Below are 50,300 nucleotides of genomic sequence, written 5' to 3' on the forward strand. Positions count from 1 at the left end.
CGCGCCCAGACCGAACTGCGCAACGCCCACACCGGCCTCGACCAGGCCCGCGACCGCTACACCCAGGCCGGCGGCACCTTCACCGACGACGGCGCCCCCAGCACACCCACCCCGTTCGGCCCCCGCTCCGGCCAGGTCCCGGCTCCGTCACCCACCACCAGCACCGGGGACAGCAGCGCGGTCCCCGCGCCCCCATCCGGCGACACCACGCTGCGGGCCTGGCCGAGCGACCCGACCGTCCAGGTCAACCTGGCGTTCACCGACCCGCCGTCTCCGGCGAGCCAGGCCGGGCCGTCCACGTTCCCCGGTGCGCAGCAGCCGCCCGCCGGGTTCCGCCTCACCGACCTTCCGCACCAGGTGCAGGCAGACCTCGCGCGGCACTTGGCTGCCAACCTGCGCCCGGGCGTTCCCGAACAGGCCGCCCTCCCGTTGCTCGCCGCCTACTACAACCACCACGTCAACGGCGCAGCACTGGCCGACGTGGCCGCGCCCTTCGCCAACGGCCGCCCGCCCGAGCAGATCGCGCCGGTCATGCGCGACCAGTGGAACCAGTGGCGTCAGGACGGCTCACTGTTCTGGGCGGTCAACACCCTCTCCACCCACGGCGTGCCCGTACCCACAGACACGTGGTCACGGTTCCTCCCCGACGACTCGCTGGACGACGCGGCGAACGTGCCGGACTCTGGGAGCGACGCGGCAACGCCACAAGGTCCCGCCCGCGTTCCCACGCCGCTACAGCGGGAGATCGCGCAGCACCTGGATTTCGACACCCACCCGCGCCTCAACACGAGTAGCACGGTGCCCCTGTTCACCGCCTACCTCGCTCACCAGCGCGGCGTTCCCATGCCGGAGATCGTTTCGCACTTCCACAGCCGCTCGCTGAGCCCGGTGGAGGTCGAACAGATCATTCGTGAGCAGTGGGCGCTGTGGCACCGCTCCAACACCCTGAACAACGCCCTGGACGTCTTCACCGACAACGGCACCGACGTGCCGTGGACCATGCGCATTCCTCCCGCGTTGCCGTGGCTGGGCAACGGCGAGGAGCCCGATGGCGTCGGCATGCAGCACGCCCGCCGCTTCGACAACGACCAGGAGGCCATCGACTGGGCACAGACCATCATGCCGTCGCCGAACCTGATGGAGGACTCGTACGACGCACTCGAAACGTACGCGGCCGACGGATACGAGTTCATTAAGGCGGGCCTGCGAGAGGGCAAGGTCGTCGTGCAGCCGGGACAAACCCGGCAGGAGGCCGAGCAGTCCCTCACCGAGTTGGTCGCGAACATCGACGCCGGGATCGCCGAATCGACGTTGCCGGAGTCCGTCATCCTGCACCGTGGGGTCAACTGGGACTACATCGAGCGGATGTTGCGGGACCGCCACCCCAACATGGATCCGCGTGCGGCCGCGGCTGACCCCAGGATCCTCCAGAGCCTGGTCGGTATGACGTTCACCGATACCAGCTACGCCTCGACGTCCATCGGCACGCACTCCCCCATGCAGCGCGATGCCTACTTCATGATCCGGGCACCCAAGGGGCACCCCGCTATCAACCTCATGGACATCTCCAAGGTTGGGACACCCGAGCGGGAGATCCTGCTGCCCCGGGGAACCAAGTTCATCATTCACGCCGTCTACCCGCGGCGGGCTCCGCTTCCGCAGAGCCTGCTGATCCGGCCGCAGCTCTTCTTCGAGATCGAGATTGTGCCCACCAGCTGGAATCCGCCTCCTGGCTGGCGGCCCGCCCCGCTCGGTGACGCAGATCGCGGCTACTGGAACGCCGACCGGGTTCCGGACGACAATCCCATCCCCCAGTTGATCAGCGATGCCACCCTGGATCAGTGGCAGGGCGCCGGCGGAACCGTCCAGATCCACACGGCGCTCACGGACCCCGGGGACGCGCCCCAGCCGGACAGCGACGGCCGCGACGACCGGGGGCCTCGGGTGCCGGTGGATGAGGCTCGCTCTCACGTGAGCCGTGCCCAGGCCGACGTCGTCCGGTTTGAAACGAACCTGGAGAACACCCGCAGCGAGCTCGGCCTCGCCGACGACGACCTGACCTACCTGGGCGGGCTCGTCGAGGCCGCCCAGCTGCGGGTCACCGCCGCCCAAGCCGAGATCGACCTCGCCCAGGCCCGCCTCGACGACGCGCGCGGCAGCCGCATGGGCACCGAAACCGCGCGGGCAGAGCTGGCCCGCGCCCAGACCGAACTGCGCAACGCCCGCACCGGCCTCGACCAGGCCCGCGAACGGTTCATCGAGGCTGGCGGCACCATCGACCGGACTCCGTCCGCTCCCCCCACGGCGCCCACCCTAGGAGCGGACGGCGGCTCCACCTTCCGGGGCGACGGCACTGGCGACGTCATGGTCAACACCTCCATCGACCCGCCGCAGCCGCCTGCCGGGGCAGGCCAGTGGTCCGCCACCCCGCTGGGCGGGGACCCGCTCAGTAAGCGCGTCTCGTCCGCTTCCGAGGCCTCGGACGGCTCGGACGTCATCATGGGCAACGACTCCGACGACGCCATGGACGTCGATCCCTCCGACGGCCCGTTCGACACCGTGGACGTGAGCCCGCTGCTCGACGGAATCGACGACCTCGAGGCGGACGACGCCGCCGCATTGCTGCGCACCTACTACGACCACCACGTCAATGGCCAGAGCCTGGACACGGTGTTCGGGGGCGACACGGACAGGGAGGAGCAGTACCTGAACTACACCAGGTACTGGCAGGAGAACGGCGCCCTGCTCCAGGCTTTGCACAACCTGAGCGACGCGGGGATCATCGAGCCGCCGGGCGGCTGGGAGCGGGTCGCCAACTCCCCCCTCCGCACCGCCGCGCTGTCCGACGAGCTCGCCGAGCGGTTCGGCAGCCGCCCCGGGCAGACCCGCGACTTCGCCGTCCCCACCGGCCATGGCGCCGTGCTGCCCGCGCGTATCACTCAGCGCGGAAGTTTCCCCGACTCCACACATCCGCGCTTCGAGTGGAACCGGATTCCACGGGTGACGCCGGACGGCCGCGACACCGTCGAGACCGTGGTGCGCCTTGAACGGCTGCAGAGCTTCGCCGGTCCACGCCCCGACGTCATCGTCCGGGCCGAGAACGAGCTGGTCCGCGCGATGGAAGCTCAGATCAACGACGGGCGCATCGTCACCTACAGCAACGGCGCCAGCGAGCGGATCCCCTACACGCTGCGCAACGGCGCCGAACTGCGGCTCCGCGTCGAACTCGTCGACCGCGACCAGGCCGACCGCTACCGGCTGCACGGTCACCTCGACTGGGGCCAGCCGGCACTGGCCGGGACCGGGCCGCAGCCGAACCACACAACGGCCGTGCCCGACGTGCTCTCCTGGTTCGGGCTCACCGAGTCGGGCGCGTCCCAGGCCACACGGACCGGCGCTCACGACGCCCCACCGGCCCGGGTCACCGCCGTCTCGCTGTCCCGGATCTCCGCCCTGACCGCCGAGTCCACCAGCAGGCCCGCCCCCGTGTACGACAACCTGGTCGACCGTGAGCACTGGAAGGACGCCCGCGACCACGTCCCCGTCACCGTCATCGGTGCGCGGGCCGGCTCGTCCGGTGTAGAACGCCAGCGTGGTCCGGAGCTCCTGACCACGTCCACTCTGCCGGGTCTCACCACGGCCGACGATCCCGATGGCGTCCCCGTGCCGGGCAACCCGGATGGCGCACCCGAATTTGTGCGGCCCGCCGACCTGCACGACTATAAGGTTTTCGCTCATTTTGAGGTCCGCCGCATTCCCATTCCCGAGGAATTCCGCACGCCTGGCGGCCCCTCGCACGTCCGCGAGCTCACCGTCCGCATCAAGTTCCGCTCGGATGAGGTCGACCCCGACGTGGCCGCCCGGAGTCTGCGTGACTACCGTGAGACGCTGGAGGCCGCGTGGAACTACCGGCACCGGCTCCCCAACGAGGACGGTTCCCCCGGCGACCAGCTGCACTTCACAGTCGAGGAGGCCGGCGCCCCCGGCGTCACCGGCCCCACCCACCGATGGGTCAAATGGGTTCCGTCAGTGGACGGCGAAATTCCACGGGCCACCATGCGAATCTGGCCCGTGGACGGTCCCCCCATCGTGCCGCTCCACGAGACGGGGCACATGTACGGGCTCGTCGACGAATACTTTGAAAGCGATAACCCCGGGCTGTTCCGGATTCGCCCCGACCAGTCACGGGTGGACATGGCGCCCGGCAACCTCATGTCCTGGTCGCACCTCCCGTTTGCGCGGCTGCGCGGGCACCACCTCGACGAGCTCGCCACGCTCACGCGTCCGGCGCTCGACCGTGACACGGGCGGCCCCACTCCCTACGAACCCCCGGTGCGGATCGCGGACCTCACCGAGGAAACGGCGGAACGCATCGGTACCCCGCTCCAGCAGGCGGCACCCGACGTCGTGGACGACTACGAGCAGGCGCTCGCGTTCCTCGGCGCCTATCTGGACTACCAGCGCGGCGACAGCGTGGAGCAGGTCACCGAGAATCTGGGCCGCTACGAGAGCCCAGCCGATGATGGCGGCACTCGCCTCACGACGCCGGACGAGAAGTGGCAGATGCTGCAGCAGGCGTGGAACGCCTGGCGGGCATCCGGGGCGCTGGACACGGCCCTGGCGGACCTCGCGGCGCTGAACACCTCGCCGTTCTCCACAGCGGGTAACCCGGCTGCCGCGCGACCGGCCTCCGGCAGCGCCTCGGACTCCGCGCGGTCCAGTGATGACTCCGACGTGGAAATGTCGGACGGCGAGGCTCCGCGCGCGTTCTCGAAGCCGCCCAAGCCGTCCGGCGCGAACCCGGCGCACGCCGGCGACTCGACCGGCCACGTGTCCGGCAACCGGGTCGATACCGACGCCTTGCTCCGGGAATCGCAGGCAAATCCCACGCTCGACGTGAACATGGCGCGACTGTCCACCACCGCCGCCGGAAACCGGCAGGACCTGCCGGCCCAGGAGCCCAGCGGGCCGCCCTCCGGCCGCAGCACGTCCAGCCGGGGCATGCGCACTGGCCAGCCGCCGTTCACCAGCGACGACGCCCGCACCTGGCTCGACCGGCGCTTCCCCGTGCCGCCGCTGACCGACGACCAGCGGGCCTACCTGCGCTTCTACCGGGCGCACGGCAGCGACACCATCAACAAGGCGCTCCAGTCCGATCACGAGCCGACCGACAGCCTGCGCAAGGCGGTCGACAACCTTGACTCGGCGTTCCAGCACTGGGGGCTGCCCGAGTCGGTGATTCTCTTCCGTGGGGCGAACTCCGACCTGGCCCACCGGATGGGCGCCTCGGTGAATGACCCGGCGTCCATGCACGGGCTGGTAGGCAAGGTGCACACCGAGCCCGGCTACCTCTCGACGTCGGCCATCCCGCACTCCGACTACACCGCGCGGCGGATCTACGTCATGTTCCGCGCCCCGGCCGGCTACCCGGCGCTGAACGCGGAAAAGGCGGTGCGCAACGGCCAGGACGAGCAGGAGGTGCTGCTCCGGCGCGACAGCAGTTTCGTCATCCACGCTGTCGCCGAGCGTCCCGACCCCTACGGCATGAAGTCGTGGTTCATCGAGGCGGAGCTCGTCCCGGACGGGTGGACGCCCCCGCCCGGCTGGACCCCCACTCCCTACGGCGCGAACCTGGACATCGAGGGGCAGCTGGTCCTGTCGCCGAACGGAAGCGGGCCGGCGGCCGGGACCGGTCCGCTGACCGTGAACATGACGGTCACGGACCCGGCAACGCTGGAGACCGGGAACGGCACCCGGCCGGACGCCGGCCACCACGACGGCGCCTCCACCACCACCGGCCCGGACCCGAGTGAGCGCGCCGTGGACGAGGCGCGGGCCGAGGTGGCCCAGGCGCAGGCCGACGTCGTCCAGTTCGAGACCGACCTGGAGACCCTCCGCACGAACTTCGGGATCGCCGGTGACGACCTGTACTACCTGGGCGGGCTGGTCGAGGCCGCCCAGCTGCGGGTCACCGCCGCCGAAGCCGAGGTCAACCTCGCCCAGGCGCGGCTGAATGACGCACGCGGCAGCCGCATGGGAACCCAGACCGCGCGGCAGGACCTGGTCCGCGCCCAGACCGAGCTCCGCAACGCCCACGACCACCTCGGCCAGACCCGCGACCGGTTTGTGCAGGCCGGCGGGGGCATCCGCCCCGACGGCAGCCCCGACCGGCCCGCGCCCGCGGTCTTTGACGTCGATCCCGGATTCCCGTGGTCTGGATCCGGCGGGCCCATCAGCCAGATGGCCGCGCCGGGAACCATGCCGCCCCCCGTGACGCAGCCCGGGCAGGACAACGGCGAGGAGGACGAGGCTGTCCCCAGCGCTGGTGAGCCGCCGCTCGGTGACCCCGGCCGTGACGGCTCCGGGGCCGGCCCCGAGCCGGCGGAGACCGAAACGGCAGAGACCCAGCCGGCGGAGTCCGAAACGGCGAAGCCGGAGCCGCCGAGCATGGCCGAAATTTTTCGGCAGGCCCTGAACGGCGGGAACAGCGGAAACTGACGGCTCCGCATACCACATGCCTCTTGAAGACCGGTAGAACGGACACCAAGATGACAGAACAGACGAACCCGGCCGCTTCCGGGGCCGTGGCGGAGCCGGAATCCGCACCGGAACCGGAGCCCGCGGCGCAGCCGGACCCGGAGGTGCGGACGGCACCCGCCTCCGAGCCGGAACGCGCGGCGGACGGCCCGTTCCGCCACCCCCGCTGGCACCCCGACGGCTCCACCGTCCGGGTCGACCACGTCCCCGACCAGTACGCCTGGCAGTACCAGTCGCCGGTACTGCGGGCGCCGCTGGCAGACGAGGACGGGGTCCAGCTCGGCTGGGTGTGGACGGACGGGCACCAGGCGGCCGGATGGAGCGAACCCGCCACACCCCCGGCCGGGTTCGAGGAGGGGGCCGCCCGAGTGCGAGCCGGAGCGCACGTCTGGGCCGGGCTGCGCGACGCCAAGGGGCGGGGCGAGCCGGCCGCGAGTGTGCTGCGTCCCGACCTGTACGCCCCCTACCAGCTGGGCGCTCCGCAGAGCGCCACACGGCCGGACGCGCCGGAGCCCCGGCCGTGAACCACCGCAGGCGCCGCCCGGCACGGACGGCCGCCATCGACCCCACCCCCGTCGTCTGAGCACTGCCACCCCGTCCCCGCCGCGAGCCGAGCGCGGCCCCGGCGATTCCCCCTGGGTTGTGGAAAGGACCGTCAATGACCGAGAAGATCGAGGGCGGCCAGGAGAAGGCGCTGACCCCCGCCACCTCGCCAGACCAGCCGCCTTCCCCGCCGCCTGCGGTCAGCGGCCGGACAGACGTCCCCGAGGCGTCCAGTGCGGCGTCCCCGGCCGAACAGGCGGAGGCGGCCACCGCCACCGCGACGGCGGCCGCCCACCCCCGCGCGTTCGATGCGGTGGGCGCCGTGGCCCGCGCTCCCCTGGACCCGGTCGAGCCCAGCCCGCAGCTGGGCCGCCCCGGCCCGCCCGTGCTGGCGGGCGCCGCGATCGCCGGGCTCGTCCTCATCGCCGCGCCGTTCGCGGTGTCCGCGAGCACTCAGAGCAGCACGCTGGAGACGGTGCCGCTCACCTCGGGCAGCCTGATCGCCGGCACCAGTGACCGGGAGGGCAGCGAGAACGCCGCGGGCTCGTCCGCTTCCGGGAGCAACGGCACGGCGGAGGCGGCCACGACCGGCAGCGTCAACGACACGGCCTCGGACGGCTCGGGCGGCTACGTGCCCGAGGTGCGGGAGGAGCCTTCGGGCAGCGCGGCCACTCCGGACCCGGGCACCGGGGAGACCGGTGAGGAGGAGCGCAGCGACCCAGCGCCGGACGGCACCTCCGGCGAGACGACCACCACGAGCGGCAGCGGGGACCAGTCGGGCGGCTCCGGAGACGCGCCGGAAGCCCGCATCTCCGACGAGGACGCGCCCGGCATCATCGGCTCGCTGCCGGAGGTGGGGTCGCGGAGCTCCACCGGCGAGGACGACGGCGACGGCGAACGCTCGTCGCGGCCGGACGACACCGAGGACAGCGGCGGCAGCGGGGACACCGGGAGCGCCGGCAGCACGGAACGGTCCACGGACTCCGGGCAGCAGAGCGCCGACGGCGACGGCGCGAGCACGCTGGCGCAGGCGGCGTCGGCCAGCGAGCGGGAGGAGCGCTCCGCAGCAGAGGGCGAGACGTCTCAGGGCGAGGAAGGCACGGCCGAGGGCGGGGAGCAGTCCGGCCAGCGGACGCCGGAGAACGAGGAGAACGCCGACGTCCCGCCACCCGCGCCGGCCGCGTCCGAGGAGCCCGCGGAGTCGCAGCCGTCCACGCAGGCCTCCCCGGCCGCGTGGAGCTTCTCCGAGATCGTCGGCCCCGGCTGCGCCTCGGACGAGGCCGCGTCCTACGGCCGCGCCGGCGCGTGGCACGAGGGTGACGGCACCGCCTCGTGGGCCGTGCGCGAGGGTGCCGACCCCCAGGAGGACTGCACCGCCGCCTACGACGCGATCCCCGTCTCGGGCGACCCCGAACGCGGCGACGGCCAGTACGCCTACTGGACGTTCACCCCGGGTCGGCCGGGGGTGGCCTGCGACATCTACGTGCACGTCCCCGACGACGAGAGCCCGTTGTGGGTGGCGGAGCGGGAGGCCAAGTACCAGGTCTTCCCTGGGCCGACCTCCGAGGGCGAGGCGATCGGTGTCTTCGGCGTCGAGCAGTCCGCCGTGCGCGGCGGCTGGGTCCAGGTGACCGGGTTCACCTCGCCCGCCGAGAGCTTCACCGTCCAGTTGACCAACATCGGCGAGGACACGGTGGGCGGAGAGGGCGAGGCCCGCTCGCACGTCGCCGCGTCGGTGGTCCGGGCGACCTGTTCGTGACGTGGTGGGCGGGACGGCCTGGCCGTCCCGCCCCACCGCGTACCGGGCCGGCCAGGCCCGGGACCGAGAGAACCCCCGGATTCGGGGGACCCAGAGGAAAAGGGAAGACGAGATGGCGAGGCAACTCCTCACGGTAGCCCCGGATGGACACGCGACGATCGGGGCCGCGGTGGCGGCGGCCGAGAACGGCGCCCTCATCAGCATCGCACCGGGCCGTTACGAGGAGAGCCTGGTGCTGATGAAGGTCGTCACGCTGGTGGCGCGGGACGGCCGCGGCAGCGTCGAGGTGGTCGCCGGGTCCGGCAGCGTGGTCGTCTCGGCGGCCGAGGCCGTCAAGTTGTCCGGGATCGTCCTGCGCGGCCTCGACGGGGACCGGCCCGCGGTCGACATCGCCGCCGGCCAGGCCGAGATGGCCGACTGCGAGGTGTCCGGGGCGGCGTGGACGGCGGTCGTGGTGCGCGACTCCGGCGCGCTGGCGATGCGCGAGAGCAGGGTGACCTGCTCGGCGGGCGCGGGGGTGGTCATCACCTCGCCCGAGCGCAGCGTGATCGAGGACTGCCTGATCGAGGACGTCCAGACCAGCGCCCTGGTCCTCGGCGAGCAGGGCGCTCCGACGGTGCGTTCGTGCGTCTTCCGCGACGTGCGCGGCAACGGGGTGTTCGCCAGTGGCCGCTCCGGCGGCCTGGTCGAGGACTGTGAGATCTCCGGGTGCGCCAAGCCCGCCGTCGCGTTGGAGGACGACGCCTCGACGTCGCTGCGCGACCTGCGGGTGCACGGCACCTCCGACGACGGCCTGGTGCTGTCGACCCGGTCCCGTGTCGACGTCGAGGACTGCCGGTTCGAGGACATCGGCGGACGCGGCGTGGCCGTGCACAACGGCGCCGACCCGCAGCTGCGCCGGGTCACCGTGGAGCGCTCCACCGGGGCGGGCATCCACCTGTGGGGCAAGGCCCGGGGCATGTTCACCGACTGCGAGGTGATCGACGCCGGCGGGGACGCGGTGCGCGCCGAGGAGCGTTCGACGACCTCCTTCGTCGGTCTGATCGTGCGCGGCGGCAACGGGGTCTCGATCACCGGCGGCAGCACCGTGGAGTTCGACCGGGGGCTGGTCTCCGGCACGAAGGGCGCCGGCTTCGTGGTCGAGGCCGCCAGCCCCTTCCTGCGGGGCCTCGCCGTCACCGACACCAAGGGCCAGGGCATCCGCTTCGTCAAAGACGGGCAGGGTCGCCTGGAGGATGTGACGGTCGAGCGCACCGGCAAGAACGCGATCCAGGTGGACGAGGGGTCGCGTCCGCTGCTCACGGGTGTTCAGATCCGCGAGAGCCGCGACGCCGGCGTCGCGGTGGGCGCGGCGGCACGCGCCGACCTGCGCGACTGCGACATCTCCGACTGCACCGGGGACGGTGTCGCCGTGCTCAACGGCGGCGAGGCGTCGCTGCTGCGCACCCGGGTCTACAACGGCCGCCGCAACGGCGTGCTGGTGGCCGCGGGCGCGCGGGCGAACCTGCGCCGCTGCGAGCTGTTCGGCAACGGCGGTGACGGCGTCCTCGTGCACAGCGCCGAGGACGTCGTGGTCGAGGACTGCTCGGTGCGCGACAACGCCCGTGCCGGTCTGCGCCAGACCGTGCGCAGCGAGCGGATCCGCGCCCAGGACCTTCTGAGCAGCGGGAACGGCGCCCCCGACGCCTACGGCGAGAACGCCGACGGCGGCGGCCAGGACGCGATGCCCTCCCCCCTGCCCTCCCCCTCCTTCTCGGCCGAGGCCCCCGAGAACGCGGAGCCCGAGTCCGAGGGCCCCCTGGCGGAGCTGGACGCGCTGGTCGGCCTGGCCAACGTCAAGCACGAGGTCCGGACCCTGATCAACCGCACCCAGATGGCCAAGCGCCGCGCGGAGATGGGGCTGCCCACGCCCTCGATGAGCCGGCACCTGGTGTTCGGCGGGCCGCCCGGTACCGGTAAGACCACGGTGGCGCGGTTGTACGGCCGGATCCTCGCCGAGCTGGACGTGTTGCGCTACGGGCACGTGGTGGAGGTGGCGCGGGCCGACCTGGTGTCGCAGTACGTGGGCGGGACCGCGATCAAGACCACCGAGGTGTTCGAGCGCGCCAAGGGCGGCGTGCTGTTCATCGACGAGGCCTACACCCTGTCGGGCAAGCAGGACGGCGGCAGCGGCCCCGACTTCGGCCGGGAGGCCATCGACACCCTGGTGAAGCTGATGGAGGACCACCGCGACGAGGTCGTGGTGATCGTCGCCGGCTACACCGAGGAGATGCAGGGCTTCCTGGCCGCCAACCCGGGCATGGCCTCCCGGTTCAGCCGCACGATCGAGTTCCCCAACTACGAGGTGGACGAGCTCGTGCAGATCGTGGAGGGCATGTGCGAGGCCCACCACTACCAGCTCGCCGAGGAGACCCGGACGGCGCTGCGGGCGCGCTTCGACGGGATGCACCGGGGTTCGACCTTCGGCAACGGGCGTGACGCGCGCAAACTGTTCGAGGAGATGATCGACCGCCAGGCCTACCGGCTGGGCGGCGAGCCCCCGGACAACCCGGCCGACCTCACCCTGCTGCTGCCGGTCGACCTAGGCGTGGAGACCCCGGCCGAAGGGGCGTCGGACAAGCCCGTGGACGAGGTGGCAGCGCTGCGCGCCGAGATGGACGCCATGGTGGGGTTGAGCGGGGTCAAGGCGACGGTCAACGACCTGGCCAACCTGCTGGTCATGTCCCAGCAGCGCAAGGCGATGGGCCTGCCCGTGCCGTCGATGAGCCACCACCTGGTGTTCGCCGGCGCACCCGGTACCGGTAAGACAACGGTGGCCCGGCTGTACGGCAGGCTGCTGCACACGCTGGGGGTGCTGCCCAGCGGCCAGGTGGTGGAGGCGGCGCGGTCGGACCTGGTCGGCCGCTACATCGGGCACACCGCGCAGATGACGACCGAGGTGTTCGAGCGGGCCAAGGGCGGCGTGCTGTTCATCGACGAGGCCTACACGCTGACCCCCCGAGGGGGCAGCGGCGCGGACTTCGGCCAGGAGGCGGTGGACACCCTGGTGAAGCTGATGGAGGACCACCGCGACGAGGTCGTGGTGATCGTCGCCGGCTACACCGACGAGATGCAGCGCTTCCTCGACTCCAACCCGGGTCTGGCCTCGCGGTTCAGCCACCGGATCGAGTTCGCGAACTACAGCGACGAGGAGCTGGTGACGATCGTCGCGAAGATGGCCGCGTCGTCGGGGTACGAATGCGCCGAGGACACCCTGCACGCCCTGGCGGAGCACTTCTCCGCGGTGCCGCGGGACGCCTCGTTCGGTAACGCCCGCTACGCCCGCCAGGTCCTGGAGCGGATGATCACCCGGCAGGCGGGCCGGCTGGTGGAGCTGGGCGGCAACGTCGCCCGCGAGGACTTCACCACCCTGCTGCCGGCGGACGTCCCGGCGCCGGCCTGACCCACGGTCGGCGACCCCGGGCGGCCCGAAGCGCCACAGGGCGGGGTGGTCCCCTCGAAAGGTCTCGAAGGGGGCCACCCCGCCCACGCTCCATGAGAAGCCGGAGCCACGTCGGGCGCCGCCCTCCCTTCTCCGCCCGACTCGGTCCCGGATCCGCTTCCAGGAACCGGCCGACATCGGACAAACGGTCTGGACCTTGGGACGAGGACGCGGGCAGGCGGCCGAACGGCACGTTCCCGGCCGGCGGCCCCATATGCCGTCACGCCGTGGCCGCCCTCGGCTTGGGACGGGATGGGCGGTCCAGCGGAAACGCACGGTGGAGGCCGTCAGCCGACTGGAGTTTCACGCGTTCCCGCTTCGTCGAACAGTACGGTGACGGCCGGCGGATCGGCGCGTCTCCTCACCGAGACCGCTATCTGCCACTGGAGCCGAGAAGCCACCTCTTATTACCAATTCACACCTTTCACCCGTTTCTCTATGGAACACTGAGACGCAACACACACCCCTATCGGAGTTCACCCTTCGGTTCGGAGGCGTGCCCGGCAAGCAACGCGAACGGTCCACCGGGCGGCCAGAGAGGAACGGGACATGGAATTCACCGAGAGGACCGCCGCGCTCGCCGCGAAAGTGCAGAACCAACACGGCGCGATCCAGACCGAAGAGGCGACGAAGAACGCCTTTGTCATGCCGTTCATCTCGACGATCCTCGGTTATGACGTGTTCGACCCGCTGGAGGTCGTCCCCGAGTTCACCGCCGACGTGGGGGTGAAGAAGGGGGAGAAGGTCGATTACGCGATCATGCGCGACGGCGAGGTGCAGATCCTCATCGAATGCAAGAAATCAGGCGAAGCACTCAAGATCGAGCACGCTTCGCAGCTGTATCGCTACTTCTCCGTCACGAACGCGCGGATCGCCGTCCTCACCAATGGCGGTGCCTACCACTTCTACACCGACCTCGACGCTCCGAACCGGATGGACGCCAAGCCGTTCCTCGTCTTCGACTTCGGTGACATCGACGAGACCCTCCTCCCGGAACTTCGCAAACTAACGAAAGAGGACTTCGACCTCGATTCCGTCATCAGCGCGGCGGGAGAGCTCAAGTACATCGGCGAGATCAAGCGGACCCTGGCGGCGCAGTTCAAGGACCCCGACGACGAATGGATCCGCTTCTTCACCTCACGGGTCCACGAGGGCTCCTTCACCAAACGGGTCCGTGAGCAGTTCGCGCCGCTCGTGCGCAAGGCCGCGGCACAGTACCTGAACGACCAGGTCAACGAGCGACTGAAGACGGCGCTCAGCTCGGGACAGGACACGGAGTCCACGGCTGGGGCCATCAGCAGCGACGAGGTCGCGCAGGAGGATCTGGACCGGGACACGACGATCGAGACGACCCTCGAAGAACTAGAGGGGTACCAGATCGTCAAGGCGATCGCGTGCAGCGAGGTGAAACCGCAGCGCATCGCCCACCGTGACTCGAAGTCCTACTTCGCGATCCTGCTCGACGACAACAACCGCAAGCCGATCGCCCGGTTGCACTTCAACGGCAAGTCCAAGAAGTACCTCGGCCTGTTCGACGCCGAAAAGCGGGAGACCCGTCACCTGCTGGGCTCCCTCGACGACATCTACCTCCACAGCGAGACGATCCGCGCCTCGGTGCGCGGTTACCTGGACTGAGCACCGGACCACCGGGGCGGCCGTGGAGCCGCCCCGGGGTCACCGTGTCCGGCCGTCCCAGAGGCGGCGGGTGCGCGCGCCCGGGTCGGAGACGACCTCGCTCACCGGGTGGTCGAAGCGCATGGTGGCGCGGGTGTCCGGGTCCCAGCGCGGCCACCCGGGGTCGCCGGTGACCGCGAAGCGCACCCACGCGGCGTGCATGTCCTCGGCGAGCCCGCGCGGCGCGTCCGGACCGGTCAGCGTGGGGGCGGAGGTGCCGAAGACGAACGGGAGCTCCAGGGCGTGGCAGGCGCCGAGGCGCCCGCCGAGGACGGGCGTGCGCCAGGCGAACTCGTAGCCGAACGTCGCCGCGGGGGCGTCGGCCCGGGCCTCGGCCATCCGCTGCGCGGGGATGCGGAACACCTGGTCGGTGCTGACCGCCGCGAAGAGGTCGCCGGCGGTGACCGCGCCGGTGGCCTGCCGGTAGACCTCGGCGGCCTCGGGCCCCAGGCCGGCCTGGGTCAGGAGGCCGACGGCGAACTCCTCGGGGATGAGGTCGATCAGCCCGCCGGGGACGAGGAACAGCCGGTGCTCGTCGGTGGTGGTGCCGAACAGCAGGTCCACGTCGTGCCCGGCGCCGGCGCGGATGGCGTCGATCGGCCGCTGGGTGATGAGCTCGCCGTCGACGACGGGGGCGAAGGGCAGGAACAGCACTCCGGCGGCGATGCGCTCGCCCCACACCGCGGGGTCGGGGAGGCCTTGCAGCTCCAACGAGACCTGCGCCTGGGCGTGGAGCATCCGGTCCTGGGGGACGCCGGCGAGTCCCTCCGTCGTGGGGGCCACCCCCAGGCGGTCGGCGAGGACCCGGGTGACGACGGCGGCGTCGTCGCGCTGGTTGACCGCGTTGGCCGCGCCGGACTGGGCGATGGCCCGGTGGAACAGGCCGCGGGCGCGGGGCAGGCTGAGCAGCGTCGCGACGCTCATCGCCCCGGCGGACTCCCCGAAGACGGTGACGCGGTCGGGGTCGCCACCGAAGGCGGCGATGTTGTCGCGAACCCATTCGAGCGCGGCGATCTGGTCGAGCAGGCCGAGGTTGGCGGGCGCGTCCTCCAGGACCGCGAACCCCTCGACCCCGAGCCGGTAGTTGAAGGTCACGGCGACGACGCCGTCACGGGCGAAGGCCGTCGCGTCGTAGACCGGTTCGCTTCCCGAGCCGTTGGTGAACGCCCCGCCGTGGATCCACACCATGACCGGCAGCCCTGTGGCGCCGGGGTCGGGCGTCCACACGTTGAGGTTGAGGTAGTCGTCCCCGGGGATGAAGCGCTCGGAGATGAGCGCGTCCATGTTCTCGGGGTAGCGGGAGCGCGGCGCGGTCGGGCCGAACGCCCCGGCGTCGCGGGTCCCCTCCCGGGGTCGCGGGGAGGTGGGCGGGCGGAACCGGGCGGGGCCGACGGGTGGGGCGGCGTAGGGAAGGCCGCGGAACACCACGACGCCGTTCTCGGCGACGCCGCGGACCCTGCCGTCTCGGGTGTCGACCTCGGTTCGCATGTCCGTACCTCTTCTCTGGGCTCACCCCGTCCTATAGAGACCGACCGGTCGGTGTCAAGATGGCGGCGTGGTAAGGCGCCGCCGGCCGGCCCGCCGGTGGCACCCCGTTACCCGTGGTCCCGGAGCATGCCCGTGGCCCGCCCTCCCCCGCTTGCCTGGCCGGTCCTGGCTGCGATGGATCCTGGCTCCTTGCGCCCGCCGGGTCACTACAGTGGGCTCTCGTGCGAGTGACGTATGCGAGCGAACGCGGTGTCGGGGCCCGCAACGAGGACTACGCGGCGGCGGCGATGGACTGGGCGTTCGTGCTGGACGGCGCGACCGCGGCGCCGGGGGTGGACTCCGGCTGCCGGCACGACGTGCGCTGGCTGGTGGAGCGGTTGGGCGCGGCGCTGGCCTGGGAGTTGTCGGCGGCGCGCCGCCCGACGCTGCCCGACGCGCTGGCGGGCGCCATCGAGCGCGTGCGCGCCGACCACGGCGGCGGCTGTGACCTGGGCAACCCCGACAGTCCTTCGGCGACGGTGGCCGTCGCCCGCCGCGCCGAGGATGGCGCGGGGGTGGAGTACCTGGTGTTGGCCGATTCCGCGGTGCTGCTGCCCGACCCCGACGGGAAGGTGACGGTGGTCTGCGACGACCGCCTCGACCACCTGCCGGGCGGGCGCCCCTACTCGCGCGAGCTGGTCAGCGCCTCGCGCAACGTCCCGGGTGGTTTCTGGGTGGCGAGCACGGTCGCCGAGGCCGCCCACGAGGCGGTCACCGGCTCGGTGCGCTGCGAAGACCCCCGGTTCGCGCTGCTCACCGACGGCTGCACCCGCCTGGCCGAGTACTACGGGCATCCCTGGTCGTCGGTGTGGGAGCACCTCGACGAGCACGGCCCCGATTCGCTGATCTCCTGGGTGCGCGCGGAGGAGCGCCGCCACGGGGTGCCGCGCGGCAAGCGGCACGACGACGCGACGGCGCTGTACGCCCGGCCGTGACGCTGCGGGCGCCTCTCCCCGCACGATGGTCCACGAGTCGCATCGCCGGCGCTCCGTCGCGCCATGGCCGGGCCGGCCTGGTGAGCGCCGCCCATGCCGCCGCCGAGGACAGCCCCGTCCGGCTCGGTTCACCCCACTCTTCGACGACCTGGGCGAACACCTGACCACCGATCCGAATTGGCTGCCCAAGAGTGGTCCCGATCCGGCACCGCGCAAGACGTCATGGGCGAGACCCGTAGCGCATGCCGCGAGCCCGCCCATGACGACGGTTTCAGGCGACCTGATCCAAAGGCGGCAGGTAGGGGCGGACCAGGGTCTGCGTGGCGTAGTCGTCGGCGTCCGGGCCGTGTCCCCCCTCCACTCCGGGGTCGGCGGGCGCTTCCAGCGCGCGCGATCCGTCAAGGACCCGGCGCAGCAGAGCGGTGTCCGCGGAGGTCGCGGTGGGCCGCCTGCGGCGGTGACGCCCGATGTAGAGCGGCGGATCCGCGTGCCGGCCGGCCTCCCCCTCCGAAGGACTCCGGCGCGGTCCGGACGGCAGCCGCTCTCCACGGGAGGATGACGCCCCTTCCAGGACGGGCGCCTCCTTGTTCTCCGGCATCACCAGCGCCGCACGGGTGGCCGGATCGCGGTGGGCCGTCATACCGAACAGCCACAGCACCATCTCCTCCAGGACACGGCGGACAGTGGTCATTGGTGTCGGGCGGGTCCTAAGCTTGGTCATGTCCTCCACCTGTCGCTCAGGTCGGGGTCCACGCTCCGGGGATGGTCACGACATCCGCCGGAGCCTTCTCACGTTTGCCGTGCCGTCCGGCGCAGCATGAATCCCGCACAGGCCGTCGCGCGCGGGACATCGGGGTCTCCTCCGGCCAGGTCCAGGTTCCGGCGGAGCCCAGTCGCCAGGTACCGTCCGGGCAGATCGCCGGCCCCAGGCGGGTGTGCTCCGGAACGCCACGGCGCACCAGTGGCAGGGCGCCCACATGCCGGCGCTCCCGATCCCAGGTGACACGGGCGGCGGCCTCCCGGTGCCGAGCGTGGCCGCTCATCACACTCGCCCGTGCGCGGTCTCGGCGCGGATCCGTTCCTTCACCAGGACCGCCATCGCCTCCGACGGCGGGATGGGAGACGATCCAGCCGTCTTCCCCGCGAGGGGAAGGGCGAACCAGACCGACTTGCCCACCGGCAGGACCTCCACGCCACAGCGGCCCCGCGACAGCCGGGTGACCAGGGCCAGCCCCCACCCGCCCTCGGACAGTGGATCGATCTCGGCCGGGTCCTTCACCGAAGGCAGTTCCGGCATCCCACGTCCGGCGTCACGCACCTCCACCACCGCACAGGCCGCCCCCGCCAGCCACACCACGACGCCGACCGGATCCGCCCCATGCCGTACGGCGTTGGCCACCAGCTCACCGACCATGAGCTCGGCGTCGTCAAGGTCGCCACCGGCCACGTGAAGCTGATGTAGCCGCTGTAGGACGCCGTGGCGCACACGGCTCACATCACGGCTTCCCTCCACCGACCTCCATTGGGCACCGGTGAATCGAGCATCTGTCATGTCCCTCCCCCTCCCCTTCGCTACTGAGAGCGAAGACGCGAGAACAATGAGTAGAAGGTAACTCACCCTGTGCCATTGGTCTAGTGCCAATGGCACTGAGCTAAGAGCTCCGCCTCTCTTCGAGGGAGTCACCCCGCTTAAGCCAAGGTCGCCCCCTCCCACCTGGACGGGCACAATGACTGAGCGCACACGACGCGACGGACGGCGCACGGAGGAGAACACATGCCACCGATCCAGGCACCCACGATCCGCCTGCGCCAGCTCGGCATGGAACTACGCAGACGACGCGAACAGGCCGGCGTGAAACTGGAAGAAGCAGCGGCCCACCTGGAATGCTCGACCACACGAGTGAGCCGGATCGAGCTGGCGAAAGCCAAACCCCGTATCCGCGATGTACGAGACCTGTGCGAGCTCTACCAGGTCCCTCCCGAAGTCCAGGATCACCTTCTCCAACTGGCCCGTGACGCCCAAACCCCTGGCTGGTGGTCCGAGTTCGAAGACGTCCTCTCCGCCGAGTTCGGCTCCTACATGGGCATGGAGCACGCCGCCGTCTCCCTGCGCGCCTACGAGGCTCAGCTCGTCCACGGCCTACTTCAGACCAGCGACTACGCCCGGGCCGTCCTGGAGCACACCTCGCTGGGACTGTTCGATGACAGCGACGAGCTGGTGCGCCGGATCGCCCTGCGCACCAAACGCCAAGAACTCCTGAAGCGCGCCGATCCGCCCTTCCGTCTAGAACTCGTCCTCGACGAAGCCGTCATCCGCCGCCCCATCGGAGGCTCCGAGGTCATGCGCGCCCAGCTCCAGCACCTGCTGGACGCCTCCCAACAGCCCAACATCGGTCTGAGGGTCCTGCCGTTCTCACGCGGTGCCCACCCCGCCCTGGACGGCCCCTTCTACCTCATAGGCTTCTCGACGCCGGCCCACCCTGACGTGGTCTACGTGGAATCCCAGGCCGGCAACGCCTACTTGGAAAAGCCTGAACAGATCGACCGGCACACGAAGATGTTCGACCTGCTCACCAGCGAAGCCCTCGACTACGAGGAGACCCGCCTCCTCATCGACGCCACCATCAAGGAACTGCGATGACGACCAACCCGGCAGAAAACGATCCCTTCCTGCGGTGGTTCAAGGCCACGGCCAGCCAGGGCTCAAGCGGCTGCGTCGAGGTCGCCCACACCGACCGGGGAACCTACGTCCGCGACTCCAAGGACCCCGAAGGCGGACGTCTCTTCTTCACCCCGCACGAATGGGAGTGCTTCCTCGACGGAGCCCGCAACGGCGAGTTCCACCGCCCCTGACCCCCGGCCACCCCACTGGCATCCCTGAAACAGGCCCGCCCATCATCCACCGGGCGGGCCTTCACCATTCATCACGGCCCCGGACGTCCCAGCCCGCACCTCTCCCCTCGACCACCACGCACAAGGCGACCGGATGCCGAGACGCCCAGAACGGGTATTCGCCGTGGGATGGGCCACATCCCGCCTCGTAGGATCGCCCCACCCGATCCGCGGCGACGAGGAGCGACCATGTCCGAGACCCCCGACTGGGCCAGGGATCCGCAGCGCCAGGTGCTGAGCGAGCGGCGTGACGGCGTGCTGCTGCTGACCCTGAACCGTCCCGAGCGGCTCAACGCCTGGACCCCTGCGATGGAGGAGCGGCTGTTCGACCTCCTGGAGGAGGCCGACGGTGACCCTCGGGTGCGCGCCGTCGTCATCACCGGTGCCGGGCGGGGATTTTGCGCGGGTGCCGACATGGAGGCGCTGGCCGCGCTGGATCCGGCCTCCTTCCGGCACGGACGCCGCCCCATGTCGATGCCGGTCAGGGTGCGCAAACCGGTGATCGCCGCGGTCAACGGCTCGGTGGCCGGGGTCGGCCTGGTGGCGGCCCTCTTCGCCGACCTCCGCTTCGTCGCGCGGGACGCCAAGATCACCACCGCGTTCAGCCATCGCGGACTGATCGCCGAGTACGGGATCGCCTGGCAGCTTCCCCGGCTGGTCGGCACGAGCCGAGCACTGGACCTGCTGCTGTCGTCGCGGATCGTGCTGGGCGAGGAGGCGGAGCGCATCGGTCTGGCGGATCGGGTGCTGCCGCGCGAGGAGGTGCTGGAGGCGGCGCTGGAGTACGCCCGGGAGCTCGCGCGCTCCTGCTCGCCGATGTCGATGGCGACGATCAAGGCCCAGGTCTACCGCGGGTTGGAGACCGGCCTGGAGGAGGCCGCGCGCGAGGCGGCCGAGCTGATGCCGGGGGCGTTCGCCTCGCCGGACTTCCACGAGGGGGTGGCGGCCTTCCTGGAACGGCGCCCGGCCGCGTTTCCCGGGCTGCCGGCCGGGGAGTAGCGCCGTCGTGAGGCCGCGGGCCGGCCGGGTCGGCCGGTCCGGGGTACCCCCCACCACCTCGAAAACAGATTTAGGTTAGGCTAACCTCTCAGTGGGATTTTGTCCCCTCATGTCGCTTTTTGTGTTTTTCGAGGATTGGATACCCGACCCGATGTCCCCCTTCAGCGAAGACGCTCCGTCCCCCGCCGGTGACGGCTCCTTGACCACGCGGCGTCGCGTCACCGCGAGCCTGCGGCTGACCGCCGTCGCGGCGGCCGGCCTGCTGGCCCTGACCGCCTGCGGCTCGGGCGGCTCGGGCGAGTCCACCGCCGAGGCCGACAACGCGGCCCCGGCCACGCGGACCGTCTCCACCGAGATGGGCGACGTCGAGATCCCCAGCGAGCCGCAGCGCATCGTCTCGCTCAACCCGACCCTCACCGGCGACCTGCTCTCCCTCGACGCCTCCGTGGCGAGCACGGCCGTCGGCATGAGCGGCGGCGTGCGCTACGACGAGGACGGCTTCCCGGTCCACTGGAACGGCGCCGCGCAGGAGGCCGGCGTCGAGATCTTCTCCACGACCGCCGACATCTCCCTTGAGGCGCTCGCCTCCGCCGAACCCGACCTGATCGTCGCCGGCGGCGTGGGCCGGCCGATGGCCACCGCCCGCGACATGTACGACCAGCTCAGCGCGGTCGCGCCGACGATCTTCATCGACTCCTCCGACTCCACCTGGCAGGAGCAGCTCACCACGCTCGGCGAGATGCTGGGCGCCGAGGACAAGGCCGCCGAGCTGCTCGACGGCTACGAGACCCGTGTCGCCGAGGTGACCGAGGGCGCCGACCTGCCCGAGCAGCCGACCAACGTCGCCTCGTCCGGCGAGAACGGCATCCAGACCCTCACCAACGAGTCGCCCGGCATGCGGCTGCTCACCGACTTCGGGTTCGAGCCCGCCGAGGAGGTCGCCACCCCCGAGGAGGGCAACAAGGAGTGGGCCCCGGTGAGCGAGGAGGAGATCACCGACGTGTTCACCGGCGAGACCCTGCTCGTCTATGAGAGCCAGACCAACACGCCGGTGTCGGAGCTGGCCGAGGACGCGCTGTGGAGCAAGCTGCCCGCGTTCGAGAACGACAGCGCCTTCCCCATCCCGACCGAGGTGCGCCGTCCCGACTACCTGGCGGCCATGTACGCGGCCGACTGGTTCGAGCAGGAGTTCGGCGCGCAGTCGTAGTCCCCGCGCCCGCTCCGGTGCCCCGCCGTCTCCCTCTTACGGCGGGGCACCGTCGTCTCCGACGCCGGGCGGCCCGGCCCGGTTCCCGTCCCGTCCGAGGAGCGCGGGGAGGGGACGGGCGTCCCGGTCGGGTACGGCCGGCGTACCACCTGGTCGGTATGCTCGGGTCGCCGGTTCCCGATCCGAGAAGGACGACAGATGCGCGCCATCCAGATCACCCAGTTCGGCGGTCCCGAGGTCCTGCGCCCGGTCGAGCTCCCCGACCCCGTTCCCGGCCCCGGACAGGTCGCGATCGAGGTCACCCGGGCCGGGGTCAACTACGCCGATACCCACCAGGCCGAGAACTCCTACCTCGCCCCCGCCTCCCTCCCCCTCGTCCCGGGGAGCGAGGTCGTCGGCCACACCCCCGAGGGGCGACGGGTCGTGGCCATGCTCGGCAGCGGCGGATACGCCGAGCGCGCGGTCGCCGACCCCAACCTGACCTTCGATGTCCCCGACAACGTTGACGACGCCGCCGCGCTCGCGCTGCTCGTCCAGGGGGCGACCGCGTGGGTGCTGCTGCGCCGCAACGTGCGGCTGGAGGCGGGGGAGTCCGTCGTCGTGCACGCGGCGGCCGGGGGCGTGGGGTCGCTGGCGGTCCAGCTCGCCCGCGCGTTCGGGGCCGGCCGTGTCATCGCCACCGCGAGCAGCCCGCAGAAGCGGAAGCTCGCCCTGGAACTCGGCGCCGACGTGGCCGTCGACTCGCGCGCCGAGGACATGACGGCCGCCCTGATCGAGGCCAACGGCGGTCGCCGGGTGGACACGGTGCTCGACATGACCGGCGGCCGGGTGACCGACGAGAGCCTGCGGGCGCTCGCGCCGTTCGGCCGGCTGGCCTTCTACGGGATGGCCTCCCGCGAGGAGCCCCGGCCCGTGCGCCCGGCCAACCTCATGCGTTTCTCCACGACGGTCAGCGGCATGTGGCTGCCGCACGCCTTCCTGCTGCCGGGTGACGTCGTGGGGCGGGCCATGACGGAGATGTTCGAGCTGGTCGGCGCGGGGAAGCTGCGCCCGGTGCTGGGGGGCGAGTACCCGCTGTCCCAGGCCCGCGCGGCCCACGAGGCGCTGCGCTCGCGCGCCACCACGGGCAAGCTCGTCCTCGACCCGACCCGCTGACCCCCGCGTCAGGAACGCAGCAGGGGCAGCAGGTCGGCCCCGGCCCGGGCGAGCTGTCCGGCCGTGTCGGGTCCCGGCAGCAGCACCACCGCGTCGGCGCCGGCCCGGTACAGCTCGCCGATCCGGGCCGCGCAGTCGCGCGGGGTGCCGACCACGGCGAGCTCGTCGATCCAGGCGTCGGGCAGCGCGCCGGCGCGCTCCTCCTCGGGCAGGTCCGCGAGTTCGCGGGCCTGCCCGGCGTAGCCCAGCGGTTCGAGGTGGGCCGCCCAGGCGGGGTCGGTGACCGCGGCGGCGATCGCGGGGCGCAGGGCGTCGCGGGCCTCGTCCAGGTCCTCGCCCACGTGGAACCAGGTGTAGGCGGCCAGGCGGTGCGGCCGGCGCGGGTCGGTGTGGCCTTCGGCGATGGCCCGGCGCGCCGCGGTGATGTAGGCGGGCGAGGCGGGTTCGGCCAGGAGGGTGCCGTCGGCGTGCCGCCCCGACACCTCCAGGGATTTCGGCCCGCGCACGCCGGCGAGGACCGGCGGCACCGCCTCGGGTGGGAACTCCAGTCGCACGCCGTCCAGCCGCACGTAACGTCCCTGGACGGTGACGGTCTCCCCGGCGAGCAGGGCCCGGACCGCGTCGAGGTGCTCGGCCAGCGCGGTCAACGGCGAGGCGGGCGCGGCCCCGACCTGGCGCATCCAGTCGCGCATGCCGTGGCCGAGACCGGCGATGAGGCGGCGCGGATGGAGGTCGGCGAGCGCGGCCAGCTCCATGGCGGTGAACGCGGCGTTGCGCACGACCGTGGGCAGGATCCCGATGCCCACGACGACGCGCTCGGTGGCCGCGAGGACGCTCGCGGCGGTGGCGACGCCGCCGGCGTAGAAGCAGTCCTCCACGATCCACACCTCGTCGAAGCCGGCGTGTTCGGCGTCGCGGGCGAGGGCGACCAGCCGGGAGGGCGGCAGCCGGCAGGGAAGTTGGAGACCGATGTCGGGACCCACGGCGTCCTCCTCGACTGGGCGTTGCCGGCAGCCTAGCCAGCGGGCGTGCGCCCGGCCAGGTGGGCGCTCCCCCCATTCGGCGTTAAGGACCCGTCAACGTCGCGCGCGCCCGCGTCAGGACCGCGTTAACACGCCCATTAACGCCGCAAATGCGCAGTTCAATCCTTCTGCCGGGCTTGTTCGAGCAGGGGGACGGTCCCCTGCCGGGCGCGGCGGAAAGGAGCGATCCCCGTGCTGGACGCCGTCTACATCGCCCTGACGCTCGCGTGCTTCGCGCTCGTCGGGCTGGTCGCCAGAGGGGTGGGACGGCTGTGACCCCCGTCCTGGAGATCACCGGCCTGGTCGTCGCGATCGCGCTGCTGGTCTACCTCGTCGTCGCCCTCGTCCTTCCCGAGAGGTTCTAGGCCGTGTCCGACACCTTGGCGGGGCTGCTCCAGATCGCCCTGCTGTTCTGCCTGCTCGCCGCCGTGTACGTCCCGTTGGGCGACCACATGGCGCGCGTCTACTCCTCCACCCGCCACCTCGCGGCCGAGCGCCTGGTCTACCGGCTGTGCGGGGTGCAGGCCGACACCGAGCAGCGCCCGGGGGCCTACCTGCGCGGTGTGCTCGCGTTCTCCCTGCTGTCGATCCTGCTGGTCTACCTGCTCCAACGGGTCCAGCAGTGGCTTCCCCTGTCCATCGGGATGGGTCCGGTCGACCCCGACCAGGCGTGGAACACCGCCGTGTCGTTCGCCGCCAACACCAACTGGCAGTCCTACTCGGGCGAGGCGGCGATGAGCCACCTCACCCAGATGGCCGGGCTGGCGGTGCAGAACTTCCTGTCGGCCGCGGTGGGCATGTCCGTGGCGATGGCGCTGGTGCGCGGCCTGATCCGGCGCCGCAGTGACACGCTCGGCAACTTCTGGGTGGACCTGGTCCGCACGGTCGTGCGCGTCCTGCTGCCGCTGTCCTTCGCCGGCGCGCTGGTGCTGGTCGCGGGCGGGGTGGTGCAGAACCTCTCCGGCCTGACCGAGCAGGCGACGCTCGGGGGCGGGACGCAGCTGGTTCCGGGCGGTCCGGTGGCCTCGCAGGAGGTCATCAAGGAGCTGGGCACCAACGGTGGCGGCTTCTTCAACGCCAACTCGGCGCACCCCTTCGAGAACCCCAGCGCCTGGACCAACCTGTTCGAGATCTTCCTGATCCTGCTCATCCCGGTGTCGCTGACCCGCACCTACGGGACGCTGCTGGCGCGGTCCGGGGCCGGTTCGCACCGCCACGGCCTGGCGATCCTCGGCGCGATGGCGACCCTGTTCTGCGTGTCGCTGGCCGCGACGACGGCGGCCGAGGTCCACGGCGGCGGTGCGGCGACGCAGGCTGCGGGCGCCGCGATGGAGGGCAAGGAGGTCCGTTTCGGCGAATGGGCGTCGGCGCTGTTCGCGACGGCCACGACCGGCACCTCCACCGGCGCGGTGAACTCCTTCCACGACTCCTTCACCCCGCTGGGCGGCGGAATGGTCCTGTTCAACATGCTGCTGGGCGAGGTCACGCCGGGCGGTGTGGGATCGGGCCTGTACGGGATGCTCGTGCTGGCGATGCTCGCGGTGTTCCTGGGCGGGCTGATGATCGGCCGCACCCCCGAGTACCTCGGCAAGCGGATCGGCGCCCGCGAGATCAAGCTGATCGCCCTGTTCGTCCTGACCACACCGGCGCTCGTGCTGGTGGGCACGGGGATCGCCATGGCGCTGCCGCAGGCGCGCGCCTCGATGGGCGACCCAGGTGCGCACGGCTTCACCGAGGTCCTCTACGCCTTCGCGTCGGGGGCCAACAACAACGGGAGCGCCTTCGCCGGTCTCGGCGCCGACACCTTCTTCTACAACACGGCGATCGGCCTGGCGATGCTGTTCGGCCGTTTCCTGCCGATCGTGTTCGCACTGACGCTGGCGGGCGCGCTGGCCGCCCAGCAGCCGGCTCCGGTCACCGCGGGCACGCTGCCCACCCACCGTCCCCTGTTCGTGACGATGGTCGTGGCCACCACGGTCATCGTCACCGGTCTCACCTTCTTCCCGGCGCTCGCGCTGGGGCCCATCGCGGAGGGGCTGCTCTGACATGTCCGACACCGATACCCTCACCCCCGCCCCCTCGGGCACCGACGGGTCGGCCGCGCCGGCTCCCTCCCGCGCGGACGCGGCGGCCGGCCGGCTGACCGCGCGGGCCGTGCTCGCGCAGGTGCCCGCCGCGCTGCGCAAGCTCGACCCCCGGTCGATGGCCGCCCAGCCGGTGATGTTCGTGGTGCTGGTGGGGTGCGTGCTGACCACCGTCTACTGCGTGGTGGAGCCGAGCGTCTTCGCGGTCGTGGTCACGCTGTGGCTGTGGGCGACCGTGATCTTCTCGAACCTGGCCGAGGCGATCGCCGAGGGCCGCGGCAAGGCGCAGGCGGACACGCTGCGCCAGGCCCGCCGCGAGACGACGGCGCGCCGGCTCGAGGGCGGCGTGGAGAACGTCGTCCCCGCGACCCGGCTGGGCGTGGGCGACCTGGTGGTGTGCGAGGCCGGTGACGTCATCCCCGGCGACGGCGACGTCGTCGAGGGGGTCGCCAGCGTGGACGAGTCCGCGGTCACCGGCGAGTCCGCCCCGGTGATCCGCGAGTCCGGGGGCGACCGCAGCTCGGTCACGGGCGGTACCACCGTCCTCAGCGACCGGATCGTCGTGCGGATCACCGCCGAGCCCGGCGCGACCTTCCTGGACCGGATGATCGCGCTGGTCGAGGGGGCCGACCGGCAGAAGACGCCCAACGAGATCGCGCTGGGGGCGCTGCTGGCCTCGCTGACGCTGTGCTTCCTGCTGGCCGTGGTGACGCTGTCCCCCTTCGCGGCCTACGCCTCGGGGGACGGTTCGGGCCCCTCCGTGCTGATCCTGGTGGCGCTGCTGGTGTGCCTCATCCCCACCACGATCGGCGCGCTGCTGCCGGCGATCGGCATCGCCGGCATGGACCGCCTGGTGCGGCGCAACGTGCTGGCGATGTCGGGCCGGGCGGTGGAGGCCGCCGGCAACGTGGACACGCTGCTGCTGGACAAGACCGGCACGATCACGCTGGGCAACCGCCAGGCGCACGCGCTCCTGCCCGCCGCCGGCGTGACCGCGCGGGAGCTGGCCGCGGCGGCGCTGGCCGCGAGCGCGGCCGACGAGACGCCGGAGGGCCGCAGCATCGTGGTGCTGTGCGAGCGCGAGACCGGCCCCGTCCCGCCGGCGCGGGAGGCCACCGCGGTGCCCTTCAGCGCCGAGAGCCGCATGAGCGGCATGGACCTGCCCGGGGGGCGCGGCGTCCGCAAGGGCGCGGCCTCGGCGGTGCGGCGCTGGGTCGAGGAGTCCGGCGGGACCTACGACGCCGCGGTGACCGAGGTGGTCGAGGCGATCGCCGCCGAGGGCGGGACCCCGCTGGTCGTCGCCGAAGGCGACGGCTCCACCGCCCGCGTCCTGGGCGTCGTCCACCTCAAGGACGTCGTCAAGCCCGGCCTGCGGGACCGGTTCGCGCGGCTGCGCGCGATGGGGATCCGCACGGTGATGGTCACCGGCGACAACCCGCGCACCGCGGGCGCGATCGCGGCCGAGGCCGGTGTCGACGACTTCCTGGCCGAGGCGACCCCCCAGGACAAGCTGGCCCTGATCAGGAGGGAGCAGGAGGGCGGGCGCCTGGTCGCGATGACCGGTGACGGCACCAACGACGCCCCCGCGCTGGCCCAGGCCGACGTCGGCGTGGCGATGAACACGGGCACGACCGCGGCCAAGGAGGCCGGCAACATGGTCGACCTGGACTCCGACCCGACCAAGCTCATCGACATCGTCGCGATCGGCAAGCAGCTGCTGATCACCCGCGGCGCGCTGACCACCTTCTCCGTCGCCAACGACGTCGCCAAGTACTTCGCGATCATCCCGGCCTTGTTCGCCGGGATGGCCGGCTACGAGGGGTTGGGGGCGCTCAACATCATGGGGCTGGCCAGCCCGGAGTCGGCGATCGTCTCGGCGGTGGTGTTCAACGCGCTGGTCATCGTCGCGCTGATCCCGTTGGCGTTGCGCGGCGTGCGCTACCGCGCGGGCGACGCGGCGACGATGCTCCGCCGCAACCTGCTGATCTACGGCCTGGGCGGCCTGATCACGCCCTTCGTCGGCATCAAACTCATCGACGTCGTCGTCTCCCTCATCCCCGGATTGGCCTGACATGTCCTCCACCTCTCCCTGGCTACGCCGCCACCTCGCCGCGGCGCGGGTCCTGCTCGTCATGACGGTGCTGCTCGGGGTCGCCTATCCGCTGGCGGTCACCGGCGTGGCCCAGCTCGTCTTCCCCCACCAGGCGGACGGCTCGCCCGTGACCCACGACGGCGAGGTCGTCGGTTCCGAACTGCTCGGACAGTCCTTCTCGGGGCCGCGGTGGTTCCACCCCCGCCCCTCGGCGGCCGGCGACGGCTACGACGGGTCGGCCAGCGGCGCCTCCAACCTCGGCCCCAACAACGAGGAGCTGACGGCCGCGGTCGAGGAGCGGCGGGCCACCGTGGCCGCGGAGAACGGCGTGGCGCCCGAGGAGGTGCCCGCCGACGCGCTGACGGCCAGCGGCAGCGGACTCGACCCGCACATCTCGCCGGCCTACGCCGACCTCCAGGCCGTCCGGGTGGCCCGGGCCCGGGGAATGGACCCGGGAGAGGTGCGCGCGCTGGTCCGCGAGCACACCACCGGCCGCGCCCTGGGCTTCCTCGGCGAGCCGGGCGTGAACGTGCTGACGCTGAACCTGGCCCTGGAGGACGCCTGAACCGCCGTGGCCGTGCCCCGGGACGCGCCACCCGGGGCGCGGCCGCGGCCTTTTCTCCAGGCAGCACAATGAGTGGTGTGGCACGTGGCAGACTCCGGATCTACCTGGGCGCGGCGCCCGGCGTCGGCAAGACCTACGCCGCGCTGAGCGAGGCGCGGCGTCGGCGGGAGCGCGGCACCGACATCGTCGTCGGTTTCGTCGAGACGCACGGGCGGCCCCGCACCGCCGAACTCCTCGAAGGGCTGGAGGTGGTCCCGCGGCGCACCCTGGTCCACCGTGGCGTGGCGTTCGAGGAGCTGGACGTGGCGGCGGTGATCGCCCGGGCCCCGCGGGTCGCGGTGGTCGACGAGCTCGCCCACACCAACGTGCCGGGGTCGCGCAACGCCAAACGCTGGCAGGACGTCGAGGAGCTGCTGGAGGCCGGCATCGACGTCATCTCCACCGTCAACATCCAGCACCTGGAGTCGCTCAACGACGTCGTGGAGCAGATCACCGGGGTGCGCCAGCGCGAGACGATCCCCGACGAGGTGGCGCGCCGGGCCGACCAGATCGAGTTGTGCGACATGTCGCCGCACGCGCTGCGCCGGCGCATGTCGCACGGCAACGTCTACCCGGTGGAGAAGATCGACGCCGCGCTGTCGAACTACTTCCGCGAGGGCAATCTGACCGCGCTGCGGGAGCTGGCGCTGCTGTGGGTCGCCGACCGGGTGGACGAAGGGCTGGCCCGCTACCGGGGCGAGCACAACATCCGCCTGACCTGGGAGGCCCGCGAACGGGTGGTGGTCGCGCTGACCGGCGGCCCCGAGGGCGAGACGCTGATCCGCCGCGCGGCGCGGATCGCCGCGCGCTCCCGTGGCGGCCGGCCCCAGCCCAGCCACCTCATGGGGGTTCACGTGGTCTCCGGCGACGGCCTGTCCTCGGCCGAGCCCGAGGCGCTGGCCCACCAGCGCCGGCTGCTGGAGCAGTTGGGCGGCACCTACCACCAGGTCCTGGGCGACGATGTGGCGGGCGCGCTGCTGGACTTCGCGCGCGGGGTCAACGCGACCCAGATCGTGCTGGGCTCCTCCCGCCGGCGCAGCTGGCAGTACGTGTTCGGGCCCGGCGTCGGGGCGACCGTGGCACGCGAGGCCGGTGACGTCGACGTGCACATCGTCCCCCACGAGCACGTGGGCAGCGGCATGGGGCTGCTGCCGCCGCCGGCGGCGGCCGGCCTGGGCCGGGCCCGCCGCGGGTGGGGGTGGGTGGTGGCGGCGCTGGCGCCGCCGCTGGTCGCGGCGGGGTTGTGGCTGCCGCCGCTGAACCTGCTCGGCCTGTCCACCGACATGATGCTGTTCCTGCTCATCACCGTGGCCGTGGCACTGATCGGCGGGCTGCGCCCGGCGGTGTTCTCGGCGCTGTGGGGCAGCACACTGCTCAACCTGCTGTTCACCCCTCCCCTGTACCGGTTGACGGTCGCCCAGCTCGACAACCTGGTGGCCTTGGTCGTCTCGGTCGTGGTGGGGGTGGTGGTGGCGCTGATCGTGGACGTGTCCACGCGCCGTTCGGCGCAGGCCGCCCGCGCCCGCGCCGAGGCGAGCACGCTCAGCCTCCTCGCCGGCAGCGTCCTCGGCGAGGAGGACCCGATCCCGGCGCTGCTACGGCGCATCACCGAGACGTTCGGGCAGCGTTCGGCGGCGCTGCTGGAGCAGGACGACACGGGGCGGTGGCGGCCCCTGGCGGGGGTCGGCTCCGACCCCTGCGACCGCCCTGAGGACGCCGACGTGCTGGTGTCGGTCGGCGACACGCTCGCGCTCGCGTTGCGCGGCCGGGTCCTGGCCGCCGGGGACCGCCGGGTGCTGGGCGCCTTCGCCACCCACCTGGGCATCGCGCTGGACCGCCAGCGGCTGGCCCGCGACGCCGCCGAGGCGCGCCGCCAGGCCGCGGGCAACCGGATCCGCACGGCGCTGCTCGCCGCGGTCTCCCATGATCTGCGCACGCCGTTGACCTCGATCAAGGCGAGCGTGTCGAGCCTGCGCGCCACCGACATCGACCTGGACGAGCGGGACCGGCGAGAGCTGCTGGAGAACATCGAGGAGTCCACCGACCGGCTCAACGGCCTCGTCGGCAACCTGCTCGACATGAGCCGCCTCCAGACCGACACCGTCCGGCCCAACGTCAAGGCGGTCGGCCTGGAGGAGATCGTCCCCGCCACGCTCATCGGCGTGCCCGCGCGGGCCGTGCTCGTCGAGGTCCCCGACGACCTGCCGCGCGTGGCCGTCGATCCGGGGCTGCTGGAGCGGGCGGTGGCCAACGTGGTGGAGAATGCCGTACGGCACAACCCTCCCGGCGCGGCCCCGGTGCGGATCGCCGCGAGCGCCCTCGGCGACACGGTGGAGCTGCGCGTGGCCGACCACGGCCCGGGTGTCCCCGACGAGTCCAAGGAGCGGATCTTCGAGGCGTTCCAGCGGCTCGGCGACGCTCCGCGGGGCACGGGCATCGGCCTGGGGCTGGCGGTGGCGCGCGGGTTCACCGAGGCGATGGAGGGCAGGCTGGCCGCCGAGGACACCCCCGGCGGGGGGCTGACCATGGTGTTCACGCTGCGTGGCGCGGACAAGGGACGGCACGGCGGAAAGGGGACCGGGTGATGCGGGTGCTCGTGGTCGACGACGACGCGCAGATCGTCCGCGCCATGCGGATCAACCTGCGGGCGCGCGGCTACGAGGTGGACACCGCCGCCGACGGCGCCGGCGCGCTGGAGGCCGCGGCCCGGCGCGCCCCCGACATCGTGCTGCTCGACCTGGGCCTGCCCGACATGGAGGGGATCGAGGTCATCGAGGGGCTGCGCGGCTGGTCGGCGGTGCCGATCATCGTGCTGTCCGCCCGGCACTCGGCCGGGGAGAAGGTGCGCGCGCTGGACGCGGGCGCCGACGACTACGTCACCAAGCCGTTCGGGATGGACGAGCTGCTGGCCCGGTTGCGCGCGGCGGCCCGGCGCGCGGTGCGCGTCGAGGAGGCGCCGGTCGTGCGCACCGCGACGTTCACCGTGGACCTCGGCGCCAAGCGGGTGCTGCGCGACGGCGGGGAGGTGCGGCTGACCCCCACCGAGTGGCACATCCTGGAGATCCTGGTGCGCAACGCCGGCCGGCTGGTCAGCCAGCGGCAGCTCCTGCACGACGTGTGGGGGCCGGCCTACCAGAGCGAGACGAACTACCTGCGCGTCTACCTGGCGCAGTTGCGCCGCAAGCTCGAAGCCGACCCCGCGCACCCGCGCCATCTCATCACCGAGGCGGGGATGGGGTATCGCTTCGAGCCCGGTGAGCCTCCCACGGAACAGGGCTGACCGCCGGGCGGACCGCGCTCCGCCCGGCGGCCGGCCGTCACCGGCGGTCGCGCAGGAACTTCTGGCGCGCCTTGTACAGGTGGTCGGGGTTGTCGGAGAACACGCCGTCCACCCCGGTCTCCAGGACCGCGGTGTAGTAGGCGCGGTGGTCGCCGTACTTGTCGGGCCGGGAGCCCTTGTCGTAGCCGTCGGGCAGGTGGGCGTTCTCGCTGCGCAGCGTGTAGGGGGTGACGAGCAGCCCCCGGTCGTGGGCGTCGGCGACCAGCGAGGTGGGCTCACCCGCGCGGCCGTCGGGTCCGGTGGGCAGGACCAGCGAGATCGTCGGGCCGATCGCGTCGGCGTAGCCGGCCACCTCGTCCAGCCCCTCGGGGGTGGTCAGCTCGCGCTGGCCGCCGCTGATGAGCTGGACGATCCGCACGTCGGTGCGCCGGTCGAGTTCGCGGGCGCTGTCGGGCTCGAACGACTGGAGGACCACGGGGTCGTCCTCGTCGGTGAGCCCGCGCTCGGCGAGGGCGTCGGTGACCTTCTCCTCCAGGTCCAGGCCGATGGAGTCGAAGTAGGCGCCGTGCTTGAGCTCGGGGATGATCGGGATCTGCCGGCCGTGGCGGCGGGACAGCTCCTCGCGCAGGTCGAGGATCTCCTCGAAGGTGGGGATCTCGTAGCGGCCGTCGTAGCGGCTGCTGCCGGGGCGGATGTCGGGGATGCGTTCGACGGCCCGCAGCGTCTTGAGCTCGGCGAGGGTGAAGTCCTCGGCGAACCAGCCGGTGACGCTCACGCCGTCGATGACCTTGGTGGTCCTGCGGTCGGCGAACTCGGGGTGGTCGGCGACGTCGGTGGTCCCGCCCAGCTCGTTCTCGTGCCGCGAGACGAGGTGGCCGTCCTTGGTGGCGACCAGGTCGGGTTCGAAGAAGTCGGCGCCCTGGCGCACCGCCAGCTCGTAGGCGGCGAGCGTGTGCTCGGGCCGGTAGGCCGAGGCTCCCCGGTGGCCGATGACCCACGGCGTCTCCACCAGGGACTCCTCGCCCCCGGCGGTGTCGGCCGCGGCGGGGGCCGCCACGGTGGTCAGCCCCGCGCCGAGGAGAAACAAGGTGGTCAGAGCGCCGGTCCAGGCCCGCGCCGGTGCGTTGCGCCGCATGGTTCTCCCTCGCGTTCGGTGACGATGCGAACGGGGGAACCCTGCCGGGTCGGCGCGTCCCCCCGACCCCTGCCGATTGAACGACATCCCACGGGCGGTTGAACGCTGGCGGGCGCGGCCGGGAGCGGCCAGGCGCGCGGCCGCGGTCACGGCGCGTCGTGGAGGGGGCGGACCGCGGCCGGGGAGCGAGGGCCGGTCAGCAGCTGCCGAAGTCCATCAGCGTCGCGAAGGAGGCGCTGGAGGCGCCACCGCGGTTGGCGACGGCGATCGCCATGATCGGGGCGAGGGCGCGGGCCCAGGCCAGCAGCCGCTCGGTGGGGACGCCGACGCCCGTGGCGAGGATGGCGGCGCGGTGTTCGATCTCCTCGACCGACTCGACGCGCCACAGCGCCCAGTCGGCCGCGTCGGCGGCGGCGTCTCCCAGGCAGCCGCGCGGGTCGACCGCGACCAGGCCGCGCTCGGGGCCGCCGTCGAGGACGTTGCCGGGGTGCAGGTCGCCGTGGAGCGGAACGAGGTCGTCCTCGCCCGAGGCGAGGGCGCGGGCGCGGGCGTGGCCGTGGTGCAGCACGGAGGCGGGCACGAACTCGGCGGCCAGTCCGTCGGCCCGGTAGCGTTCCCACAGGTCGAAGACGAAGTGGATGCGGCTGTGCAGCGGGTGCAGGCGCCCCCGGTCGCGTTCGGGGATGTCGGCGCCGTGCAGGTCGGCGATGAGCGCGGCGATCTCCTCCACGGTCGGCGCTCGCTCGGCCTCGGCGATGGAGCGCCCCGGTGAGATCGCCTCCATCAGCAGGCCGCCGCGCCGCCCGTCGACCTGCCACACCTCCGGTACCCGCCGGGTGCCCTCCCACAGCCGCAGGATCTGCGCCTCGTTGCGGATCAACCGGGGTTCGGGGCCGACCTTGAGCACGGCGGGGGTGCCGTCCTCGCGCCGGCAGTACAGGACCACCGAGGTGGCGCCGTGGGGCGCGGGTCCGTCGATGGTCAGTCCCCACTCGCGGGCGATCTCATCGACCAGCGCGGGCATCGCGGCCAGCCAGTTCCGTGCTCCGGCGCCGAAGCGTCGTACCAGCCTGTCTCGCTGTTCGTCATCGACCAACTGCGCTGTGACGTCGCTCATAGGGTCCACCTTATGCATCCGCGCCGCGGCCGATTCGGGGTGCGTCCGGTGCCCGCGGCACGCCGGGGGTCGGCGTGACCTGCGCGGCGTCCCGGTACCCGCGGTGTCCCCAGGGCCGCGGCCGGCCTGGTCCCGTCGCGTCCGGAACCGGACTCCTGACTGCCTTCCTGCCCGCCTCGGCGGCGACGAATCCCCTTTGGGGGGTGCCGTTCGCAACACGCCCGATGTCGTGGGCTGCCCCGCCTCCCCCGAGCGGCGTGGGAGCGTGAACGCGCCCGGGGGAGGCGCCACTTGACGACCACATACCCCCAGGGGGTATAAAGCGGATGATGACACCCGATCTCGGGAGGCCGATATGGGACCCGATGACCACGCCCGGCACCACGCGGCGGCGCCCGCCTCCACCGGAGACCCCGCGCCCGCCACCACCCCGGGCCACGGCCAGCACGCCGGCCACGACGGCCCACACGGGCACGGCGACCACGCGGCGGCGTTCCGCTCCCGCTTCCTATGGAACCTGCTGCTCGCCATCCCCGTCGTGGCCACCAGCCACATGGTCGCCGGATGGTTCGGATACTCCGTTCCGCACTGGGCCGCCTGGATCCCGCCCGTCCTGGGCACCGTGATCTTCGGCTACGGCGGCTGGCCCTTCCTCAGCGGCGCCGTCGGCGAACTGCGCGCCCGCCGGCCGGGCATGATGACGCTCGTCGCGCTGGCGATCACCGTCGCCTTCGTCGCCGGGCTGTTCTCCGCCGCCGGGCTGGCCGGACCCGCGCTGGACTTCTGGTGGGAGCTCGCCCTGCTCGTGGTCATCATGCTGCTGGGCCACTGGCTGGAGATGCGGGCGCTGGGCCAGGCATCAGGCGCGCTGGAGGCCCTCGCCGAGCTCCTGCCGGACACCGCCGAGCGGATCGCCGAGGACGGGAGCGTCGAGGAGGTGGGACTGGGCGAGTTGCGCGTGGGTGACACCGTCCTGGTCCGCTCCGGCGGCCGGGTCCCCGCCGACGGCACGGTCATGGACGGTTCGGCCGCGATGGACGAGTCGATGATCACCGGGGAGTCGCGGACCGTGACCCGCCGCGCGGGCGAGCGGGTCGTGGCGGGAACCGTGGCCACCGACTCCGCCGTCCGGGTGCGCGTCTCGGCGGTCGGCGAGGACACCGCGCTGGCCGGAATCCGGCGGCTGGTCGCCGAGGCGCAGGAGTCGCGTTCGCGCGCCCAGGCGCTGGCCGACCGCGCCGCGGCGGCCCTGTTCTGGTTCGCCCTGGTCGCGGGCGCGCTCACCTTCGCCGCCTGGTCGCTGCTGGGGCCGCTGTCCGACGCCGTGGAACGGACCGTGACCGTCTTGGTGATCGCCTGCCCGCACGCGCTCGGCCTGGCGATCCCACTGGTCATCGCCATCTCGACGACGATGTCGGCGCGCGCGGGCATCCTGGTCAAGGACCGCTTGGCGCTGGAGCGCACGCGCGCGGTGGACGTGGTGCTGTTCGACAAGACCGGCACGCTCACCCGCGGCCGGCCCACGGTCACCGGCGTCGCCGCCGCCTCCGGCCACGACGAGGAGGAGGTGCTGGCACTGGCCGGCGCCGCCGAGGCCGACTCCGAGCACCCCTTGGCCCGGGCGATCACGCGCGCCGCCCGCGAGCGGGGCCGAGTCCCCTCGGCGAGCGGCTTTCACTCCCTCACCGGCCGCGGCGTGCGCGCCGAGGTCGACGGCGCGCGGATCGAGGTCGGCGGTCCGGCCCTGCTCGCCGAGTCGGGCGCGGCCGAGCCCGCTGAACTCGTCGAACGCACCCGCGGCTGGCGGGAGCGGGGGGCCACCGTCCTGCACGTGCTGCGCGACGGCGCGGTGACCGGCGCGCTGGCGTTGGCCGACGAGGTCCGGCCGGAGTCCCGCCAGGCCGTGACGGAACTGCACGACCAGGGGGTGCGCGTGGCGATGGTGACCGGCGACGCCCGGCCCGTGGCCGACGCGGTGGCGGCCGAACTCGGCGTCGACGAGGTGTTCGCCGAGGTGCTGCCCGAACAGAAGGACCAGGTGGTGCGCGACCTACAGCGGAGAGGACACCGGGTGGCGATGGTCGGCGATGGCGTGAACGACGCGCCCGCGCTGGCCCGCGCCGACGTCGGCATCGCGATCGGCGCGGGAACCGACGTCGCGATCGAGTCGGCGGGCGTGGTGCTGGCCTCGGACGACCCGCGCGGCGTGCTGGCGGTCCGCCGCCTCTCGGCGGCCGGGTACCGCAAGATGTGGCAGAACCTGCTGTGGGCGGCGGGCTACAACGTCATCTCGGTGCCGCTGGCGGCGGGGGTGCTGGCGTCGATCGGCTTCGTCCCCCCACCCGCGGTGGGCGCCGTGGTGATGAGCCTGTCGACGATCGTGGTCGCGCTCAACGCCCAGCTCCTGCGCCGGGTGGACCTGTCGCCCGGTAGGTGATGCGCTGCCGCGCCGCCGCGCGGGCGGGACCCGCGCGGCGGCGCGACGCTCATCCGGTACGGGGGCGTTCCTGACGGGGAGCGGCTCAGGCGGCCAGCCGCGACGTCGCCGCGCGGTGCTGGGCCAGCAGCGTGTCCACCACGACGTCGGAGGGCCACAGCGGCGCGGTCACGGCCGTGGCGTCGAGTTCGCGGAGACGCTCGCCGTCGGCGCCGTCGACCAGGCGCCAGGCGGCGACGGCGACCCGCGGGTTGCCGTTGCGGCGCAGCCGCGCCACGGCGTCGGAGACCGAGGGCGCCCAGGTTCCCAGGTGCCCGACCTGGACGGGTGAGTGCACCCTGCGGCTGAGCATCCGCGCGACCGCGGCCACCTGCTGGCGCTCGTCCTGGTCGCGGATGCCGTCGGCGGCGAGGACGACACCGTCGCCGGGCCGCCAGCCGGCCTGCTCCAGGCGGACCGCCAGGTTGGCGACGATCGAGGGGACGGCGCCCAACGGGGCCGTCGCGCAGGCGTCGAAACGGTCGGCGAGGTTCAGTCCGGCGAAGAGCTCGGAGCTGGCGTGGTCGCCACCGGCCAGGAAGGCCGGGACGGCGACGAGCGGTCCCTCCAGCGCCTCGACGGCGGTCTTCAGGTCGGTGTCGGAGCCGAAGGCGGTCACCACGGGAGCCTCTCCACGACTCGCGATCGCCTCGGCGAGGTCCCCCAGCGCCTCCCTGCGCTGCGGGTCGTGAGAACCGTCGGCCACCAGCAGCATCGTCGGAACCATGTCCGTCTCCTTAAAAATCGCCGAGAACGCCCACTCGGTATTGACGAGCGTAAAGATCACGGGTTTCACCCGAATGACCTCGTGTTACACACGTGAAAACAGCGTCTAATCACGACGTCCAAACGACCCAAAGGGGCGGCAAAGATCACCCGAGGTGACTCCGGAGCTCGTTCCGGGAAAAACGACGGCCGCAGGACCAGGCCCTACTTCCGCACGATAGCAACGATATACGGGGGGATTTCCTTTTTCCACAGCGGGGTGCTGTTATCGCCATCACTTCCTCCGCGGTCGCCTCCGGAGCGGGATCGCCTGAGTCTCCGACGCTCTCGCTAAGCCGGCGACTTTACTACCCGACCTCTCTAGAGAGGTTCGCGTGATTGAGATTGGCAATTAACCGCCCCGCACTGGGAAATGGGAAATACCCATCTGGACGGATGATTAACATCAGCACCGGCCTCCCGGGCACGGACTGTCGGCACACGACGCTCTCGCGTCAACGATTGCGCTGCCCAGGACACCCGCCACTTCCACCTTGGCCGCCCCCGGCCAGGTCGCCCGCGCAGGCGGGCCAATGATCCGTCACCGGATCCGCGCGCAATTTCACGTCTCGCGTTCCCACGCTCCCACCGGCGCTCCCGCCGGCGCGCACCCCTCCGCCGCCTTCTCATCGCCTTCTCGTCTCCTTAACCCCCCGTTAGGGCGCTCGCCAGCACAGTTGTTGCGCCGGGCGACACCGCCGGCCATCCCACCCGACCCCGTGGAGGATCCCTGTGACCCTGGATGACGTAGCGACCCCGCGTCCCCCGCGCGCCGCCGGGGACGGGCCCGGCCGGCTTCGCATCGCGCTGTACTCCCACGACGCCCAGGGCCTGGGCCACACGCGCCGCAACCTCGCCCTCGCCTCGGCCCTCGGCGCGCTGGAGCCGCGCCCCGACGTGCTCCTGCTCACCGGGGCGCCCGAGGCCGCGGCGTTCGGCCGTCCCCCGGGCTGTGACGTGGTCGGCCTGCCCGCGCTGGGCAAGGACCCCGACGGGGAGTACGCCGCCCGTCACCTCTCCGCCGACCTCGCCGACCTCATCTCGCTGCGCTCGGCGATCCTGTCCTCGACGCTTCGCTCCTTCACCCCCGACCTGCTCATCGTCGACAAGCACCCGCGCGGCGTGTTCGGCGAGCTGGAACCGGCGCTGCGCGTCCTGTGGCGCGGCCCCACACGCGTCGTCCTGGGTCTGCGCGACGTCTTAGACGCCCCCTCCGCCGCCGCGGCCGACTGGGAACGCGCCCGCGGCACCAGCGCGCTGCGCCGCTACTACGACGCCGTGTGGTGCTACGGCGACCCGACGCTCAGCGACCCCACGGCCGACCTCGGCCTGCCCGCCGACCTCGCCGCGCGCGTCACCCACACCGGCTACCTGGTGCCCGACCGCGGGCGGAGCGGCGCGCCCGCGCCGATGCAGACCCCCTTCGTGCTGGGACTGGCCGGCGGCGGCGCCGACGGCGCCCGCCTGGCCGAGGCGTTCGTCTCCGCCCCGCTGCCCGCGGGGGTGCACGGGGTGTTCGTCACCGGACCGCACATGCCGCCGGCGCGGCGCCGGGCGGTGGAGGCCCTGGCGGCCGGCCGCGCCGACATGAGCGTGCGCGAGTTCGCCCCCGACCTCGCCCCCTGGCTGGAACACGCCTCCGCCGTGGTGTCGATGGGCGGCTACAACACCGTCTGCGAGGCCCTGGCGGGCACCGCCCCGCTGCTGGTGGTGCCACGGGTGCGGCCACGGGCCGAACAGCTCGTCCGCGCCCTGCGGCTGGCCGGGGCCGGACTGCTCGACCTGCTGCACCCGGCGGCGCTCACCCCCTCGGGGATCGGGGCGTGGGTGGGCGAGGCGCTGGAACGTCCGCGCCGGCCGCGCGGCGGAGCCGACCTGGAGGGGCTGGCCCGCATCCCCGAACTGGCCCGGAAGCTGATCGACTCCCCGGCCTTCGCTCCCACCGCCTCCTGACCGTCCCTGTCCTGTCGGACAGGCATCCCCCGAAAGGACCCGTCATGTCCCTCTCGTCGCCCGGCGGCGCCACCGGACACCGGATCGGCTACGTGCTGAAGATGTACCCGCGCTTCTCCGAGACCTTCGTCGTCACCGAGGTCCTGGCCCGGGAGGCCCGCGGGGCCGACATCGAGCTGTTCTCGCTGCGCCTGCCCAACGACGGCCGCTTCCACGACACCCTGTCGCGGGTCCAGGCCCCCGTCACCTACCTGCCGCACACGCGGCTGCGCGCCGCGGAGCTGTGGGAGACGCTGGCCCGGGTCAACGCGCTGCGCCCCATCGGCCCCGACGCGCTCACCGCCCTGCTCGCCGCCGACGCCCGCGACGCCGCCCAGGCCATGGAGCTGGCCGTGCACGTCACCGAGCGGGGCATCACCCACCTGCACGCCCACTTCGGCTCGGTCGCCACGACCGTGGCCCGGCTGACCTCGCTGATCACGGGGGTGCCCTACTCGTTCACCGCCCACGCCAAGGACATCTTCCACGCCTCGGTGGAGCCGGCCGACCTGGCCGCCAAACTCGCCGACGCCCACCACGTGGTCACCGTCAGCGACTACAACGTCGGCCACCTCACCGACCGCTACGGGAGCGCGGCGCGGCGGGTGTACCGGGTCTACAACGGCCTGGACCTCTCCGCGCACCCCTACCGCGACCCCGTCGACCGTCTCCCGCTGATCGCCGCGGTGGGCCGCCTGGTCGAGAAGAAGGGGTTCGACGTGCTGCTGGAGGCGTGCGCCCTGCTGGTGGCGCGTGGCGTGCGGTTCCGCTGCCGCATCGCGGGGACGGGCGCGCTGGCCGGCGAGCTGACCGCGCTGGCCGAACGGCTCGGCCTGGCCGGGACGGTGGAGTTCACCGGTCCGCTCCCCCAGCCCCGGGTCCGTGAGCTGGTCGGCGCGGCCGCGGTGTTCGCGGCGCCGTGCGTCGTGGGCTCCGACGGCAACGCCGACGGGCTGCCGACCGTGCTGCTGGAGGCGATGGCGCTGGGCACCCCGTGCGTGTCCACCGACGTCACCGGCATCCCCGAGGTGGTGCGCGACGGCGAGACCGGGCTCGTGGTGGCCCAGCGGGACCCGGCCGCCCTGGCCGACGCGCTCGCCGCGCTGCTGGCCGACCCGACGCTGCGGGTCGGCCTGGCGCGGGCGGGCCGCGCACTGGTCGAGCGGGAGTTCGACGCCGCCGTCCAGGCCGGCCGGCTCGACGCGCTCCTGCCCCCGCCCCCGGTGACCGGACCTCCCGTGCCCGCCGCCGTCGCGGCCCTGTGACCAGCCCCGTCAAGGAGGACAACGTGCGAATCGCCTATGTGTGCGCCGACCCCGGCATCCCGGTGTTCGGCTCCAAGGGGGCCTCCATCCACGTCCAAGAGGTCCTGCGGGTCCTGCTGGCGCGCGGCGCGCGCGTCGAGCTGTTCTGCATGCGCACGGGCGGCCCGCCGCCCGCCGACCTCGCCGGCATCCCCGTGCACGAGGTCGCGCCGGCGCGCACCGGTGACACGGCCACGCGCGAGCGCATGACGATGCGCGCCGCCGCGGCCCTGGAGAACCTGATGGAGGCCGCCGGCCCCTACGACCTGGTCTACGAGCGCTACGCGCTGTGGGGCGGGTTCGCGTTGGAGCGGGCGAGCGCGGCCGGGGTGCCCGGCGTGCTGGAGGTCAACGCCCCGTTGATCGAGGAGCAGGCCGAGCACCGCGGCCTGGTCCACCGGCGCGGCGCCGAGGCGATCCTGTCGCGCGCCCTCACCGTGGCCTCGGCCGTGGTGTGCGTGTCGGGACCGGTCGCGGAGTGGGTGCTGGCCCACGGCGCGCCCCCGCAGCGGGTCCACGTCATCCCCAACGGCGTGGACGTGCGACGGTTCCGGCCCGCCGACCGGGAACCCGGCGGCCCGTTCACCGTCGGCTTCACCGGTTCCCTCAAGCGCTGGCACGGCGTGGACGTGCTGGTGGGCGCGTTCGCCCGGATGCGCGGGGACGACGCGCGGCTGCTGATCGTCGGCGACGGCCCCGAGGCCGCGTCGCTGCGCGACCTCGCCCACCGGCTGGGCGTCGCCGAGCGGGTCGAGTTCACCGGGGCGCTCCCGCCCGACCGGGTGCCCGCGCAACTGCGCCGGATGCACGTGGCCGCGGCGCCCTACCGGGCCGAGGGCGGACACTACTTCTCACCGCTGAAGCTCTATGAGTACCTGGCGGCGGGCCTGCCCGTGGTCGCCGGCGACGTCGGCCAGATCGGCCAGGTCGTCGTCCCCGGCTCCAACGGCCTCCTGGTCCCCGGCGGCGACGCCCCCGCGCTGGCCGCCGCGCTGGAGTCCCTGCGCGACGACCCCGCGGCGCGCGCCCGGATGCGCGCCGCCGCCCGCCGCACCGCCCTGGGGCACACCTGGGAGGCGGTCGTGGAACGCACGCTGGCCGTCGCCGGTCCGATCGCGGTATGACCACCCCCGTCCCCACCCCGCTGCCCCCTGAAAGGACCACAAGATGGCCCGACCGAAGAACCTACGGGAGTCCCTGCCGGGGCTGCGCCGTATCTTCGGCCACCTGCGCCCGCATCTGCGCCAGGAGCGGACCCTCGTCGCCGGCGGCTTCATCGCGCTGTTCACCGAGGTCGCCTTCCGGCTGCTGGAACCCTGGCCGCTGAAGATCGTCCTGGACGCGGTGGTCCGTCCCGACCTGGAGCCGACCCCGCGCCTGATGTTGATGCTGGTGCTGTGCGGGGTGACGGTCGTCGCGTTCGCCGGGATGCGCGCGCTGGCCTCCTACCTGATGACGAGCGCGTTCGCGCTGGCCGGGTCGCGCGTGCTCACCAAGGTCCGGGGCGACCTGTTCGCCCACCTGCAACGCCTGTCGTTGCGCTACCACCGCAGCAGCCGCGCCGGCGACCTGCTGACCCGGCTGACCGGGGACGTCAACCGGTTGCAGGAGGTCGCCGTCACCGCGGCGCTGCCCATGGTGGGCAACGTCGTCACCCTGCTGGGGATGAGCGTCGTCATGCTCATCATCAACTGGCCGCTGGCCTGCCTGGTGCTGGCGATGTTCCCGGTGTTCGCGCTGTACGGGACGCGGGACTCCGCGCGGATCAACTCGGCGGCGCGCGAGCAGCGCCGCCGCGAGGGCGAGCTGGCCGGCGGCGCGGCCGAGGCGCTGGCCGCCATCACCGTCGTGCAGTCCTACGGCCTGGAGGCCGAACAGCAGAGGGGCTTCGCCGCCAGCAACGACTCCAGCCTCGTCTCGGGCGTGCGCGCCACCCGGCTGTCGGCGGGGCTGGAACGGCGCACCGACCTGCTCGTGGGCATCGCCACCGGCATGGTCGTGACCGCGGGCGGGTATGCCGCTCTCTCAGGCAGCCTCACCCCCGGCGAACTGGTGGTGTTCGTGACCTACCTGAAGAGCGCGTTCAAACCGATGCGGGACATGGCCAAGTACACCGGCCGCATCGCCAAGGCCGCGGCCAGCGGTGAGCGCGTCGCCGAGCTGCTCGCCGTGCGCCCCGACATCACCGACGGGCCGCTCGACGTCACCCCGCCGCGCCGCGGCGAGGTCCGCTTCGAGTCGGTGAGCCTGGACTACGGCGCGGGCCGGTGGGGGCTGCGCGGACTGGACCTGGCGGTGCCCGCGGGCACCCGGGTCGGCGTGATCGGCCCGTCGGGGTCGGGCAAGTCGACGATGGCGTCGCTGCTGCTGCGCCTCCAGGACCCCACCGAGGGGCGGGTGGTGATCGACGGGCTGGACCTGCGCGACCTGCCGGTCGCGGCGGCGCGCTCGCAGGTGGCGATCGTGCTCCAGGAGTCGGTGCTGTTCGCCACGACGATCCGGGAGAACATCCGGCACGGCGACCCCACCGCCGACGACGCGCAGGTCGAGGCCGCCGCCCGGGCCGCCAACGCGCACGGCTTCGTCTCCGCGCTGCCCGACGGCTACGACACGGTGCTGGGCGAGCGCGGGGCGACCCTGTCGGGCGGGCAGCGTCAACGCATCGCGATCGCCCGGGCGATGCTGCGCCGCTCCCCCATCGTGGTGCTGGACGAGGCGACGACCGGCCTGGACCCTGATAGCCGGCGGGAGGTCCAAGACGCGCTGGCCGAACTGACCCGGGGGCGCACGACCTTCCTCATCTCCCACGACATCGACGCGGTCGCCGACTGCGACGTCGTCATCGCCATCCACGACGGGCGGGTGCTCGCCCAGGGACAGCCCCAGGAGGTCATCGAGGTGACCGCGAACATCGCCGCCGCGTCGGAGACGACCGGCTCCCCGACCGAGCCGAGGAGGCCCACCGGTGCTTGAGCCAGCGGACGCCGAGATCGCCGACCGCGACCCCGCCCTTCCCGCGCTGCGGGTGGTGCTCGACCACGAGGCGCTGACCTCGCTGGTGGCGGAGCTGCTGCCCGCGGACGCGAAGGCCCCCGAACGGGTCACCGTCACCTACCTGCGCTACAAGCCGGGCACCAGCCTGACCGCGGCGCTGCGGCTGGGGTACGGCGGCAGGACCCGCCGCGCCTTCCTGCGGGCCTACACGGCCGAAGGCGACGGCAAGCTCGGTAAGGACGTCCGCCACGCCGAGGGGCCCCCCGCGCCGGCCCCGCCAGGCGTCGATCTGACGGAAGTGACCGATCCGGGCTGGCGGGGCCCCCTGGTCGCCCCCGACCTGGGGCTGGTGGTGGCGGCGCCCGCCGACGACCGCGCCCTGCCGGCGCTGCGCCACTTCGCCGGCGCCCCCGGGTTCGCCTCGCAGGGGACCCGACGCGCGCGGACCCTGCGCCACAAGCCGGGACGGCGCTGGGTGGGCCGGCTCGACGGCGACGCCCGGCGCCCCGAGCACGTGCTGCGCGCCCACTCGGGCGGGGTGAACGTCGCCCCCTATGTCACGCTGGCGGCGGCCGGGCTGCCGGTGCCGGAGGTGACCAGGGTCAGCAGGTTCGGGCTGTTGGCCACGCGCTGGATCCCCGGGACGCCCCTGGACGGAGCGCTCGCGGCCGGTGACGTCGACGCGCCGGCCGCCGTGGGAGGTCTCCTCGCCCGGTTGCACGCCGTCCCGGCGCCCCGGGAGCTCCCCGAAGCCCGGCCCACGGACCCGGCTGTGGCCGCGCGGGCCGTCGCCGCGCTCCTGCCCGACCTCGCGGCGCGGGCGGAGCGGGTCGCCCAGGCGTGCGCCCGGGCCCTGGAACCGGAGCCGGGCGTCCTGGTGCACGGCGACCTCTCCGCCGACCAGGTCCTGCTGACCGAGCGAGGCCCGGCGCTGATCGACCTGGACCGGGTGCGGGTGGACGCCCCGGCCGCGGACCTGGCGTCCTTCGTGGCCGCCGAGATCGCCGCGGGCCGGGCCCTGGCCGGCGCCGAACCGGACCGGGTGCTGGGCCCGCTCCTCGACTCCTACCTGGAGGCCCGCCCCGGCCGGCCCCGGCCGCGGGGGCTGGCCGCGCACACGGCGGCGGCGCTGCTGAACCGGTGCGCCGAGCCGTTCCGGCACCGCGTGCCCGGCTGGGCGGGGCAGGCCCGGATGCTCGTCGAGACGGCCGCCGGACTGGTGGGCGCGTGAACGAGGACCACGCGGCGCAGGACGGCCGCGCCCACCCGTGGAGGATCCCGTGACCGAACGCTTCGTCGCCGACCGGGTCGTCTCCCCCGCCACCGGCGAACCGCTGCTGCTGCGCCGGGCCTGGCCGCGCGGCACCGACCACGCCCTGGTCGAGTGGGAGCAGGCCGACGGGCGGCGCGTCGCCGGGCAGTGGTTCGCCGACCCCGACCGGCTGGAACGGGTCGCGGCGGCGACCCCGGGCGCGTCCGCCCTGCCCGGGGAGGGCGTGCTGCTCCAGCCCGACGGGGCCGACCGCAGGCTGCCGAGGGTGCGCGCGCTCGTCCGGGCCGGCGGCCGGCTGGTCGCCCACCGGCCGGAACGGCGCGCCGTGGTGCGCACCGACCGCGGCTACGTCAAGGCGGTGCGGCCGGGGCGTGAGGCCGCCCTCGTGGCCCGCTTCGAACAGGCCGAGCGCCTGGCCGGGACGGCGTTCGCGGTGCCGCGGCTGCTGGAGGACATGGGCGAGGGGGCGACCCTGTGGTCGGCGCTGCCGGGCGAGCCGCTGACGCGCCCCGCGGCCGGCGGGCGGGTCGGCGACTGGCTGCTCGACTGGTACCGGGCCGGCGCCGCGCTGGCCGTGCTGCACGCGGCGGAGCCCCCCTCACCCGGTCCGGGCGGGCAGGGCGGGCCGCCCCGGCACACCCCCGCCGACGAGAAGGAGGCGGTGCTGCGCTGGCTGCGCCCGGCCTGGCGGTTCGGGCTGCTGCCGTACGCCGACCCTGGCCCGGTGCTGGCCGCGCTCGGGGAGGAGGCCGGCGCGCCGCTTCGCCCGGTGCACCGCGACTGCTACGACAAGCAGTTCGTCGCCGCCCCCGAGGCCGAGCGGATCGGGCTGGTGGACCTGGACACCCTGGCGCTCGGCGAACCCGCGGTGGACGTGGCCAACGTCGTGGCGCACATGGCACTGCGGAGCGCCCAGGGGGTGGTGGGCCCGGCCCGCGCCCGGGCGGCGCGGGCCGCGTTCCTGGCCGGGCTGGAACCCGACGAGGCGACGCTGCGCCGGGTTCCCGCCTATGTGGCGGCGACCCGGCTGCGCCTGGCCGGGGTCTACGCCTTCCGGCCCCGCTGGCGGGGGCTGGCCCGGGAGCTGTACGCCTCGGCGCTGGAATCGCCCCCGGCCCCCGGTTGAGACGGGCCGGGGCCGCGCCCCGCCGGGTACGGCGGCGGCACGGCCCCGGTTCGCGGTCAGTAGCGGCCGGCGAACTCCGGCTCCTTGCGGCCCACCTCGGAGGGGCCGGTCCAGGAGGGGACCTCCTCGTCGCGCTTCTCGGGGATGCCCGCCGCGTCGGCGCGGGAGAGCAGACCCTGCTCGACGGCCATCCAGCGGATGATGCGCGGCGTGGTCCACAGGGTCGGCAGCATGATCAGGCCGACGGGGACGGCGGTGACCACGATGAACGACTGGAGGGCGTTGACCCCTCCGTCGCCGATCGCGATGAGGACCGCCGCGGCGGCGCCCATCACGACGCACCAGAAGGCGCGGATGACGGGGCGCGGTTCGCTGTCGCGCATGCCCGAGGCGGCCAGCGCGTAGGACATCGAGTCCATGGTGGAGGCGACGAAGACGACCGTCACCACCAGGACGATCACGCCGAGCAGGGCGCTCATCGGCAGCTGCTGCACGATCGACAGCGCGGCGGCCGGCAGACCGGTCTCCTCGTAGGGGCCGGAGACCGAACCGGGGTTCTGCGTCTCCAGCCAGATGCCGGTGCCGCCCAGGGCGGTGAACCAGAACGTGGTGACCACGGTCGGCAGGACGGTTCCGCCGATGAAGATCTCCCGGACGGTGCGGCCCTTGGAGATCCGCGCGATGAAGATCGCCATCAGCGGGGCGTAACCGACCCACCAGGCGAAGAAGAAGGTGGTCCAGGAGCCCAGCCACGACCCGTCGCCGCGGTAGACCGACATCGATAGGAACTGGGTGGCGTGCAGCGCGAAGGCGTCGAAGAAGGTGTTGAAGACGAACACCGCCGAGCCGAGGGCCAGCACGCAGACGAGGAGGGCGAGCGCGACCCACACGTTGAGCCGGCTGAGGAACTGGATGCCCTTGTCCAGACCGCTGAGCACCGAGATCGCGGCGACCACGGTCAGCCCGATGATCACCACGAGCTGGGTGGCGTAGCCGTCGAACGTCCCGAACATCTCACCGGAGATGTAGGAGACCTGAAGGCCGAGGAAGCCCACCGGGCCGACCGTTCCGGCGACGACGGCGAGGATGCAGCAGATGTCGGCGACCGTGCCGATCCAGTGGTCCTTGACCCGGTCGCCCATGATCGGGTACAGCAGGGTGCGCGGCCGTAGCGGCAGGCCGCGTTGCACGCCCCGCATCATGACGAACGTCGCCAGCGTCCCGCCGACGGCCCAGCCCAGGAAGCCCCAGTGGATGAAGCTCTGGGCCAGCGCCACGCTCTCGGGCGAGGGGTCGGTGGCGCCGCCGCCGGTCCCGAACAACGGCGGGGTGTCGACGTAGTGGGCGATGGGCTCGGCCGCCGCCCAGAACACGCCGCCCGCGCCGAGCAGGGTCGTCATCACCATGGCGACCCACTTGAACCAGCCGAACTCCGGACGCGCGATCCCGCCCATGCGGACCCGGCCGTAACGGGAGCAGGCGAGGACGGCGGCGACCAGGAACGTGGCCAGGAGGAAAAGCTGCCAGTAGGCGCCGAACCAGTCGGCGGACCAGGTGAACGCCGTGTCGACGGCGTTCTCCGTGGCGGTGGGGAAAAGGAGGGCTGCGGCGACGAAGGCGATGAGGGCTCCGCCACTGACGCCGACCACCCAGGTGTCGACCCGCCCCTCCTCTCGTTTTCGGAGGGCACGGGTGCGTACACGTTCAACCATGTTGACCATGGGAATGAGAACTCTTCTCAGCTCGTCTGGACCGGTCGAAACGGTCCTCAGACGCCTGCCGGGTCGGCAATGAACGACCCCGAAGACGACAAAAACGTCTTTTCTATCAAATTGCGACGGTACCCGGCGAAGTAACGCGCCATGCACCGTCACGCTGTGGCGGATCACTCACTCCGGCGTGCCTGGCGCACATCCCGGCGGGGATCCGCCATCGCGACGGCGGTCGGAACCGCGACGTGACGCCGTTCACCGCGGGACGTGGTTCATGCCACCGCGGACGCGCCCACCGGCCGCCACCACGCCGTCCCGGGCCCGGTCACCTCCACGCCGGCGGACGCGGCGCCTCCCGCTCGGTCCCCGTGCGCAGCCGTGTCCCGCGCTCGCGGCCCGTCAGCCAGCCCAGCAGGTCGGCGGCGGGCCCGGTCACCTCGGCGACCTCGCCCTCCCCCGCGACCTCCCAGGTCCGTCGCCGGTCGGTGGCGACCAGGTGCAGCGCCGGGCATCCCGGCCGCTGCGAGAGGTCGCCGGCGGCGCGGTCCAGCAGCGCGTCGACCAGCTCCGCCGGCAGGTCCGCGCAGGAGTCGCCCGCGTTGAGGTCGACGAGGTGCAGCCACACCTCGACCACGCGCTCCCAGGGAAGGTCGCGCGCCGTGATCTCGGCCCCCCGCGCGTCGGTGAGGACGGTGTCCGGTTCGGCCTCCCCCAGCCCGGCCAGGGCCTCGCTCAGCCGGCGCGCGGAGTCGGCGAACTCGGCGCGCAGCCACTCCGGCGGGTCCTGCGCGCCCTCCTCGATCTGGGCGTCGCGCTCCTCCGGCGACGGGTACATCGGGGTCTGCACACCGGTGCGCGCCCAGGCGACCAGGTTCAGCAACGCCCCGGCGTTGGCCACGAGGTGGGCGATGACGTGCGCCCTGGTCCACCCCGGCAGCCGCGAGGGCACCCGGAAGTCGGCGTCGGGAAGGCCCGCGATCCGTTCGGCGAAACGCTCGGTTCCCTGTTCCAACCACGACTGGATCTGTTTCGGTTCGAGCTGCGGCATCAGGTTCTTCCTGGCTCGGGGGCGGGCCGTCCATGTCCGTCCCTTAGATCCCCCATGGCCGCTGGTTTATGCTCGATGGCCCGCGGCCGCCACCGGGCCGGGCCGCGAAACCGGGCGCGTGGTGGTGCGCGCACCACCATCCACGGGGACATGGCACCAGACTCGCGCCGCTTCGCTTGCCAAGCCGCGCACCGGCTCCCAGACTGGAAGGCAGGGGCCGCGCAGCCGGCCCCTGCGACAACCGAACGCATGAGCATCGACGCCGCCTGCCGTCCCCGATTCCCCCGCGCGCAGCGGAACCGGGAACCGGACGGGGTCGTTGGACGTGAAGGGCCCAGGCCCCGCGCCATCGCCGGCGATGGCGCCGCGCGAGCGCTCACGACCCTCACTTCCGCGGCCAGGCGGAGCAGACTGGAGACCACATGGCTGTCCATCCGCAGGCGCGGACCGTTGCCGAGACGTTCCTCAGGGACATCGACGGCGAGGCCCCCGGCTTGGTGGAGGGCCTGTACCTCACGGGGTCGGTCGCCCTGGACGACTACCGTCCGCACGTCAGCGACGTCGACTTCGTCGTGGTCACCGCCCGCCGCCTCACCGACACCGACTTCGACGCGCTGCGCCGCGTCCACTCCCGCATGCGGTCACGGTTTCCCCGACCGCAGTTCAACGGCATCCACGTCACGTGGGAGGATCTCGACGACGACCCCGCCGCGTGCGGCCCCCTCGCGTCGGTGAACGCGGGCCGGCTGCGCCGCAAGGCGAGCGCCGACGTCAACCCGGTCACCTGGCACGTGCTCGCCGAGCGCGGCGTCACCGTGCGCGGGCCGCTCCCCGTCGAGCTGGACATGTGGAACGAGCGCGACAGCCTGCGCGACTGGTCGCTGGGCAACCTCGACGAGCACTGGCGCCGCTGGCGGGCCAAGGCCGGCCGGCTGGTCACGCCGCGCGGCCTGGCCGCGCTGGGGTCGCTGGCGCCGTCGTGGAGCGTGCTGAGCGTCAGCCGGCTGCACTTCACGTTGCGCACGGGCGAGATCACCTCGAAGTCCGGCGCGGGGCGTTACGCGCTGCACGCCTTCCCCGAGCGGTGGGACCGCATCGTCAACGAGTGCCTGCGCATCCGCCGCGGCTCCCGGCTCCCGTCGCTCTACCAGAGCGCGCTGGCCCGCCGCCGCGCCGCCCTCGACTACATCGAGATGGTCCTGGACGACGCCCTCTCCCCCCAGCCGGCCTGACCCGCCGCCCAGACGCACACGTGGGGCCTCTCCCGGAACACCGGGAGAGGCCCCACCTTCTTCGCCCACCCTGAACTGGCCCCCGACCGCTCCGGCTCGCCACCCCGGGCGGGCACGGAGAGGGGCCGTCCCCGCGTGCGCGGGGAGCAGCGCCAGCGCGTGTGGGAGTGGTGGTCCGCCGAGGGGCCATCCCCGCGTGCGCGGGGAGCAGGCAGCCAGCTCGGCCTGCTGGGTGATGGTCGCGGGTCCATCCCCGCGTGCGCGGGGAGCAGGCACGATCCGGACATGGCGCACGTCAGCGGCAGGGTCCATCCCCGCGTGCGCGGGGAGCAGCG

Annotated in this window: 34 protein-coding genes; 25 read left to right on the forward strand and 9 right to left on the reverse strand. The window is 72.9% G+C overall.

All coding sequences use genetic code 11. The annotated features are described in order from the left end of the window. The 5 genes from B5D66_RS10460 to B5D66_RS10480 form a co-directional block, all read left to right on the forward strand. The coding region (locus B5D66_RS10460) for an ADP-ribosyltransferase (RefSeq protein ID WP_200813607.1) at window positions 1-6,498 on the forward strand (6,498 nt) is incomplete at its 5' end. Window positions 6,499-6,548: 50 nt separating this feature from the next. Next, complete coding sequence (locus tag B5D66_RS10465) at window positions 6,549-7,061, forward strand: hypothetical protein (protein ID WP_144390074.1); 513 nt, start codon at window positions 6,549-6,551, stop codon at window positions 7,059-7,061. 134 nt (window positions 7,062-7,195) lie between these two features. Then, window positions 7,196-8,839, forward strand: coding sequence for a hypothetical protein (locus B5D66_RS25455; protein WP_078761493.1), 1,644 nt, complete (start codon window positions 7,196-7,198; stop codon window positions 8,837-8,839). Window positions 8,840-8,951: 112 nt separating this feature from the next. After that, the gene (locus B5D66_RS10475) at window positions 8,952-12,281 is read left to right on the forward strand and encodes a right-handed parallel beta-helix repeat-containing protein (RefSeq protein ID WP_078761494.1); all 3,330 of its coding nucleotides are present in this window, start codon (window positions 8,952-8,954) and stop codon (window positions 12,279-12,281) included. A gap of 588 nt (window positions 12,282-12,869) precedes the next feature. Continuing rightward, window positions 12,870-13,955: a type I restriction endonuclease gene (locus B5D66_RS10480; protein ID WP_078761495.1), complete on the forward strand. Its 1,086-nt coding sequence runs from the start codon at window positions 12,870-12,872 to the stop codon at window positions 13,953-13,955. Window positions 13,956-13,994: 39 nt separating this feature from the next. Here B5D66_RS10480 and B5D66_RS10485 read toward each other — a convergent pair whose 3' ends face one another. Next, window positions 13,995-15,482 (reverse strand): carboxylesterase/lipase family protein, encoded by a 1,488-nt coding sequence (locus B5D66_RS10485; protein ID WP_078761496.1) that lies wholly within the window; start codon window positions 15,480-15,482, stop codon window positions 13,995-13,997. Between the two features lie 221 nt (window positions 15,483-15,703). Between B5D66_RS10485 and B5D66_RS10490 the strand changes: the two genes are divergently transcribed. Beyond that, entirely contained in the window at window positions 15,704-16,456 is a 753-nt protein-coding gene (locus B5D66_RS10490) for a protein phosphatase 2C domain-containing protein (RefSeq protein ID WP_078761497.1), read from the forward strand. A 271-nt stretch (window positions 16,457-16,727) separates the two neighbouring features. Here the strand turns inward: B5D66_RS10490 and B5D66_RS10495 are convergent, their stop codons facing one another. Both B5D66_RS10495 and B5D66_RS10505 read right to left on the reverse strand, forming a co-directional pair. Next, on the reverse strand, window positions 16,728-17,147 hold the full coding sequence (locus B5D66_RS10495; protein WP_078761498.1) for a hypothetical protein: 420 nt from the start codon (window positions 17,145-17,147) through the stop codon (window positions 16,728-16,730). A gap of 351 nt (window positions 17,148-17,498) precedes the next feature. Beyond that, a complete protein-coding gene (locus tag B5D66_RS10505; protein ID WP_159457250.1) occupies window positions 17,499-17,951 on the reverse strand; it encodes an ATP-binding protein in 453 nt (150 codons plus the stop codon). 279 nt (window positions 17,952-18,230) lie between these two features. Between B5D66_RS10505 and B5D66_RS10510 the strand changes: the two genes are divergently transcribed. From B5D66_RS10510 to B5D66_RS10530, 5 genes are all read left to right on the forward strand, one after another. Then, window positions 18,231-19,097 carry a helix-turn-helix domain-containing protein gene (locus B5D66_RS10510; RefSeq protein WP_078761501.1) on the forward strand — a complete coding sequence of 289 codons (867 nt, stop codon included), beginning with the start codon at window positions 18,231-18,233 and terminating at the stop codon, window positions 19,095-19,097. Next, window positions 19,094-19,309, forward strand: coding sequence for a DUF397 domain-containing protein (locus B5D66_RS10515; protein ID WP_078761502.1), 216 nt, complete (start codon window positions 19,094-19,096; stop codon window positions 19,307-19,309). The genes B5D66_RS10510 and B5D66_RS10515 overlap by 4 nt, the downstream gene beginning before the upstream one ends. 228 nt (window positions 19,310-19,537) lie before the next feature. Further along, the gene (locus B5D66_RS10520) at window positions 19,538-20,347 is read left to right on the forward strand and encodes an enoyl-CoA hydratase-related protein (protein WP_078761503.1); all 810 of its coding nucleotides are present in this window, start codon (window positions 19,538-19,540) and stop codon (window positions 20,345-20,347) included. Between the two features lie 151 nt (window positions 20,348-20,498). Then, the gene (locus B5D66_RS10525; RefSeq protein WP_159457251.1) at window positions 20,499-21,554 is read left to right on the forward strand and encodes an ABC transporter substrate-binding protein; all 1,056 of its coding nucleotides are present in this window, start codon (window positions 20,499-20,501) and stop codon (window positions 21,552-21,554) included. 198 nt (window positions 21,555-21,752) lie between these two features. After that, entirely contained in the window at window positions 21,753-22,709 is a 957-nt protein-coding gene (locus tag B5D66_RS10530; RefSeq protein WP_078761505.1) for a quinone oxidoreductase family protein, read from the forward strand. Between the two features lie 8 nt (window positions 22,710-22,717). On the opposite strand, the gene B5D66_RS10535 is transcribed toward B5D66_RS10530, so the two are convergent. Next, window positions 22,718-23,692, reverse strand: coding sequence for an LLM class flavin-dependent oxidoreductase (locus tag B5D66_RS10535; protein WP_078761506.1), 975 nt, complete (start codon window positions 23,690-23,692; stop codon window positions 22,718-22,720). 311 nt (window positions 23,693-24,003) lie between these two features. On the opposite strand from B5D66_RS10535, the gene kdpF reads away from it, so the two are divergent. The 6 genes from kdpF to B5D66_RS10565 all read left to right on the forward strand — a co-directional run bounded on the left by kdpF (window position 24,004) and on the right by B5D66_RS10565 (window position 31,791). Next, the gene (gene kdpF, locus B5D66_RS25720) at window positions 24,004-24,096 is read left to right on the forward strand and encodes a K(+)-transporting ATPase subunit F (protein WP_200813608.1); all 93 of its coding nucleotides are present in this window, start codon (window positions 24,004-24,006) and stop codon (window positions 24,094-24,096) included. A gap of 3 nt (window positions 24,097-24,099) precedes the next feature. Continuing rightward, window positions 24,100-25,776, forward strand: coding sequence for a potassium-transporting ATPase subunit KdpA (gene kdpA, locus B5D66_RS10545; protein WP_078761508.1), 1,677 nt, complete (start codon window positions 24,100-24,102; stop codon window positions 25,774-25,776). 1 nt (window position 25,777) lies between these two features. Beyond that, complete coding sequence (kdpB, locus tag B5D66_RS10550; RefSeq protein ID WP_078761509.1) at window positions 25,778-27,886, forward strand: potassium-transporting ATPase subunit KdpB; 2,109 nt, start codon at window positions 25,778-25,780, stop codon at window positions 27,884-27,886. 1 nt (window position 27,887) lies between these two features. Next, complete coding sequence (gene kdpC / locus B5D66_RS10555; RefSeq protein WP_078761510.1) at window positions 27,888-28,472, forward strand: potassium-transporting ATPase subunit KdpC; 585 nt, start codon at window positions 27,888-27,890, stop codon at window positions 28,470-28,472. A 68-nt stretch (window positions 28,473-28,540) separates the two neighbouring features. After that, window positions 28,541-31,096, forward strand: a complete 2,556-nt coding sequence (locus B5D66_RS10560; RefSeq protein ID WP_078761511.1) for an ATP-binding protein — start codon at window positions 28,541-28,543, stop codon at window positions 31,094-31,096. Then, the gene (locus tag B5D66_RS10565; RefSeq protein ID WP_078761512.1) at window positions 31,096-31,791 is read left to right on the forward strand and encodes a response regulator; all 696 of its coding nucleotides are present in this window, start codon (window positions 31,096-31,098) and stop codon (window positions 31,789-31,791) included. The genes B5D66_RS10560 and B5D66_RS10565 overlap by 1 nt, the downstream gene beginning before the upstream one ends. Before the next feature lie 37 nt (window positions 31,792-31,828). Here the strand turns inward: B5D66_RS10565 and B5D66_RS10570 are convergent, their stop codons facing one another. Further along, window positions 31,829-32,926: a glycerophosphodiester phosphodiesterase gene (locus tag B5D66_RS10570; RefSeq protein WP_078761513.1), complete on the reverse strand. Its 1,098-nt coding sequence runs from the start codon at window positions 32,924-32,926 to the stop codon at window positions 31,829-31,831. 196 nt (window positions 32,927-33,122) lie between these two features. Beyond that, entirely contained in the window at window positions 33,123-34,043 is a 921-nt protein-coding gene (locus B5D66_RS10575) for an aminoglycoside phosphotransferase family protein (protein ID WP_078761514.1), read from the reverse strand. A 355-nt stretch (window positions 34,044-34,398) separates the two neighbouring features. On the opposite strand from B5D66_RS10575, the gene B5D66_RS10580 reads away from it, so the two are divergent. After that, window positions 34,399-36,480 (forward strand): heavy metal translocating P-type ATPase, encoded by a 2,082-nt coding sequence (locus B5D66_RS10580; protein ID WP_078761515.1) that lies wholly within the window; start codon window positions 34,399-34,401, stop codon window positions 36,478-36,480. Window positions 36,481-36,565: 85 nt separating this feature from the next. On the opposite strand, the gene B5D66_RS10585 is transcribed toward B5D66_RS10580, so the two are convergent. After that, window positions 36,566-37,246, reverse strand: a complete 681-nt coding sequence (locus tag B5D66_RS10585; RefSeq protein WP_078761516.1) for a sirohydrochlorin chelatase — start codon at window positions 37,244-37,246, stop codon at window positions 36,566-36,568. Between the two features lie 770 nt (window positions 37,247-38,016). Here B5D66_RS10585 and B5D66_RS10590 point away from each other — a divergent pair. From B5D66_RS10590 to B5D66_RS10615, 6 genes are read left to right on the forward strand one after another with little or no spacing between them, the layout of a single operon-like run. Beyond that, complete coding sequence (locus tag B5D66_RS10590) at window positions 38,017-39,237, forward strand: glycosyltransferase family protein (RefSeq protein ID WP_078761517.1); 1,221 nt, start codon at window positions 38,017-38,019, stop codon at window positions 39,235-39,237. A gap of 44 nt (window positions 39,238-39,281) precedes the next feature. Continuing rightward, window positions 39,282-40,541 carry a glycosyltransferase gene (locus B5D66_RS10595; RefSeq protein WP_078761518.1) on the forward strand — a complete coding sequence of 420 codons (1,260 nt, stop codon included), beginning with the start codon at window positions 39,282-39,284 and terminating at the stop codon, window positions 40,539-40,541. A gap of 23 nt (window positions 40,542-40,564) precedes the next feature. Further along, window positions 40,565-41,704, forward strand: a complete 1,140-nt coding sequence (locus tag B5D66_RS10600; RefSeq protein WP_078761711.1) for a glycosyltransferase — start codon at window positions 40,565-40,567, stop codon at window positions 41,702-41,704. A gap of 43 nt (window positions 41,705-41,747) precedes the next feature. Next, a complete protein-coding gene (locus tag B5D66_RS10605; RefSeq protein WP_078761519.1) occupies window positions 41,748-43,553 on the forward strand; it encodes an ABC transporter ATP-binding protein in 1,806 nt (601 codons plus the stop codon). Then, window positions 43,546-44,805 (forward strand): phosphotransferase, encoded by a 1,260-nt coding sequence (locus B5D66_RS10610; protein WP_078761520.1) that lies wholly within the window; start codon window positions 43,546-43,548, stop codon window positions 44,803-44,805. The genes B5D66_RS10605 and B5D66_RS10610 overlap by 8 nt, the downstream gene beginning before the upstream one ends. A 49-nt stretch (window positions 44,806-44,854) precedes the next feature. Then, the gene (locus tag B5D66_RS10615; protein ID WP_144390075.1) at window positions 44,855-45,973 is read left to right on the forward strand and encodes a phosphotransferase; all 1,119 of its coding nucleotides are present in this window, start codon (window positions 44,855-44,857) and stop codon (window positions 45,971-45,973) included. 56 nt (window positions 45,974-46,029) lie between these two features. Here B5D66_RS10615 and B5D66_RS10620 read toward each other — a convergent pair whose 3' ends face one another. Continuing rightward, window positions 46,030-47,685 (reverse strand): BCCT family transporter, encoded by a 1,656-nt coding sequence (locus B5D66_RS10620; RefSeq protein ID WP_078761712.1) that lies wholly within the window; start codon window positions 47,683-47,685, stop codon window positions 46,030-46,032. Window positions 47,686-48,010: 325 nt separating this feature from the next. Continuing rightward, window positions 48,011-48,733, reverse strand: coding sequence for a maleylpyruvate isomerase family mycothiol-dependent enzyme (locus tag B5D66_RS10625; protein WP_078761522.1), 723 nt, complete (start codon window positions 48,731-48,733; stop codon window positions 48,011-48,013). A gap of 422 nt (window positions 48,734-49,155) precedes the next feature. Between B5D66_RS10625 and B5D66_RS10630 the strand changes: the two genes are divergently transcribed. Then, window positions 49,156-49,965 carry an aminoglycoside adenylyltransferase domain-containing protein gene (locus B5D66_RS10630; protein WP_078761523.1) on the forward strand — a complete coding sequence of 270 codons (810 nt, stop codon included), beginning with the start codon at window positions 49,156-49,158 and terminating at the stop codon, window positions 49,963-49,965. Window positions 49,966-50,300: the final 335 nt, after the last annotated feature.

Source organism: Marinactinospora thermotolerans DSM 45154 (assembly GCF_900167435.1).
GTDB classification, from domain to species: domain Bacteria; phylum Actinomycetota; class Actinomycetes; order Streptosporangiales; family Streptosporangiaceae; genus Marinactinospora; species Marinactinospora thermotolerans.

Excerpts from the sequence above, each read along its gene's own strand:
- B5D66_RS10465 (WP_144390074.1), top strand. The coding sequence starts at position 6,549 with ATGACAGAACAGACGAACCCGGCCGCTTCCGGGGCCGTGGCGGAGCCG.
- B5D66_RS25455 (WP_078761493.1), top strand. The coding sequence starts at position 7,196 with ATGACCGAGAAGATCGAGGGCGGCCAGGAGAAGGCGCTGACCCCCGCC.
- B5D66_RS10475 (WP_078761494.1), top strand. The coding sequence starts at position 8,952 with ATGGCGAGGCAACTCCTCACGGTAGCCCCGGATGGACACGCGACGATC.
- B5D66_RS10480 (WP_078761495.1), top strand. The coding sequence starts at position 12,870 with ATGGAATTCACCGAGAGGACCGCCGCGCTCGCCGCGAAAGTGCAGAAC.
- B5D66_RS10485 (WP_078761496.1), bottom strand. The coding sequence starts at position 15,482 with ATGCGAACCGAGGTCGACACCCGAGACGGCAGGGTCCGCGGCGTCGCC.
- B5D66_RS10495 (WP_078761498.1), bottom strand. The coding sequence starts at position 17,147 with ATGACCACTGTCCGCCGTGTCCTGGAGGAGATGGTGCTGTGGCTGTTC.
- B5D66_RS10510 (WP_078761501.1), top strand. The coding sequence starts at position 18,231 with ATGCCACCGATCCAGGCACCCACGATCCGCCTGCGCCAGCTCGGCATG.
- B5D66_RS10515 (WP_078761502.1), top strand. The coding sequence starts at position 19,094 with ATGACGACCAACCCGGCAGAAAACGATCCCTTCCTGCGGTGGTTCAAG.
- B5D66_RS10520 (WP_078761503.1), top strand. The coding sequence starts at position 19,538 with ATGTCCGAGACCCCCGACTGGGCCAGGGATCCGCAGCGCCAGGTGCTG.
- B5D66_RS10525 (WP_159457251.1), top strand. The coding sequence starts at position 20,499 with ATGTCCCCCTTCAGCGAAGACGCTCCGTCCCCCGCCGGTGACGGCTCC.
- B5D66_RS10530 (WP_078761505.1), top strand. The coding sequence starts at position 21,753 with ATGCGCGCCATCCAGATCACCCAGTTCGGCGGTCCCGAGGTCCTGCGC.
- kdpB (WP_078761509.1), top strand. The coding sequence starts at position 25,778 with ATGTCCGACACCGATACCCTCACCCCCGCCCCCTCGGGCACCGACGGG.
- kdpC (WP_078761510.1), top strand. The coding sequence starts at position 27,888 with ATGTCCTCCACCTCTCCCTGGCTACGCCGCCACCTCGCCGCGGCGCGG.
- B5D66_RS10560 (WP_078761511.1), top strand. The coding sequence starts at position 28,541 with ATGAGTGGTGTGGCACGTGGCAGACTCCGGATCTACCTGGGCGCGGCG.
- B5D66_RS10565 (WP_078761512.1), top strand. The coding sequence starts at position 31,096 with ATGCGGGTGCTCGTGGTCGACGACGACGCGCAGATCGTCCGCGCCATG.
- B5D66_RS10570 (WP_078761513.1), bottom strand. The coding sequence starts at position 32,926 with ATGCGGCGCAACGCACCGGCGCGGGCCTGGACCGGCGCTCTGACCACC.
- B5D66_RS10575 (WP_078761514.1), bottom strand. The coding sequence starts at position 34,043 with ATGAGCGACGTCACAGCGCAGTTGGTCGATGACGAACAGCGAGACAGG.
- B5D66_RS10580 (WP_078761515.1), top strand. The coding sequence starts at position 34,399 with ATGGGACCCGATGACCACGCCCGGCACCACGCGGCGGCGCCCGCCTCC.
- B5D66_RS10585 (WP_078761516.1), bottom strand. The coding sequence starts at position 37,246 with ATGGTTCCGACGATGCTGCTGGTGGCCGACGGTTCTCACGACCCGCAG.
- B5D66_RS10595 (WP_078761518.1), top strand. The coding sequence starts at position 39,282 with ATGTCCCTCTCGTCGCCCGGCGGCGCCACCGGACACCGGATCGGCTAC.
- B5D66_RS10605 (WP_078761519.1), top strand. The coding sequence starts at position 41,748 with ATGGCCCGACCGAAGAACCTACGGGAGTCCCTGCCGGGGCTGCGCCGT.
- B5D66_RS10620 (WP_078761712.1), bottom strand. The coding sequence starts at position 47,685 with ATGGTTGAACGTGTACGCACCCGTGCCCTCCGAAAACGAGAGGAGGGG.
- B5D66_RS10625 (WP_078761522.1), bottom strand. The coding sequence starts at position 48,733 with ATGCCGCAGCTCGAACCGAAACAGATCCAGTCGTGGTTGGAACAGGGA.
- B5D66_RS10630 (WP_078761523.1), top strand. The coding sequence starts at position 49,156 with ATGGCTGTCCATCCGCAGGCGCGGACCGTTGCCGAGACGTTCCTCAGG.